This window comes from Candidatus Polarisedimenticolia bacterium (assembly GCA_036001465.1).
Taxonomy (GTDB): Bacteria; Acidobacteriota; Polarisedimenticolia; order Gp22-AA2; family Gp22-AA2; genus Gp22-AA3.
Map to the genome: position 1 here is coordinate 1 of DASYUH010000007.1, position 56264 is coordinate 56264.

Below are 56264 nucleotides of genomic sequence, written 5' to 3' on the forward strand. Positions count from 1 at the left end.
GGCTCTGCTGCGTCTGTGACTGCGGCGGGGCCTGGGGGCCGCCGAAGAAGCGCTCCATCATGTCGTTGCCGAAGAAGTCCCGGAGGTCGCGCATCCGGCTGGCCTTCACGATCTTCTTCGTGTTGATGTTGACGACACCGCTGGTCTGCATCCGCGCGATGTCGCGGAACGTGTCCAGCGTGACCGGCCCCTGGGGCCGGGGGGCCGTCGCCTGCGCGGCAGCGTCCGTCCCGCGCGCGAGCGCCGCCGCGGGCTGCCGGATCTGGGTCGTGACCACCGCCCCCAGCAGCATGGCCGCCATCGCCACCGTGAAGAACGATGCAAAGGTGCGGGTCCGCGTATTCATCGAACTGCTACCTCCAGGGCTAGCTCGCCATCGCGAGGCAGGCCGAACGTGCTCTTTAAAGGATGCAAGGAGCGTACCGATGGCGCTCCCGCAGGGGGGCTCTCGAGGCCGTCGACCGGCGTGGGATTCCTCGGAAAACACCATCCCTGCCAGATACTTACGCGCCTGCCCGGTAAAAAGTTGTCGCCGCAGCGTCCTCTGCCGATGCTCGTGTGTACGGGCACCGGGACAGCTTGCCCCACGGCGGACACCCCAGCCCGCCGTGGGGCGTAAACGGTTTCGAAATCACGCGATCAATAGTCGTCCATTCCGCCGGGAGGCATCGGCGGTTCCTTCTTCTTCTCCGGGATCTCGGCGACCACCGCCTCCGTCGTCAGCATGAGCGCCGCGATCGAGGCGGCATTCTGCAGCGCGAAGCGGACCACCTTGGTCGGGTCGATCACGCCGGCCTCCGTGAGGTTCTCGTACTTCTCCGACGCGGCGTTGAAGCCGGTCTCCGACGGCAGCTCCCGGACCTTGCCGACCACGATGTTGCCTTCCTGGCCCGCGTTGTTCGCGATCCAGCGGAGCGGCTCCTCGAGCGCGCGGCGGATGATCTGGACCCCGCTGCGAAGGTCCGAGCTGATCTCCTTCGAGTTGAGCAGCTTGTCGAGCGCCGGTGCGGAGCGCAGCAGGGCCACGCCCCCGCCGGGGACGATCCCCTCCTCGACCGCGGCCTTGGTCGCGTGCATCGCGTCCTCGACCCGGGCCTTCTTCTCCTTCATCTCGGTCTCGGTGGCGGCGCCCACCTTGATGACGGCCACTCCTCCCACCAGCTTGGCCAGCCGCTCCTGCAGCTTCTCGCGGTCGTAGTCGGAGGTCGTCTCGTCGATCTGGGTGCGGATCTGCTTGACGCGGCCCTCGATGTCGCGGGTCTGGCCGCCGCCCTCGATGATGGTCGTGTTCTCCTTGTCGATGGTGATCTTCTTGGCGCGGCCGAGGTCTTCGAGCCGCAGGTTCTCGAGCTTGATGCCGAGGTCCTCCGTGATGGCGCGGCCGCCGGTGAGGACCGCGATGTCCTCGAGCATCGCCTTGCGGCGGTCGCCGTAACCGGGGGCCTTCACGGCCGCGCACTTGAGCGTCCCGCGCAGCTTGTTGACCACCAGCGTCGCCAGGGCCTCGCCCTCGACCTCCTCCGCGATGATGATGAGCGGGGCGCCCTGCTGCGCGATCTTCTCCAGGATGGGGAGCAGGTCCTTCATGCTCGAGATCTTCTTCTCGTAGGTCAGGATGTACGGGTCCTCGAGCACGGCCTCCATGCGCTCGGGGTCCGTCACGAAGTAGGGGGACAGGTAGCCGCGATCGAAGCGCATCCCTTCGACCACCTCGAGGGTGGTCTCCATGGTCTTCGCCTCCTCGACCGTGATGACGCCGTCCTTGCCGACCTTCTCCATGGCCTGGGCGATGATCTGGCCGATGGTGTCGTCGTTGTTCGCCGAGATGGTGCCCACCTGGGCGATCGCCTTGCCCTTGACCGGCTTGCTGAGCTTCTTCAGCTCGTCCACCACCACGCCGACCGCCTTCTCGATGCCGAGCTTCAGCTCCATCGGGTTGGCGCCGGAGGTGACCTGGCGGATGCCCTCGCGGAAGATGCACTGGGCGAGGACCGTGGCCGTGGTCGTGCCGTCGCCGGCGACGTCGCTGGTCTTCGAGGCGACCTCGCGCACCATGCGGGCGCCGAGGTTCTCCATCGGGTCCTTGAGGTCGATCTCCTTGGCGACCGTGACCCCGTCCTTGGTGATGGTCGGCGAGCCGAACTTCTTGTCGAGGATCACGTTGCGTCCCTTGGGGCCGAGGGTGACCTTCACCGCGTCGGCCAGTGCGTTGACGCCCTTGAGGATCGCCGCGCGGGCGTCCTCGCGATAGACGATGTCTTTGGCCATAGGATTCGCTTCGTTGCCTCCGACGGATTCGCTGTGGGGCGAATCCCAAAAAAGTTAACTTTGGGAATTCTCGGCTCCGGTCGTTGGCCTGGCCGAGAATTCCTTAGCCGAGAATTCCTAGTACTTCGTCCTCTTTGAGGATCAGGTACTCGGTGCCCTCGATCTTCACCTCGGTGCCGGCCCACTTGCCGACCAGCACCCTGTCGCCCGCCTTCAGGCTGAGCGGCACGCGCGTCCCGTCCTCGAGCACGCGGCCGGAGCCGACCGCGACCACCTCCGCTTCCTGTGGCTTCTCCTTGGCGGTGTCGGGGATGATGATCCCGCCGCGGACCTGCTCCGCCTCCTCGACGCGGCGCACGAGGATGCGGTCGCGCAGCGGACGCACGTTCGCGGTGCCGGAAGCCGGCGGCGTCGACGGAGCGCGGGCCGGCGCCGTCGCGCGCGCAGCCTCGACGGCCTTCTCCCGTGGTGTCGCCGGCGGCTCCGAGCGGCCGGAGCGGGCGGCGCCGCCACCCGCTCGCGGCCTTGCTTTGTCCTTCGCGCCTTCCTTGCGCTTCACTTGCTGGCGTTGATGGCGATCTGCTTGGGCTTCGCCTCTTCCCTCGTGGGGAGGGTTACCTGCAGCACGCCGTCCTTGAAGTCCGCCTTGATCCGCTCGGTGTCGACCGCGTTCGGGAGCGTGAACGAACGGGTGAACGTTCCGTACGAGCGCTCCACGCGGTGGAAGTTCTCGCGCTTGACCTCGTTCTCGAACTTGCGCTCGCCGCGCACGGTCAGCACGTTGTTCTCGACCCGGATGTCGACGTCCTTCGGATCCAGGCCCGCCAGCTCCGCCTTCAGCACGATGTTGCCGTCGCGCTCGTAGATGTCGACCGCGGGCGCCCAGGAGCCGCCCAGGGCCCAGTCGTCTTCCGTACCGGTGCGCGAGCGGTACGACTCGTCGAACAGCCTGTTCATCCGCTCCTGCAGCGAGAACAGGTCACGGAACGGTTCCCAACGAACCATTGCCATTGCTCTACCCTCCTCTTGATCTTTTGTTTCAGTGCTTTACGGTGTACTCCGCGTCCACCACGTCGTCCGGCGATCCACCGCCCGGGGCCGCCTGCGGCCCACCGGGCGCGGGGCCTCCCGGCCCGGCCTCGCCGCCGGGGGTCCCCGTCTTCTTGTAGAGCGTCTCGGCCAGCTTGTGGCTGAGCTGGGTCAGCCGCTCCAGCGCCTGCTTGATGGCGCCGGCATCGTCGCCCTCGGCCGCCTTGCGGGCCGCGGCTACGGCCTCCTCGATCGACTTCGCATCACTCTCGGGCAGCTTATCGCGGTTCTCCTTGAGCAGCTTCTCGACGCTATAGGCGAGGCTGTCGGCCTGGTTGCGGAGGTCCACGACCTCGCGCCGCTTCTTGTCGTCCTCGGCGTGCGACTGCGCCTCCCGCACCATCCGCTCGACCTCCTCCTTGCCCAACCCCGACGAGGACGTGATCGTGATGTTCTGCGTCTTGCCGGTCGCCGTGTCCTTGGCCGAGACGTTCAGGATGCCGTTGGCGTCGATGTCGAAGGCGACTTCGATCTGCGGGACACCGCGCGGAGCCGGCGGCAGGCCGATCAGGTGGAACCGGCCGAGCGTCCGGTTGTCCCGGGCGAGCTCGCGCTCGCCCTGCACGACGTGCACTTCGACGCTCGTCTGATTGTCACCCGCCGTCGAGAAGATCTCGCTCTTGCGAGTGGGGATGGTCGTGTTCCGCTCGATCAACCGTGTCATGACGCCGCCCAGAGTCTCGATGCCGAGCGACAGCGGCGTGACATCGAGGAGGAGGAGGTCCTTGACCTCGCCGCCCAGAACTCCGGCCTGCACCGCGGCGCCGATCGCCACCACCTCGTCGGGATTGACGCCGCGGTGCGGCTCCTTCCCAAAGTATTGCCGCACGAGCTCCTGGATTTTCGGGATGCGGGTGGAGCCGCCGACGAGGACGACCTCGTCGATGTCGGACGGCTTCAGCCCGGCGTCCTTCAGGGCCTGCGCCACGGGCGGCAGGGACCGCTCGAACAGATCGCCGGCGAGGCGCTCGAACTGGGCCCGTGACAGCTTCATCTGCAGGTGCTTCGGGCCGCTCGCGTCCGCCGTGATGAACGGCAGGTTGATCTCCGTCTCGGTCACCGTCGACAACTCGCATTTCGCCTTTTCGGCTGTCTCCTTCAGGCGCTGCAGTGCCATCCGGTCCTTCGAGAGATCGATCCCCTGGTCCTTCTTGAACTCGGCGTTGATCCAGTCGACGATGCGCTGATCGATGTTGTCACCTCCGAGGTGCGTGTCGCCGTTCGTCGACTTGACTTCGACGATCCCTTCCCCGACCTCCAGGATCGAGATATCGAACGTGCCACCGCCAAAGTCGTAGACCGCGATGACCTCGTCCTTCTTCTTGTCCAGGCCGTACGCCAGCGCCGCCGCCGTCGGCTCGTTGACGATGCGCTCGACCTCGAACCCGGCGATGCGACCGGCGTCCTTGGTAGCCTGCCGCTGGGCGTCGTTGAAGTAGGCCGGCACGGTGATCACGGCGCGGGTCACTTTCTCGCCCAGGTAGTCCTCGGCCGATTGCTTCATTTTCTGGAGGATGTACGAGGAGATCTGCTCCGGGCTGTGGTCCTTGCCCCGGATGCGCACGCGGACCGCGTTCGCGGGTCCGGCCACGACGCGGTACGGGACCATCTTCATCTCTTCCGTGACTTCCTCCATCCTCCGTCCCATGAAGCGCTTGATGGAGAAGATCGTGTTCTCAGGGTTGGTGATCGCCTGCCTTTTGGCGACCTGACCGACGAGAAGCTCGCTCTTTTCGGTGAATGCCACCACCGAAGGGGTGGTCCGTGATCCTTCGGCGTTGGGAATGACGACCGGTTTGCCGCCTTCCATGATGGCGACCACAGAGTTGGTCGTCCCGAGATCGATGCCGATTATTTTGCTCATACTCAACCTCCCTGTCGTGCTGATTTGATGTTAGTCATGCCGGAGTATAAATGTTGAGTCTATCATTGTCAAGTTTGTGTAATAAGAAACTGCATGTGCAAATACTTTATATATCAATAGCTTGAACAACTATTCCTTGGGAGCCTCCGGAGAAGTGAGGATCTCGATCGTGGCTCCGTCGGCCCCTGCAGCGGGACATGCGATCCGATAACCCCCCGGGAGCACCTGGTACTCGAAGGACCTCCCCAGGGGATCCACGATGGCGGAGGGGCGGAGGAGGTGAGCGGTCACCAGGTACTTCAGGTTTTCCGGGTAGCCGCGGTTGAGCAGATAGTAGACCTGGATGGCGAAGTCGATTCGCTGCATCCGGCTCCGGGCGATCGCATCGCTTATTGATTGCACCTCCTGCATGCCAATCAAGGGTGCGAGATACGGAGCCGCGGCCCGGCTCGAAAGCAGGCCGGTCGCGATCGTCTGGACCCGCCGGGCCAGAAGGCCGGCCGCCCCCAGGATGAGGACGAGATACCCGATGGCCAGGAGCGCCCGCGGCAGAACCCGCGGCGCGCGCCCCTCGGGCGCGATCGTGGGCGCAGCGGCGGCCTTCGGTCGGGCTGCCTTCACCTCCTCCAGGAGGTCCCGGCTGACCAGATCGTAGAGATTCCGGCAGGTGTCGAACTCGCTCAGCGCGCAGCGATCGATGATCTCCTGCACCGTGCGCCGGCCGTCCACCAGGCCGTACACCTTGCCCTCCTGATCGTTCAGCGTCACGCCCCGGGCCGCCTCATCCTCCTTCCCGGATGTCCCTCCCTTCGCTCCCGCCGCGATTTCGACGTTGGCCCGCTGGAAGACCGCGGAAAAGGACCCGATGCCCTTTTCGATCATCGGCCATTCGTCGAGGATGCGGGCCCCCTCCATCAGGATGCTCTCGGCCGACATCGGGGTGACGTATTCCTTGTCGTAGTCGACCCGCTCTTCCTGGGAGAAGTCGTATTCCCCGTCCCGCCAGCGGAACAGCCGGTAGACCATCTGGCTGATTTGAATATGCAGGGCGTCACGGAGACCCTCCGGATCGATGTAGTTCTGCTCCACCAGGATACTGCCCATGCGTTTGAGCGTGCTCTTCTGGACCTTCAGCGCCGACTGGAGCTGCGCCTCCGTGATGCGCCCCGACTTGACCAGCACCGTGCCGAGGCGGTCCTCCAGCCTGCGGTGCAGCGCGTCGGCCGATACGACGCTGCCGTCCACGAACGACACCGTCACGACCTCCTTGTCGTTCTTGAGTGTCAGGACGCCGGTCTTCTTCTGGATGCCGATGAGCTGGAAGATGTCGGCCAGGCTGAAGTCCTTGAGTGTGCCCTTAAGCGCCATGGCGGATCACTCCGGCACCGATTCGTGGGACGACAGGTTGCCCAGAAGCCACGCGAGAGCCGCCGCCATGCCCGGCACCGCCAGCGACAGGATTCCCGGGGCGCCGATCTCACCGGAAGGAACCAGGAGCTGGCCATGCAGCAGCAGGCTCAGCCAGGCCGCGCACCAGACGATCAGGAGGAGGGCGCCGAACAGGGTGCGTCCCCCCACCACGTGGCCGCCTCCGGGCACGGCGAGACTGAGCAGGCGCTCTCCGATCCAGACCCGCCGGCGGTGGCGCACGACCTGATCCATCTTCTGGGTCTTGATGTTCGGCGCCAGACCGTCGCGGAGGATGAAGAGGTGCATGCACTGGGAGCAGTGATCGGGGTGCTTGGTGGGGACCTGGCAGCGCCGGCAGAAGGCGCGGCCGCAGCGCCGGCAGCGCCGGGTCGTGGCCGCGCGCGGAGCGATGAGAAGCCCGGGCAGGAGCAGCGTCAGGGCCAGGCCGGTCCCGCCGGCGAGCGTTCCAGGCGCCCGCAGCGCCCGCGCCCATGCGGCGCGCAGGCCCTCGTCCAGGCGAAGCACGAACACCCTCTTCCAGATCTCGGAGGATGCGTAACGGACGTCCATGGGCGTCCTGCGGGCGCGGCCCTCGTTGCCCTGGGCCAGGAGTGTGGTGACCAGCGCCTCGTCGACCCGGCGGGCCGCCTTCAGCTCCTGTTCCGCCGACTCCAGGTGGAACGCCTCGAGATGCGCCAGGTGGCTGTTGTAGTGCGCGATGGCGAGCGAGGGATCGGCCTCGCCCGCCTTCCGATAGAAACCCTGCGCAATGGCGAACTCCTGCCGCAGGGTGTGAAGGTTCGCCAGGTTCACCATGGCACGGGCGTGCCGCGGGTCGATCTCGAGCGCGCGGCGGTACATGGCCATCGCCTCGTCAAAGCGCCCGGCCATGCGGTGCATCGATCCGAGGAGGAACGGGAACATCGCGTCATCCGGGTGGGACGACGCGAGCTTTCGCAGGGCCTGCTCGTCCTGCAGGTCGTAGCCGCCCCGGGTCGAATGGAGGAGGGCCCGGGCTCCCGGATCGACGGAGGTCCCGGCCGCCCATTCCATCAGGCAGCCCGCCGGACCCGCAGCGAGGAGGAGGATCAGGGCGACGCGGGTGACCATCCTCTCGGTCCTGCGCAGGTACGGGAACATCAGGGCCGACCAGGCCGCCAGCAGCCAGACGACCGGCCCGAACACCAGAACGGGCAGGGCCAGGATTCCCCAGCCGACCAGGTGGGCCGATTCCTCCGTCAGGATTCCCGGGAACCGCTCCCGCAGGTCGTGAAAGAACGACGGCGCGGCCTTCAGACAGATCAGGAGGAGCGCCGCCGACGTTCCGAAGCAGAGGGCGAGGTACAGGATGAGGAACCCGTTCCCGCCCCGCTGATACATCGAGCCGACGTCCCCGATGGCGACCGCGAGAGCCGAACCGGTCTGGCGCACGGCGCCGCGCAGGTCGCGATCGCCCCGGAGGAGGGCCAGCGCCAGTCCCGAATGCGCCGCCGTCAGGGACGGATCGAAGCTCCCGGCGAGACGGAAGCCCTCCTCGGCTTTGCGATATTGACCCTCGTCGAGATCCTTCCGCGCGTCCGCGAGGAACGCGCCGGCGATCTCGGGAGCGGCGCGCAGGCCTTCGCGCTGCATGAACTCGAGGGCCGCTTCGATCTGGCGCGCCGCCTCCGCCGTCTCTCCATGCCGCACCAGCGCCCGCTGCTTGAACCACAGGTCGGCGATCACCTCGCGCGCGTTGACGCCGTCCTGGGGAGACCCGCCGGCGCCGAGCGGCACGGCGGCCGGCCCGCTCTCGACGGGCGGCGCCACGGTTCCCGGATCCTGGATCAGGGGCCGGTTCGGATCGATGACGATGACTTCAGGTTCCTGGGCTCGAGGCGCGACGACCAGCCCGGCCGCCAGCAGCCCCGACGCCAGGGCCAGCCAACGGCCTGCTCGCCGCGTCATGCAGCGTGGACGCCCGGCCATGCGGGAGGCGCCTTCGGTCGGCTCACGAGCTCTTCGACGTCTTCTTTTTCTGGAGGTTCACCACCGCCATCTTCAGGTCGTAGAGCAGAGAATCGAGCAGACGCGTTTCGTCGGCCGTGAGGTTGCCTCGCGTCTTGAGCTGCAGGGCCGACAGGAGCTCGATGACCTGTCGCGCGCCGTCGAGGTCCACTTCCACCTGGCCGGTGAACGGACTGGGCATCTCGCCGAGATTGGCGGCGGCGGTGGCGGCAAGATTTCGGACCAGGTTCACGAACTGCGCCGAGGCCGCCTGGTCCTCCCGGGACGGCGGCGCCCCGGAAGCCCGGGGAATCTCGCCGGTGGCGACGCGGCCGCCGGGAGCGACCTCCTTCATGGGCTCGTCGACGGGGGCGTCCGGGGTGCGCCTTTGACCGTCGGACGTGAAGGTACGGCGGTCGATGACCCGGACCTCCTCCCGCTTCTTCTCGTCCTTCCTTTCCATCGTCGTGGAACCGTCTCCTCTCGCCGGCGCGGCGCGCGATGGTAGCACCCCGGTGCGGCGGAACACAAGCCGTTGCCCCGCGGAATGGGCTGGGCTAAGATGCGCCGCGATTCGGGAGCGGCGGCGTGTCGGAGATGGATCGGCTCAAGCAGATCATGGATCGCCTGCGCGGTCCGGGCGGCTGTCCGTGGGACAGGGAGCAGACGCTCGAGAGCCTCGCCACGTTCCTTCTCGAGGAGACTCATGAGGTGCTGGACGCCATGAGTTCCGGGACGCCAGCCGCGCACCGCGAGGAGCTCGGCGACCTTCTCTTCCAGATCGTGTTTCAGGCGCGCGTGGCGGAGGAGCAGGGCGCCTTCGACCTCGACGACGTCATGCGGGACATCGGCGACAAGATCATCAGACGCCATCCGCACGTCTTCGGTGAAGGAAGCCTCGACACGTCCGAACAGGTGCTGAAACAATGGGAGCAGATCAAGGTGGAGGAGCGCCGCTCCAGGGGGGACTCCTCGATGTTCTCCGGCGTCCCCAGGCAGCTGCCGGCGCTCCTCAAGGCGCTGCGCATCTCGTCCAAGGCCGCGCGCGTCGGCTTCGACTGGCCCGATCGGGACAGCCTCCTCGAGAAGCTCGAGGAGGAGAGGGGCGAACTGCTCCGCGCCATGCGCCACGGGGCGAAGGCGGCCGTGCAGGAGGAGATCGGCGATCTCCTGTTCACCCTCGTCAACCTGGCCCGCCAGGCCGGCATCGATCCGGAAAGGGCCCTGCAGGAGTGCAATCGCAAGTTCCTGCGCCGCTTCCGCCACATCGAGGACGGGCTGAAGAAGAAGGGGCTCGCCCCCGCGCCGGAGCACCGCCAGCTGATGGAGGAGCTGTGGAACGAGTCCAAGCAGGGAGTCAGAAGAACTTCGCCTGGCCGAAGGTCCCCATCCGCCGGAACTTCTGGTAGCGCGTCTCGACGAGCTCGGAAGACGGCACGATCCTGAGATCTTCGAGCGCGGCCATCAGGTGCTCGTCGAGGATCTGCGCCTGCCGCGCAGGGTCCGCCTGGGCCCCGCCGGCCGGCTCGGGGACGATGGCGTCGATGATCTCCAGCTCCTTGAGGTCCGGTGCGGTGATCCTCATGGCACGCGCCGCCTCGCGTGACTTCCCCTGGTCGGACCACAGAATCGCCGCACATCCCTCGGGGCTGATCACCGAGTAGACCGCGTGCTCCAGCATCAGGATGCGGTCGCCGATGGCGATCGCCAGGGCCCCGCCGCTTCCCCCTTCCCCCGTCACCGTGACGATCGTCGGCACGCTCAGGCGCGCCATGGTGCGCAGGCTCACCGCGATCGCCTCGGCCTGACCCCGCTCCTCGGCGCCTTTGCCCGGATAGGCGCCCGGCGTGTCGACGAACGTGAACAGCGGCCGTCGGAATTTTTCCGCCAGCTCCATGACGCGCACCGCCTTGCGGTAGCCCTCGGGCCGCGGCATCCCGAAGTTGCGGCGCACCTTCTCACGGGTATCGCGCCCCTTCTGGTGACCGATGAGCGCCACCGGCGCTCCCTTGTAGATGGCGAAGCCCGCGACGATGGCCGGATCGTCGGCGTACTTCCGATCGCCGTGGATCTCGACGAAGTCGGTGAACAGGAGCCCGATGTAATCCAGAGTGTAGGGGCGCTTGGGGTGGCGGGCCACGAGGGCGCGCTGCCAGGGCGTCAATCGCGCGTAGACTTCCTGGCGCAGGACCTGGAGGCGGCGTTCCAGCCGCTCGATTTCGTCGGCGCGATCCTCGCCGCCCGGCACGCCGGAGAGCTCCTCGATCTTCTTCTCCAGCTCGCGCAGCGGCCGTTCGAAATCGTCTTCCTCGGCGGCCATGTCGGTAGTCAAGCACACGCGCTCGAACGGTGTCAAGCAACCGGACGGACGATCCGGTTCCGCCGGCGGTCGTCGCCGCGTCAGGCGCGCGGGTGGAAGTCCCTGTAGATCTTCCGCAGCCGCTCGCGGTTGATGTGCGTGTAGATCTGCGTCGTGGAAATGTCGGCGTGGCCCAGCATCATCTGGACGGAGCGCAGATCCGCGCCGCGCTCCAGCAGGTGGGTTGCGAACGAGTGGCGGAGCACGTGCGGGCTGAGCTTGCCGCGCAGCCCGACCGTCCTCCCGTAGCGCTTGAGGATCTTCCAGAAGCCCTGGCGGCTCAGGCCGCGGCCGCGGCTGTTGAGGAAGAGCGCCGGGTGGCCCCCGCCGCTCTCCACGATGCGCGGGCGCCCTCCTTCCAGATAGGCGCGCAGCTTCTGCGAGGCCTGCCGCCCCATCGGCACCAGACGCTCCTTGCTCCCCTTGCCGACGCAGCGCAGGTAGCCAGCCTCCAGGTTGAGGTCGCGAAGGCGCAGGGACACCAGCTCGGAGACGCGCAGCCCGGTCGCGTACAGGAGCTCGACCATCGCCGCGTCGCGCAGGCCCAGGGGCGTCCCCGTGTCCGGCGACCCGAGCAGCCGATCCACCTCTTCGAGCGTCAGATAGCGCGGCAGGGACTTGAGCGTACGGGGCGAGCGGACCAGCGCCGTGGGATCGTCGCTCACCACCTTCTCGGCCACGAGGAAGCGGTAGAACATCCGCACCGTGTTCAGGGCGCGGGCGATCGAACGGGCGGACAGCCCGTCCTTCGACAGGCGGCGCGCGAACTCGTCGACCTCCCCCTGCCGGATCTGCCGCGCGCTGCGCGCCTTGAGATTCATGAAGCGGCCGAACTTCGCGAGATCGTGCCCATACGCCAGGACGGAGTTCTTCGCCAGGCCGCGCTCGACGGTCAGGTAGTGCAGGAAGTCCTCGATGAGCGGACCGTTGTTCTTCATGGCCGGTTCTCGAGGATCAGGGTCACGGGACCGTCGTTCACCAGCTCGACCTCCATGTGCTCCCTGAAGCGGCCGGTGGCGATCGTGAGCGGACACCGCCGGAGCCGCTCCACGAACGCGTCGTAGAGCGGCTCGGCCTCCTCGGGAGGCGCGGCCCGCTCGAATCCGGGGCGGCGGCCCCGGCTCAGATCCCCGGCGAGCGTGAATTGCGACACGACGAGAATCCCGGCGCTCGTTTCCAGGGCCGAACGGTTCATCTTCCCCGCGCTGTCTTCGAAGATGCGCATATGTATCACCTTGTCGGAAAACCAGTCAAGGTCCGAGGCGCGGTCGCCCCGTTCGAACCCGATCAGCACGAGCAGGCCCCGTTCGATGCGGCCGACGACCTCGCCCTTCACACGCACCTCGGCGCGGGACACCCGCTGGATCACGCCCTTCATCGCGGAGGCCTCACGACCGACGCCAGCAGGCGCACCTCCTGGCTCCCCAGCAGAACGAGCACGAGGACATAGACGGCTCCGCCGCCGGCGATGAGCGCGCCGAGCGCCAGGGCCTGCGCGCCAATCCCCTGCAGGGAGACGACATTCACCCAGAGAAGGGCGAGGAGCAGCGACGCGGTCATCGCCGCTCCTCCGGCGAGCGTGTGCCACGCGGTGCGCACCACGTCCCGGTCCAGGAAATTCCCTGCGCGCCGGCGCAGCATGAAGGCGAGGAGCGCCGCGTCCGCGAGAGCCGAGATCGAGGTGGACAGCGCGATGCCTCCGTGCCGCATCGGCCCGCGCAAGGCGAAGTTCAGCGCCAGGTGGAGAAAAAACGTCAACGCGCCGATCTTCACGGGAGTGCGCGTGTCGCGGTGCGCGTAGAACGCGGTCGCCAGGACGCTCACGCCGGCGTAGGGCAGGAGCCCGATGGCGTAAAAGGCCAGGGCTCCCGAGGTCAGGACCGTGTCCTCGTGGGTGAAGCGGCCGCGCTCGAACAGCACCTGGATGATCGGCACCCGCAGAACGATGAGCCCCAGGGTGGCCGGGATGCTGATGAACATCAGGAGCCGCATCGCCGTGGACAGGATGGATCGCACGCTCTCCCGGTCCTGTTCCGCCGTGGCTCGGGAGAGGGTGGGCAGGATCACGGTCGACAGGCTGATGACGAAGATCCCCAGCGCCAGCTCGGTCACCCGGTTGGCGTAATACAGGAACGAGACGCTGCCGCTCTGGAGCGACGTGGCGAACTGGGAATCGATGACCAGGTTCACCTGGATGATCCCGACCCCGAACACGCGCGGCAGGATCAGCCGGCCGATCTCCCGGAGCCCGTCGAGATCCAGGTCGTCCGGCGGGCGCAGGCTCATCCCCTGTCGCAAGAGCGCCGGGATCTGCACCGCCAGCTGCAGGAAGCCCCCCAAGATGACCCCGATCGCAAAGCCGTATGCCGGATCGGCGAACCGGTCCCGCAGCAGCCACGCCATGACGATGATCGACAGGTTCAGGAGCACCGGCGTGAACGCGGGCAGCGCGAACACATCGAAGGCGTTCAGGACCCCTCCCACCAGCGCCGCCAGCGAGATGAAGAAGATGTACGGAAACATCAGGCGGTTGAGGGAGACCGTGAGCGCCATCTTCTCCGGCGACACGGTGAATCCCCAGGCGAGGAGGCGAACCAGCCAGGGCGACAGCGCGATCCCCAGGGCGGTGATCACCGCCAGGACCGCGGCCATGGCGTACAGGACCGAGGACGAGAACCGCCACAGGGCCTTGCGATCGCCGGCCCTGAGGTAGCGCGCGAACGTCGGCACGAATGCCGAGGTCAGGGCCCCCTCGCCCACCAGACGGCGCAGCATGTTCGGGATGCGGTACGCGATGACGAATGCGTCGGACGAGTTGGCGGCGCCGAGAATGGCCGCCTGCAGGCTGTCCCGGAAGTAGCCGGCGATCCGGCTGAGCGTCGTCATGACGCTCATCGAGCCGGCCGCGCGGATCAATCCGCGCTCCTTGTCCATGCTCCTCCCGGCGGCCCCGGGGGCGCCCCGGAGCGGGGGGATTCTACGTGCCGGGAGCGGGCCTTGCAACCCGGGCAACGCGTCGGGTGTGATAACCTATCTGTCGGGAGCGATCGGAAACTGGGGGACGGTCATGGCAAGCGTCAACAAGGTGATTCTCATCGGCAACCTCGGCCGGGATCCTGAGGTGCGCTACACGCAGAACGGCACCGCGGTGGCCAACTTCACGCTGGCCACGAACGAGGTCTGGAACGACAAGAGCGGTGAGCGCCAGGAACGGACCGAGTGGCACCGGATCGTGGTGTGGGGCAAGCAGGCGGAGATCGCGCGCGAGCACCTGTCCAAAGGGAAGCAGGTCTACATCGAGGGATCGATCCAGACCCGCCAATGGGACGACCGCGAGGGGAACAAGCGGACCACCACCGAGATCAAGGCCCAGCGACTGATGATGATGGGCCGGGCCGATGCCGGCGAGTCCCGGATGAACGCCGCCGCCCCGCCCCCGGACGCGGCGCCCGAGGAGCCCGGCCCGCCGCCGGACGACGACATCCCCTTCTGAGCCTCTGAACGGCCGGCGGAGCGGATTCCCCCTGTCGAGGCCACTCTCTCAATGGCGCCTTGTCTTCCTGCCGGGCGTCGGGGGGTGGTGCGCGCGCCGCCTGCCGCGAGACGTCTCCTTCACGGCTGGCCGGAGGCGGACCGCCGGGGGCCGTCGGGCCGCGGCCATCCTGCCGCTCTTCGCCATGTTCACGTAGCGGCGCATCGCGTCAGGAGAGATCGTCGATCTTCTTGCGCGCCTCGAACTGGTAGTCCGAATCGGGGAAATCGCTGACGATCTTGCGATAGGTCTTGATCGCCTCGTCCTTGCGGCCCAACGCCTCCTGGCACCGGGCGACCCCCATCAGCCCCTCTTCCTTCGGGAAGACCCCCTGGGCGTCCTCGGCCAGGGCCTGGTACTGAACGAGCGCCTCCGAGACGTTTCCCTCCTGCTCCCGCAGTCGACCCAGCTGGAAGCGCCCCATGGGGGCCAGGAAGTCTTCGGGATAGCGCGTCACGAGGTCGAGCAGCGCCTTGGTGGCGTCCTCCGGCTTCTTCAGGCCGGCCAGGGCGAGCCCCTTGTAGTAGAGCGCCTTGGGCGCGGCGCGCGAGGATCCGTGGCGCGACAGCAGCTCGTCCGTCAGCTCGAGCAGACGCTGGTCCCGCTCCTCGGTCGTCGTGTACGTCTTCGTCCCGGGCGTCGCCTGCTGGAGCGACTCCAGGGAGGCCGCCACCGGCGCGCGGTAGGTCTCGACGATCTGCCCCAGAAGGAAGGAGGCCTCCTCTTCGCTGGCGTTCATCCAGGAGCGCGCGGCGAAACCGGCGATCGCCAGCAGGACCACGCCGCCGGCCACGAGCGCCATGGTCCGGGCGTGGTCTTCCACGTAGAGGGTGGATCGTTCGAAGACCGTCATCAGCTCATCGCGTTTGATGAGGTGTCGCTCCGACTTTTTCATGCTCTCCGCCTCACCGGCTCCTTCGAGGATGGTGGGCCTGGCGTGACTTGAACACGCGGCACCCGGATTAGGAATCCGGTGCTCTATCCACCTGAGCTACAGGCCCGTCGAGGGGCATCACTCTACCGCCCGGCAGTGATCCCCGTCAAGCCGAGCGCCAGCGCCCTTCCCGCGGAATGCCGCTCGCCCGTTCGACGCTGGCGCGCTCGGGTGAAGGTGTGCGAGACTGACGGGGCGTTCGCGGAACGGGAGGAATCGTGCGCCGGCACCGTCCCATCGTCCTCGCCTGGACGCTGGTGCTCACCCTCGGGTCCATCGGATGCCTGGGGACCGCCCCGCCGTCCCCCGCGCCGGCGTCCCTCCGCGGCGCCGTGGCGTCGGCGGAGCCGGCGGCGACGGCCGCCGGGCTCGGCATCCTCCGCGACGGAGGCAACGCCGTCGACGCCGCCGTGGCGGTGGCTCTGGCGCTGGCCGTCGTCCATCCCCAGGCGGGGAATCTCGGCGGCGGCGGCTTCGCCCTGGTCAAATCGGGTGACCAGGTCGAGGCCCTCGATTTCCGGGAGGTCGCGCCGGCGGCTGCCTCGGCCTCGATGTATCTCGACAGCCAGGGGCAGCCCCGGGCCGAGGCCTCGCTCATCGGGCCCCTGGCCGCGGGCGTCCCGGGGTCGCCGGCCGGGCTCTACGAGCTGCACCGGCGCCATGGGACCCTCCCCTGGCCGGCCGTCGTCGCGCCGGCGCTGGAGCTTGCCAGAAACGGGTTCACGGTCACGCCGCGGCTGCAGGCGGCCCTCGAACAGTATCGCGACACCCTGGCCCGGTTCCCCGAAACGGCCGTGCTCTGGCTGCCCGAAGGAAGACCCCTCGCGGCCGGCATGGTCCTGCGGCTGCCGGACCTCGCCGCAACGCTCGAGGCGTACGCCGAGCGCGGGCCTCCCGCGCTGATGACCGGGAGGATCGCCGCGGCGGTCGAGGCGGCGTCGACCGTCCACGGCGGCATCCTCACGGTCCGGGACCTCGGATCGTACCGCCCCCTGTGGCGCGACGCCCTCCGCTTCCGCGCCTTCGGCTGGGACGTCGCCTCGATGCCGCTCCCCTCGTCCGGCGGTCTCATCCTGGCGCAGAGCCTGGAGATGCTCGAGCGGCTGGACATCGACGCGGTTCCGGACGACAGCGCCGACCGGGATCACCTTCTGGCCGAGACCTGGCGGCGGGCCTTCGCCGATCGCTTCCTTCTGGGAGATCCCGCCCACACGAAAGCGGGCGCGTCGGAGCTTCTGGCCGCCGACTGGATCGCCTCCCGCGCCGCCGGGATCAATCCGAAGCAGGCCACTCCATCACGGGAGGTCCATCCCTGGCCGGGGGACGCCGGTTCGCAGGGGATCCCCGCCATGCGGCCGGCGGCCACGACGCATTTTTCCGTGGCCGACGGATCCGGGATGGTGGTCAGCCTCACGACCACGCTGAACGAATGGTTCGGTTGCGGACTCTATGTGCCGGGTGCCGGCTACTTCCTGAACAATGAGATGGACGACTTCGCGAGCGCGCCCGGCACGCCGAATCTCTACGGCCTGGTCCAGGGGGACGCGAACGCCGTCCGTTCCGGGGCGCGCATGCTCTCCTCGATGAGCCCGGTCGTGGCCTGGGGCAGGGGCGAGACCGTCGCCCTGGGGTCGCGCGGCGGAAGCCGCATTCCGACCGTCACGCTCCAGGTCCTGCTGCGCCTGATCCTGGGCCGCGAGACCCTGCAGGCGGCCGTCGATCATCCGCGCATCCACCACCAGTGGCTTCCCGACGAGATCGTCGTCGAGCCGGACGCGCTCGGGCCCGAGGTGCTCGCCGACCTCGAGCGCCGGGGCCATCACGTGCGCAGCACGGCGGGGCTGGGGGAGGTGGCCGCCGTCCGCATCCTGCCGGACGGCCGGCTCGAGGCGGCGGCCGACGATCGTCGCAACCCCGGAGGCTCGGGAGTCCTGCAGCCCTGAGCGATCAGGGAGCCTGGAGATTCTCCAGGACCGCCGCGAGCGCGGCGCGCACGCCGCTCCGGATGGACGCCTCGCGATCGGGGGCGTACAGGGAGGAATGGAGGGACGGAAGCGGCGTCCCGCCCGGCCGTCGGCTCTCCTCGATGCGCTGCGGCGCGATGGTTCCCAGGTTGAACATGAAGGCGGGGATCCCCTGCCGGCCGTAGTAGGTGAAGTCCTCCGACCCCATGATGGGAGGGACCTCCACGACGCGGTCGTCTCCCAGGGCCCGCTTCAGGCCCTGCACGGTGCGGCGCACCAGCTCGGGGTCGTTCACGGTGGCCGGCGTGCTCTCGCCGATCGTCACGTCGGGCGGGCGCGGGGCCGCCGCCCCCGTGGCCTCGGCCAGCACGTTCCGCCGGATGCCGTCCAGGAGCCGCCGGCGGGTCTCGTCGCTGTACGAGCGCACGGTGAGCTGCAGATCCACGATGTCGGGAATGATGTTGTGCTTCGTCCCGCCGTGGATCGAGCCGACCGTGACGACCGCGGCCTCGATCGGGTTGATCTCCCGCGCGACGATCGTCTGCAGGGCCATGACGATGCGCGCCGCGATCACCACCGGATCGACCGTGGTGTGCGGCGCGGAGCCGTGCCCTCCCCGTCCGTACACGCGGATGTCGACGCTGTCCACGTTGGCGAACGCCGGGCCGGCGCGGTAGCCGACGACGCCCGTGGGCAGGTCGTCCTTGACGTGCATTCCGAGGACGGCGTCGGGCCGCGGAAAGCGCGAGAACAGACCGTCCGCGATCATCGCCTGGGCCCCCTTCACCCTCTCTTCCGCCGGCTGCCCGATCAGCACCACGGTCCCCGTCCACTGCGTCGACAGGGCGTTGAGGGCGCGCGCCAGCCCGACCAGGGTCGTCATGTGGATGTCGTGGCCGCAGGCGTGCATCACCGGCACCGGGCGGCCGGAATCGTCCGTCGCCATGACCGTGCTGGCGTACGGAAGGCCGGTCTCCTCCCGGACGGGAAGCGCGTCGAGGTCGGAGCGCCACATCACCGTCGGCCCCGCCCCGCGTTGGAGGACGGCCACCACACCGTGGCCGCCAACGCCGGGGGTCACCATGAAGCCCGCCGCCTTCAGCTCCGACGCGATGCGCGCGGCCGTCTCCTGCTCGTGCAGTGACAGCTCGGGGTGGGTGTGCAGGTGCCGGTAGAGCCCGTCCAGGAAGGCGTAATCCCTGTCGATGAGCCGGTCCAGCTCGGCCGGTGCGGGACCCGCTGCCAGGGAGGCCGCCGGGGCGGTCGCCAGGAGGGCGCAGAGGAGCGTCGCGATCCGCGGCATGGGGGTCAGTATGCGATGAGGCTGACGACGTCGATGCCGGGGAGCCGCGCGCGCCCCTCGAGAAAAGTCAGCTCGACGAGAAAACCGGCTCCGACGACGTGCCCCTGAAGCCTCTCGATCAGCCTGCGGGTGGCCGAGGCGGTGCCGCCGGTGGCCAGCAGATCATCCACGATCAGGACCCGCTCACCGGGACGGATGGCGTCCTCGTGGATCTCCAGGCGGTCCGTGCCGTACTCGAGGGTGTATTCCTCCGTGACGCGCTTCCACGGGAGCTTCCCCGGCTTGCGCACCGGGACGAAGCCGGCGTCCAGGCTGACCGCGATCGCCGGGGCGAAGATGTAGCCGCGCGACTCGATGCCGACCACCTTCGCGATCCCCGACCGGTCGAAGCGCCCGGCCAGGGCGGTCATGGCGCGCTTCAGCGCCTCCTTGTCCATCAGAAGCGGCGTGATGTCCTTGAAGACGATTCCCTGCTTGGGAAAATCGGGGACGTCCCGGATGTACTTCCGCAGCCCCAGATCGGAATCCTTGGTCGTCAATAGCGCACCTCGAATTCTGAAGGGTCGGGGTCGATCTCGACCTCGCTCTCCTCGACGCCGCTGACCATGGCGCCGCGCGGCCCGTTCGCCAGGTGCTCGCGCAGCAGGCGGACGCTTTCCGCGGGCCCCGCCGCCAACACCTCGACCCGGCCGTCGGACAGGTTTCGCGCAAACCCCTTGAGCCCGAGACCCCGGGCGGCGCGCACGGTGAAGAAGCGGTACCCGACGCCCTGGACCACACCGCTGACCAGGAACCGGCTCGCCTTCATAGGAGAATGAATGGTCGGGGCGAGTGGATTTGAACCACCGACCACCTGGTCCCGAACCAGGTGCGCTACCAGGCTGCGCTACGCCCCGACTTTAGAATCAACAACTTGTGCGCGGCAATGTCAAACGGTACCAAGTGCATTACCATATAGCTGCCAGTCAGAATCGAGCGCCCCGGCTGCGGCTTCGGCCGTCTGTGGCAGCGCGCCCAGATAGTGCCGCTCGAATACGTCAACCGTGTTCCCCGTCATCTGCGCCATCACCGCGACCGTAAATCTCCCCGACGCTGCCAGCCGTGTAGAAAAAGTATGGCGGCAGGTATTGAACAGGTCCGGGTCAAGCTCGAACTTTTCCGTGACTGCCTCGCGCACCCTGCGCAGCTCGTCGCGAGGGTCAATCCCCTTGCCGTCTGGCCCACAGAAAACCAGGGAATCCGCCTTGATGGCGCGCGGCCTTCTCCCGAGGATCTGAGTCAGGCGAACGCTCAGGGTCAGCGGGATCGTTCTGAGCCCCCCGGTTTTCCCAGACAGAACGTGGATCTGATTAGTCCGCCGGTCAATATCCTGCCAACGAAGGGCCAGGATTTCGTTTAACCTCATCCCAGAATAGAGCGCCCACTCTACCATGTCTTTATAGAGCGGCGGAAGAGCGGCCAGGACGGCGGGCTCAATCTCACCGGGCAGAAGAGTGATCCGCCTTTTCCCCGGCTTAGGCGGTCGCTTGAATCCGACCAACGGGTTATCGAGCCTCAGGCCGCGGTTTCCCCTTGCCCACAGATAGATCCCGCTCAGGGCGGTCAGTTCCTTCCGGATGGTATTGTCGCGGACCTTGCGCTCCCCTTCCGCATCCCTGCGCGCCCTGCGCTGCGCGACGTAGGCCGTCAAATGCTCCGGCCCGATAGCCGCCGGCTGCATCTGCCCGAAAAACGCCCGGAGCGGCCCGGAAATGTCGGCATAGTAGGCCGTACCGCCCCGGGTCGCCTTGTTCGCCAGGAAATCATCTAACAGGCTTCCGAAGGTTGCCCCGGTCGGTCTGATCCCCCGTAGCTCCTGGCGGATTACCACGGGGTTATGCGTTCCGGCCGCAATCTCGTTTTCGATTCGCAGCCTGAGCGCCTTGGTAGCTTCTTCGCTCGACCCGGACCGGAACCTGTGCCGCTTGGCGATTGCCTTGCCAGTCGGCCCGAGTTTCGGCTTTCCCTGGTCGTCCAATTCCAGGCCGTGGAAATAGTCGATCCACCATTCGCCCTTGCGTGGACTGTAGATTCTCATCCCCTGCCCCCTTTCCGTTTCGCCCGTTCCTTGTCCCATCTTGCCCGTGCAGCCCTGCGTGCGCTCTCCCGTCTGTGCGCCGCAGTCAACGCCCTCTTGCGCGCCTTGCCGCCCTTGCTTCCCAGCTTTCGGAACAGCTCCAGGATCTTCGGATCTCGAATCTTTGTCATGCCTGGATCATAATGCGAGGCCGCTACGCATGTCAAGCCACATTGCCTCCGTGATGTCCCTGATTGCAGCCGTTGTGCTTGTTGTGCGTAGTTTGCAAAGAATTGCACTAAATACCCGAAATGCGCTTCCTTGGGCCTAACGTGACTCTATTGGTCAAACGCGACTCTATAGCGCCATTTTGTCTATGAGAATCAACGCACGCGGACAAATCTTCACGCCGATGGAATTTTGATCGTCGCGCGCCTTGACGACGCATTTTCGCGCCGCGATATTGGCGGTCATGAGCTACGGCAGATCGTGGGCGTCGTGGTACCGCGAGGCGATCAAGTGGTATCCGATTCTCCCGACCGTCGAGCAACGGCGATTGGCGCGGAACGGGCAGATCGATCGGATCATCGAATCAAACCTTCGCTTCGTCCTCGCCATCGCGAAAAAGCGCGGCGGATGGTACGGCCTATGGATCGGTGACGCCGTGGGGATCGGGAATCTCGCCATTGTCGAGGCCGCCGCGCGCTACCGCCCGGAGTGTCGGGCCACCTTCACCACCTACGCCAAGGAATGGATCGAGGGGGCGATTAAGCGGGCGGTGTTGAAGCGGAGCGAGATCGTACCGCATGAGATCCAGCCCCACATTCAGAGCGACGGCGAAGGGGACGCCGACCGGGACGGGCTCAGTCCATTCGAGGCCGCTGTCTCCAGCAAGATCGATCCTGAGCCCGAGACGATGCAGCCGCATTCAATAACCCCAGACCCGGAGCGCGAGCTGCAGCGGGTCGAGCGGATGGCCGAGATCCGTATGGCCGTTCAAAGGCTCGAATGGCCAGAGCGCCACGTCATTGATATGCGGTACGGCCTGGACGGCGGGGAGGGCCTGACGCGTCTGGAGGTTGCAGAGCGGTTATTTCAGATCGACGGACTCGTCGTCACGGAGGACGGAGTCCGGCAGATCGAAAAGCGAGCGCTCAAGCGTCTGCGGAAGCATGGCGGCTGGCGAATGCGGAAACCGAAGGAGCCGAGACCGCCGGCCAGGGTGCCGAAGGAATTGCCATGCGAACATACCAGGAACGATCGGCATGGGGACCGCTGGCCGTGGCCGTTCGCCTGCCCCGTCCTCAAGTACCCGTTCCGCTACATGGAGGACGAGCTAGAGCGGACGCCGGACAGACCGAAGCCCCCAGCCCCGCCCGTGATTTGGATCGCCCGCTACGGTCACTTAATTCACTTGCACTTGGAGAGCGGCAGGCCGTACATGATCCCATCAGGGAACCTAGGCGGGCCGTCCTGGCCGTGGCGGACCACCAGGGTAAGAAAGACGCACGAAAGAATCCCGAAACATCGTTGCGGCCGTCATATTCAAGGTATACGCGCAATCACCGAACGGCCGGCGCGGGCCAAGCTCAAGAGGATCAAAGTGTGTTCATCAGCGGCATGAACGCGGCCGATCTACTACTCCCCTGCCTGACCTGGGCAGGCGATGCGGTAGTCCGGCACGGTGACGGCCGTATCGAGATGATCCGCGACGTCATCACCAAGGGCGCAACGGAGAGCGGCTACGCCTTCAAGGTTTCGTTTAAGCCGGCCAAGAAACTGCGCAAGAGACGCCGACATGATTAACGGCCGGGCCCTAGTCGAGCTGGACATGGCCGCGATGCTGGAGGACGGCATCCCTGAACAACGGTTTGATCTCGCCGGCCTTCTTGTTCAACGGGCATTCACGTATCTGACCGGCGCGCCCAAGCAGTTCAAGACCTTCCTTGCGTTGGCTTGGTCGATCTGCCTTGCGAGTGGGGAACCATTCGCGGGGCGAGCGGTCAGCGGGGATCACCGCGTCCTGTTTATCGAGGCGGAGAACTGGAGGCAGATCCCCAAGCGATTCGCGCAACTCTGCGCCGGTTACGACGTAGATCATCGAACCGCGCTGAAGTCGATCCGCTTTTTCAAACCAAATCGACCCCTGCGCCTGGAGAACGAGGCCCACGCGGCGGAATTGATCCAGATCGCGAAGGGCTGGGGCGCGACGTTGACCGTCATCGACTCGTTCGTGCGCGTGCATGGCCTGGACGAGAACTCCTCGAAGGACATGGCGCTGCTCGCGAACGTTGGCCTGCTCCCGCTCCGCGATGAGGCCAAGTGCGGGATTCTCGCGCTGGATCACACGCCGAAAGGTCACTACGGCAAACAGCGAACCGGCGGAGAGCAAGTCCGGGGGAGCGGAGAGAAATTGGCCGCGGCCGACGCTCACCTTGACGTTGACGTGCATCGGAAGGATGGGCAGACGGTGATCGAGACCAAGGTTGAATCGTTCCGGCTTGCCGAAGAGCCCGAGGATTCCTTGTACCTCCGACCGCATCACACGCCGAACGGCGGCCTGTGGTTCGCCAAACGCGGCGCGCCGGAGTGGCTGTCCAGAGGCAGGCGGCCGACGCAGAGGACCGGGGCTGCGGAGATCATCAAGGCGGCCAGAAAAATCAATCCTGAGCTGTCCCAGGCGCGCGCAATAGACCTTGCCGTGGCGGCCGGCTATACAGAGTCAACCGCGAAACGAGCGTACAACCAAGAGACAGCCGCGTAAGGTTCAGAAGGTCCAGAAGTCTAAATGAACCTTTCGGACCCTGTTCATGCGGGCGGCTCGAAGGGTCCAGAAGGTCCACCACTCTACAGAGTGGACCTTTGGACCTTCGGCCCCGTGACAGGGCGGTGTGATTCAAGGCCACAAACCGCGCGCGACGCGCCGCCCAAGCTGAAAACGAACTCGGATCGTCTGCCCCGGACAGTCCCATCCCGCGCACTTGCTACCATACCAAGGGTAACTATTGATGCCAAAAGACTTGACAGATCCAACTGCCACACCGTTGCCAGACATGGTCCCGACTGACCCGCCCGAACCTCCCGCCAGAAGCGAACCAGACGCCGACCTGACCCCGGCCCCCCCAGCCGCTGACGCCGAAACCGATCAATCGCCCGCGAAACTTTTGTCAGATCCGGGAAAGTCGCGCCGACTGGCGAACCTGAAGCCCGGCGACAACGAGCATGCCAGGGCAGCCCGGGAAGCGAAGCGGGCCAGACCCGCCAGACCCGAGACCCTTACTCGCCAAGACGTGCTCGACATTCTCAAGCAGATCGCGGCCGATGATGACGAGTCTGGGGCCTACAGAGTCGCGGCGGCCCGGTTACTGCTCACTCCAGAAGCCCAGGCCGGTAATTGGTCCTGTCCGCTTCCATGCTGCCAAGGCCGGCCATTCAAGAGCGTCACGGCATGGATCGAAGCGATGGGGGCAGCGGACAAGATCGCACCAAGAGAGATTTCTAAGAGTGTTGACGAATGGCTAGAGGGCCTCGACTCAAAGGCCGAAAACTGAAGAGGAGGATCGAAAGGTGCCCAAACCAAGAGTAGCAGACGCAAATCGAAGGATTGCCGGCATAGCCAAACCGAAGCCACCGAAGCCCGACGGCGGGGAGATCGTGACCTTCAGGGCGAGAGGGAAGATCGTTTCATTCAAACGGCGCAAGGCCGTGCAGAAGGAGGCAGTAGGTGAGTAGAAACGGGATTGAGGACGTTCCGCATTTCGGATCGCCCGTCAGTTTTACGCATGCTGTCGGCCGCTTTGTCGATCTGATGAGGGGCCTCCCGAACACGCCAGAGCATCGGCAAGAGGCTTACGGCAAGCTGGACGAAGCCACCGGCGCGGCGCTCATGAAGGAAGCGAATCGGCAGGGCTGGAGCGCCGGCGAGATCGATGAACGTTTGGCAGAATTGGCCGGCGACACAGAGGCAGCGGAAGGAAGCCTAGACGGCGGAGCGCCATTCTTTTGGAAGTAACAACGCGGCCACGGCCGCAGGAGGATTAGATGTCAGCAACCGATGGATGGACTTACCCAGCACTTGAAGGACCGATGATTCCGCAGCCGGGAGACAGTAATGCACAGGGCTATGTCGAGGCGGTACCGATCCCCGGCAATGACCAGGCAACACAGACGGATCAACCGATTGGACCCGAACCTGCTAGGCCGGCCGCGCCGCCCGACCATTTCACGGATGGCATGTGACAAATGGGCGGACCCTGGAAACTGGAGGGCATGGGACTCGATCCTCCACCGGCGCCTGAGCCGGAGCCAGAATTGCCGACACGGCCGCCGGATCGAGTGCGCCCCGGAGTAGCCGTGCAATACACCTGGACGGAAGGCTCGAACGTGAGGAACCTTAGCCCGTTGGATCGTCATCTGCTCGGCTTCAGCTTCGGAGACTTCACACAGACGCACCCGCACGACGCAGCGCCTAGAAGGCTTTGGTTGCCATATCAAGGAGATCGATCTTGAAATTCAAGAACTTCATGAAGGGCGCTATTGAGTCGCCAACGCCCGCGCCGGCCGGCTACATCCCGTTTTCAGCCGACCGCATGCCGACGCGCAAGCAAGTCGAGGCCGCACTGGCCGAACGGGAGCCGTGTCCGCAGGAGCTTGGTCTAGCCGACGTGTGCGATTGCCGGAACCACTACGGTGAGCCCATTCACGGCTTCAGAGAGTATGGTCAGGGAATGGGTCGATTGACTGGTGACGGGAGCAACATCTTTCCGCCGGGATCTGCCTCTGCAATGCAGCATGTTGACGTCCAGCATGTCAACGCTCAGATAGTGGCTGCGGTGGAGGCCGCACGGGAGGCGCAGGATCGGATCGATGAACGAGAGGCAGCTGCGGCAAATGCTCCGATGGCGTTGGCGGAAGCGGAGCAGGCTTTAGCCGACGAAATGCAACGTCTGCGCGAGGAGGCCGGGGGCTAGACGGAGAGTCCTACCATCTGATCAGTAAAAAACTCTCGGCTACGAAGATTGCAAGTGTGATGGCCATGAATACCTTGTAGCCCAATCCTGGACGTTCAAACAGTGCTCTGAGGGACCCATCAATTTCCTTATGTCTCTCCTCTGGTGCCTTGCCATCTGCCGGAAGTGTCATGATGAGCGCCCGCGCTTTTGACCTGCTCTCTGGAGTCATGTGATCAAATACCTTTTCCAAAAACTCAAGGTAGGCTGCCGTGCTGGCGTTCTGGGGCACTCGAATTATCCCAGCCCGATAAAGCTGAACGATCTTTCTGACTGCGAAGTATTCGCTTGCGGCGGCCATCTGGAAAAGGGTCGCCAGGGCAATGAGGAATGCAATGCCCGTTCGAGACCGTGGGGGCTTCGTCTTGGTATTAAGGCCAGTCGTCTTGTCTACTAGAGTCAAATCCGAGATACCAGCAATTCGAGCCTCCGCCTTGAAGGTCGGCACGGTACCGGACACCAGGACTCCGAATTGAATCCGCTCGTTTGGATTGAGGAGAGGAAAGGCGATTTCGACTCTGCGACCAACTGGGTCGAGCATGTGCGTATAGGCCAAGTTTGACGGGGTTTGGCGTACCTCACGGAATTCGAGTAAGTCTCCACCGGTCCCAAACGTGAGGCGGGGTTGCGAGATTACGTCATGGTCGAGAATTGCAGATCGGCCCGAGTTCACTAGCGCAAACTCCATCAAGGACACGCTGGGTATAGGCTTTGTGTCATAGAAAATCTTGAGGCGCTCAAAATCTTTGGAGCCTTCAACAAGCGTGGTAGTTGCCAGGTGTTGAAGTTCGATCGATGCCCTCGACTTGTACCACTCCATTACGATGGGTGTAATGATGGCAGCCGCAGGGAGCCCGACACCAACTAACAACGCCCAAGGCCGTATCTTCGTGAGGGTCATGAAACGCCTCGATTTAGTGAATTGATCGGGGGATTCGGAATAGAGAGGAGTGGGGCCCGGCCAGGACCGAGCCCTCCCCGTCGCGCTTACTTCTTGTCGTACCGTCCGGAATCGCCGTACCCCGGATTCGGCATCCTCTCGCGGGTCACGTTGTCCGGGTTACGCCGTTCACCGTCCCTCTTCGGGATGAGCTGCCCAGATTTCGGGTCACGGTAGACGATGTGACTCTTCGGTCTGTCTGACATTTCTAAAACCTCCAACAGCTGTGATCGGCTCTTTCTCTCTCTGCGAGATTATACTCCTCGCAAGAGCGCTCCGATACCGCCCAGCCCGTACCCTTCACCCTCAGAAGATCGCGCGTCCTGAGCGAACGTGGCGCGTCCGTTCCGCCGGCCCTACGTCTTACTGGGCCAAGATCGCGGACCCATGATGGTCTCGTACTGTGTTTTGAGATCCCGCATTGCTGCCTCCACGTCTGCAACAGAGATTTTGCCCGCGCTCATCCCCCTGATCTTCTCGAAATGCTCCTCCAGGCTGGGCCAGCAATCGACGGCGAAAAATGGAGATCTGTATTGCGGGTCCTCCACCCCGAATCTCGCGACATCGGCCCCGCGCTTGATCAGGTGACGGCCGCAGCCGCACTCCGGGGTGCTGTCCGTCTTGTCGAACACCACATTGATCTTTTTCATGATTATCCACTCCGCCTTTGTCCATAGCTTGGTTGATGGGTCGGTTTGGACAGACGGGGGGTGCGCGGGTACTACAAAAGAAGTGCGGTCGGCCTCATGGTTGACATCTGTACCACCGGGCACCTTGGCGCGTCAAGCTCTAGCTGTTGCCCTTCCCTGAAATCTCCAGAGGGGAGGGTCCAGGGTGCGGGATTGTGTGCGGGGGCCGAGCGGGTCTCGATGGTCCTGCCTTCGGGGTGCTGTGTGACTGCTTTGGTGCCTCTCCTGGCCGGCCTTTCTTACTCCCCCAGACTAGCAGCGCTCCCGGCCCAAGGCCAAGTGCGATTGGGTACCAAGTGCGCTGCCACATAGCTGCCAACCAGGGAGCCAAATTAGGCGTATTTACACCAAGTAGCCTATTTTAGCTTTAATAATAACGTAAGCCGTGACAGCAAGTTACGCCAGGGCAAGAAAATAGCGCACCCGCGGGCTATCGCTCCCGAACCAGGTGCGCTACCAGGCTGCGCTACGCCCCGACTCCCGGCCTTGCATGGACTGCGAATCTTAGTCGACCGGGTGGAAAGGGGTCAAGGCAGAGAGGCGCGCCCTCAGGCGGAGTCCGGTCGCACCCGGCTGCCGGGGACCAGCGCGTCCCGGCCGTCGTCGAATCGGACCCAGGCCTTTGTCCCACCGTCATAATCGCGGGCCAGGACGACGAGACGCGCCGGCCGCCCCAGTGCGACGCACCGCCCGCTCCCCTCGGCATCGCGGCCGGTCATCGCCCTGATGAACGGATTCCCCTCGCGCTCCGCCCCGACCGTCGTCGGCCCGGAGTGGCCCGGATGGATCGGCGTCCCATCCGGGAGGGAGAGAATCCTCGCGACCGCGCGGCGCGCATCCTCGAAGCCGCTGGCTCCCTCCCCGACCGTGCCCCCGAGAGATCCGGCGAAGAGGCAGTCGCCCGTGAACAGGCCCACCCCTTCGATCAGGTACCCGGCGTGCCCCTCCGTGTGACCGGGAAGCGGCACCGCCCGCACGCGCAGCCCGCCCCAGGTCCGTTCCTCCTCCGCCTCAAGCGGCGTGGCCCCGGAGACGTGCGGCGCCTCCGGCCGGAGCGCGAGGATGGCCGCGCCGGTCCTGCGGGACAGCTCGGGATGGCCCTGGACGTGATCGACGTGCCGGTGAGTGGTCAGGATTGCCGCCAGGGTCAAATGGTGCCTTTCGAGCGCCGCGAGGAGGGGGCCGAGCGGAGCGCCGCTGTCCACGACCACGGCGGAACCTCCCGCCCGGTCGCCGACCAGATACGCGTTCGACAGCCAGCGGGAATCCATGGACCGTTCCTGGATCATCTCCCGCAGTCTACCGCGTTCCGGCGACGACGCCGAGGGGCGCGGACGCCAGGACAGGCACTTGACCCTGCGGAAGGTTGCGGGTAGCCTCAGCGCGCCTATGCCCGGCAAGCATTTCGAAGATCTGGCGCCCGGACAGCGCCTGCGTCACGCCATCGGCCGGACGGTCACCGAGGCCGACAACACGCTCTTCTGCGCCCTGACGATGAACACGCAGCCGCTGCACCTGAACCGGGATTTCGCCGCCAGGTCGGAATTCGGCCAGCGCATCGTCAACGGCATCTTCACGCTCGGGCTGGTGGTCGGCCTGACGGTCCCGGACCTCACCGAGGGGACCATCGTCGCCAACCTCAGCTACGATCGGGTGGTGCATCCGAACCCGGTCTTTCTCGGGGACACGATCTACGCCGAGACCGAGGTCCTCGAGACCCGGCCGTCGTCCTCCCGGCCCGATCGCGGCATCGTGCGCCTGCGGCACCGCGGGCTGAACCAGGACGGCACGGTGGTGGTCGAGATCGAGCGCTCCGTCCTGTTCCTGAGGCGTCCGGCGCCGTGAGTCCGGCGACGACGCGGTCCCGCCCGTCGACTGCCGCCGCGCGTCGCCACGCCACCGGCCCCTCCCGACCGCGGCGGGCGCTGCTCTTCTGTCCCGCCACCGAGCCTGGAAAAGCCGAGAAGGCGGCGAGGCTTCAGGTCGACGGCGTCATCCTCGATCTCGAGGATGGCGTGGCCCTCGGGCGCAAGGAGGAGGCGCGCCGCGAGGCGGCACGCGCCCTGTCCAGCCTCGATTTCGGGCGCGCCGAACGCCTGGTGCGGGTCAATCCCGAAGAGGAGGGTCTCGAGGAGGACGTCCGGATCACCGGCGAGGCCCGTCTGCCGCCGGATGCCTACGTCCTCCCGAAAGCCGAATCACCCGAAGCCATCCGAAGGCTCTCCCGCCTCCTGTCCCGGATCGAACGACGGCACCGGCTGCCCGGGCGGACGATTCGAATCCTCGCCATCATCGAGACCGCGCGGGGGGTGGTCCGGCTGGAATCGATCGCCGCCTCCGACCCGCGGATGGTGGCGCTCCTGTTCGGCGCCGAGGATCTCTGCGGCGATCTGGGGGGCGTGCGGATGCGCGACGGACGGGACATGCTCTATGCCCGGAGCGCCGTGGCGATCCACGCGGCCGCCCGGCGGCTGCAGGCCATCGACACGCCGTTCGTCGACCTCGACGACGAAGCCGGCCTGGTGGCCGAGACGCGCGACGCCCTGTCCCTCGGGTACTCGGGGAAGCTCGCCATCCACCCGTCCCAGATCGCCCCCATCCACGGCGTGTTCACCCCGGGCCCCGACGAGATCCGTGCGGCGCAGCGCCTGCTCGACGAGCACCAGCGGCACCAGAGCGAGGGGAAGGGGGTGTTCGTCATGGAGGGGCGGATGATCGACATGCCGATGGTGCGCGCCGCGCGGGCGGTCCTGGCGCGCGCGCGACTGACCGGGATCGAGCCTCAGTCCTGACAGCCGGGCTGCGCCGCTCCCGCCGGCTCGATCTCGACGAGGGTCCGGCCCCGTTCGACGACGTCTCCCGGGGCGCAGTGGAGCCGTCTCACCCTGCCCGCGAACGGCGCCACCACACGAATCTCCATTTTCATCGCCTCGAGGACGACGAGGGCGGCTCCCGCCGGCACGAGGTCTCCTTCTTTCGCTCCCACGGCCACGACCTGCCCGTCCATGACGGCGGCGACGAGGCCCTCGCCCGCGGGCGTGGTGGGAATCCCGTCGCGGCCGGGAATCGTGCGCTCCAGGGTCACCGGGTCGCTTCCGTCGAGCTGGACGACGCGTCGATCGTGATCCCGCACCGCGTACGCGCCACAGAGACGCCCGTCGATCAGGATCTCCACGCGCGGCCCCCGGACGTGGCGGAGCGCCACCCGTGCCGGCCGGCCGTCGAGGACGACCCGGTACCCCTCCGTCGAACGCTCGATGCTCACCGTGCGGACCTGCCCCTGCACGCGGTAGTGGACGATCATGCCGCCGACCCGGGCCTGAAACCGTCGGAGCGGTTCCACGGACTGAAGGCGTCCGCCTCCTCGTCGATCCCCTCCGGGGACGCGCCGCCTGCGCCGGCGTCGACCGCGGCCCCCGGCAGGAGCTCGGACAGAGCGGCGACGATCAGGACCTCATCTCCGGGCGCGGCGGGCGCCGGCCCCCAGCCTGCCATGTCGCGTTCCACGAAGGCGGTCGTGGCCCGGCCGGCGCGAAACACCGGGTGGCCGAGGATGGCGCGCAGGTGTGGCAGGTTGGTCTCGACCCCCAGGATGGCCGTGCTCTTGAGGGTCTGCTCCATGAGCTCGATGGCGGCAGCGCGATCGTCCGCGTGCACGACGATCTTGGCGAGCAGCGAATCGTAGTGGGGGCTCACACGATCCCCGCTCTCCACGCCCCGGTCCACCCGGATCGCCGGCCCTTCCGGGAACGCCGCCAGGAGGATGCGACCGCTGGCCGGGAGGAACCCCCGGGAGGGATCCTCCGCGTTCACGCGGCACTCGATGGCGTGACCCGCCTGCCGCAGCTCGGCCTGCCGGAAGGGCAGCGGCTCCCCCGCCGCGATCCGGATCTGCGCCTCGACGAGATCGACGCCGGTCACCCATTCGGTGACCGGATGCTCCACCTGGATCCGGGTGTTCATCTCCAGGAAATGGAATCGCCGGTCCGCGCCGACCAGGAATTCGATCGTCCCGGCGTTCACGTAACCACAGGCGCGCGCCGCCCGGACGGCGGCCACCCCCATCGCCTCCCGGAGCGAAGGGTCCAGGAGGGGCGAGGGGGATTCCTCCACGAGCTTCTGGAAGCGCCTCTGGATCGAACAGTCACGCTCGAACAGGTGGACGCATTCGCCCGTGGAGTCCGCCAGGATCTGCACCTCGACGTGACGGGCGTCCACGATCTGTTTCTCCAGGAACAACCGGCTGTCGGCGAACGCCTTCTCGGTCTCCCGCCGGGCGGCCTCGATCGCCTCCGGCAGCTCCCCGGGCGAGCCGGCGACCCGCATCCCCCGGCCGCCTCCACCCCCGGCCGCCTTGACGAGCACGGGATACCCGATCCGGTCCGCCTCGCGCCTCAGCGCCGGCTCGTCCTCGTCGCCCCGTCCTTCGAATCCGGGGACGATCGGGACCCCGGCCCCCGCCATGGCGCGGCGGGCGGCGATCTTGTCCCCCATCAGCCGCATGGCGGCGGGGGGCGGCCCGATGAAGATCAGTCCGGCGGCGGCCACCGCCTCGGCGAACTCGGCGCTCTGCGACAGGAAGCCGTAGCCCGGGTGGATGGCGTCGCAACGGTGCCCGAGGGCGGCCGCGATCAGGCGATCGCCCCGCAGGTAGCTGTCGGCCGGAGGAGCGGCGCCGATGAGAACCGTCTCGGCCGCCTGGCGGGTGTGCAGGGCCCCGCGGTCCGCTTCGCTGGCGACGGCCACCGGAGTGATGCCCAGGCCGCGGCAGGCCCGCGCGACGCGCACGGCGATCTCCCCGCGGTTGGCGATCAGGAGTCTCCGGATCGGCCGGGGGGCCATCCGTCACATCCGGAACACGCCGAAGCGCGAGGCCTCGACCGGCGCATTCAGGCAGGCGGAGAGGGCCAGCCCCAGGACGCGCCGGGTCTCCGGGGGATCCAGAACGCCGTCGTCCCACAACCGGGCCGTGGAGTAGTAGGGGCTGCCCTCGCGCTCGTAGCGCTCCAGGATCGGCCGCGTGAAGGCCTCCGCCTCCGCCGCGCTCAGCGCGGGCTCCCCGCGCCGGGCGCGCTGATCCTGCTGCACGGTGAGCAGCACGCTGGCCGCCTGCTCCTTCCCCATCACGCCGATGCGGGCGTTCGGCCACATGAACAGGAACCGCGGCGCATAGGCGCGACCGCACATGCCGTAGTTGCCGGCGCCGAAGCTGCCGCCGATGATCACCGTGAGCCGGGGAACCGCCGCGTTGGCCACCGCGTGGACGAGCTTGGCGCCGTCCTTGGCGATGCCCCCCTGCTCGTATTCCCTGCCGACCATGAAGCCCGTGATGTTCTGCAGGAAGAGAATCGGGATGCCGCGGGCGGCGCAGAGTTCGATGAAATGCGTCCCCTTGAGCGCGCTCTCGCTGAACAGCACGCCGTTGTTGGCAAGAATGCCGACCGGGTATCCCTCGATCCGCGCGAAGCCGCAGACCAGCGTCGTCCCGTAGCGCGCCTTGAACTCCCTCATGTTGCTGCCGTCCACGATGCGCGCGATGACCTCGCGCACGTCGTACACCTCGCGCAGGTTCCTCGGCACGACCCCGTAGAGCTCCTGAGGATCGCAGCGCGGCTCCTCCGGGACGGCCCGATCCACAGTGACCCTCTTGCGCGCGTTCAGCGTGGCCACGATGGCGCGCGCCTGCTGCAGCGCATCATCGTCATCCGCCGCCCAGTGGTCCGCCACCCCGGACCGGCGCGTGTGGACGTCGGCTCCGCCCAGCTCCTCGGCGGTCACGTCGACACCCGTGGCGGCCTTGACCAGGGGCGGGCCTCCGAGAAAGATCGTGCCGGTCCCGCGGACGATCAGGGTCTCGTCGCTCATCGCCGGAACGTAGGCCCCCCCGGCGGTGCACGAGCCCATGACCACGGCAATCTGCGGGATGCCGAGGGCGCTCATGCGCGCCTGGTTGTAGAAGATGCGGCCGAAGTGATCGCGGTCGGGAAAGACTTCCGCCTGCAGCGGCAGGAACGCCCCTCCCGAGTCCACCAGATAGAGACAGGGCAGCCGGTTCTGCTCCGCGACCTCCTGGGCCCGCAGGTGCTTCTTCACGGTGATCGGGAAATAGGTCCCGCCCTTCACCGTGGCGTCGTTGGCGACGACCAGGCACTCGCGGCCGCTGACACGCCCGATGCCGGTGACCAGGCCGGCCGCCGGCGCCTCCCCCCCGTACATGTCCCACGCCGCCAGGGGTGACAGCTCCAGGAACGGCGATCCCGGGTCGAGAAGGCGATCGATCCGATCGCGCACGAACATCTTCCCCTGCGAGGCGTGGCGCTCGTGGGCCTGCGCATCCCCCCCGCGACGGACCGCTTCCAGGCGTTCGCGCAACTCGACCGCGAGCGCCCGGTTGGCCGATTCATTCGTCTTGTAGTCGGGATCGGTGGTGCGGATCTTCGATTCGATCGGAGTCATGACGGGGCGGATATTACAGTCGGGGGGCCCCCGGCGCAACCGTCGCGCCGGCCGGCGACGGCGCCCCGCCCGGGAGCCTGTCCTCAGCCGAGCAGGCGGGCGGCGTCCCCCCGGATGAGATCGGCCCTCCAGGCGCGCAGGCCCGGGATCTGCTCGGGGGCCTCGAAGGCCCTGGGACCCGAAGCCGCGAGCGCCTCGAGCGTGGACTGGGGAAAGAGGACGCCGGGGTCGATGCCCAGGGATGCGGCGCGCTCCTTGCGCCATCCGCGCAGGCGCTCCAGGCGCGCCTGGAACAGCGCCGAGCGCCGGTTGCCGCGCGGCTGTCCGCGCGGGGGCGCGGGCAGGTCGGATTCGGGGACCGCAAGTCCGGCGCTCACGGCCTGGAGGATCTCCTCTCCGATCCGGCGGCGGACCAGGGGCGTGACGCCGCGAATGCCTCCCAGATCGTCGCCGTGCCGGGGCGATTTCTTCGCCAGCGCAAGCAGCGCTTCGTCCGAGATGATCCGGAAGGGGGACAGATCGGCCTCGACCGCGCGACGATCGCGCATGGCGTAGAGCTCGCGCAGGACCGCGGCCTCGCGCGGCGCGAGGTCGCGGGCGCCCTTGACCCCCCAGAACATGTCCGGATCGAACACCCGCGGCTCCCAGGCGCGCCGGGCGACCAGCCCGAATTCCTCCTCGGCCCACGCCAGCCTCCCGAGGGCCTCCAGCTCACCGCGCAACGCGTCGCGCAGCCGGATGAGGTGGCGCACGTCCTCGGCCGCGTAGATCTTCTGCCGCTCGTTCAGGGGCCGGCACGACCAGTCGTCGCGCTGCGATCCCTTGTCCAGCTTGACCTCGAAATGCGCCAGGAGGAGGCTCGCAAGGCCGATCCCCTTCTTGCCCAGGAGCTGCGCGGCGATCATCGTGTCGAAGAGCGGCTCGAGGTGGAAGCTGAAGTCGCGCCTCAGGTACAGGACATCCTGCTCGGCGGCGTGGAGGACCTTGACGTTGCGCCTCGACCCCAGCGCCTCGCCGAGCGGCTCCAGGCGCTTCAGGGCCAGGGGATCGACGAGATAGACCGTCTCTGCGTCCGCGATCTGGATGAGGCAGCACTTGTGGAAATAGTGATAGAACGAGTCGGCCTCGGTGTCCACGGCGAGGGCGTCCGCCCGGGACAGCGAGTCCGCGGCCCGCTCGAGATCGCGGGGCGTGTCGATCCAGACGTAGGGAGCGTCGGGCATCAGCGGGCTCCTCCGGGGGAGGCCTCGTCCCCGGACAGGTGCCGGCGAACCCACCACACGCCGCCGGCGAGCAGCACGGCGCCGATCAGGATGTCGAATTTCCGGAAGGTGCCCTCGAGGCTGTGCCAGTGCTCTCCCAGCCTGTAGCCCACATAGGCCAGCGCATAGCAGAAGGGATACGATCCAAGGAAGGTGTACACCGAGAAGCGGACCAGCGGCATGCGCGCCAGGCCCGCGGGGAGCGAGATGAAGGTGCGCACCACCGGCAGCAGCCGGCTGACGAAGATGATCGGGCTGCCGTAGCGCGCGAACAGGCGCTCGGACATCTCGAGGTCGCGCCGCGAGATGAGCACGTAGCGGCCGTAGCGTTCCACCACGGGGCGGCCGCCCCAGGCCGCGACCGCGTACGCCGCCCACGAGCCGAACACGCATCCCAGAGCCCCCCAGAACGCGGCGCCGTGCAGGGTGAACTCTCCCCGATACACCAGGTACCCCGAGAACGGCATGATGATCTCGGAGGGCAGGGGGATGGCGGCGCTCTCGATCGCCATCATGAGGAACACGCCGAAATACCCCAGGCCGCTGATGGCGGCCGTGATGAAGGCGGCGATCCACTTCAGGACGTCGGTGACCACCTATCCGATCTCCAGGTTCCAGCCCCTGACCTGGTCCATCACCTTGTGGTTGGTGAGATCCAGGTGCAGCGGGGTGACCGAGATGTAGCCATCCTCCAGGGCCGCGAAATCGCTCCGGGGGTCGTCTTCCCACTCGGCCGACTGGCCGCCGATCCAGTAGTAGACACGCCCCTTCGGATCCAGGCGTTCGATCACCCCGCCCGGGTAGAGCCGCTTTCCCTGATGCGTGATCCGCACGCCGCGCGGGCGCCGCCTCGGAACATTGACGTTCAGGAGCGTGTCGGGCGGCATGCCGCGCTCCAGCACCTCATCGGCCAGCCGTCGAGCGAAGCGCGCCCCCGCCTCGAAGTCAACCGGCGCTCCTTCCCCGAACTCCTGGGAGATGGCGAACGCGGGCAGGGCCATGAGCGTGGCCTCGAAGGCGGCCGAGACGGTTCCCGAGTACGTGATGTCGTCTCCCAGGTTGTAGCCCCGGTTGATGCCGCTCACCACGATCCTCGGGCGCGCCTCATCCTTCAGGATCGTGTGCACCGCCAGGTACACGCAGTCCGTCGGCGTCCCCTGGACCACGAATTGGCGGGGGGCCCGCTTGTGGAAACGGAGCGGGTGGTTCAGCGTCAGGGCGTGTCCCTGGCCGCTCTGCTCGCGGTCGGGCGCGACGACCCACACGGTCCCGAGCGACTCGAGGCTCGCTTCGAGCGCCTTCAACCCTTCGGCGCCGTAGCCGTCGTCGTTCGTGATCAGGATATTGACGGGCTCCATGCGGCCCCGTGACGCCTCCGGGCCATCGTATCGCCGCGGCCCGCACCGGACCCGGGCGGGCCGCGGCGCCTTCGCGCGGCATTCCGCCCCGGTCCACGCCGACTTGATCTGGATTGGTCGGGGCGACTGGATTTGAACCAGCGACCACCTGCACCCCAAGCAGGTGCGCTACCAGGCTGCGCTACGCCCCGAAATGTCCACCGTGCCGCGCACCGCCCGATCCTCCGGGTGGGGGCGCGAAAGAACGGTCATTGTAGGCGTGGCTCCGCGCGGGCGTCAAGCGGATGCGGCGAGGCGCGGCGACCCTCACCGCGGTCGTTCGACCGACGAACCGTCCGAAACGCGCCGGGCGCGGTTGCGAAGCCGCCATCGATCCCTATATTTGAGCATGGCCAGGCGCCGATACGATTGTGTGATCCGCCCGGACACCACCGGGCCGGAGACCGCGCATGCACCAGGGCGAGCCGACCGGCTCGAGTCGCCGACGTTTCCGCGTCCCTTCGCGCGGGCCGTCCTCCGTGGTTCTTCTCCTGGCTCTCTTCGCCCTGTCCTCTTTTCCGGCGGCTCAGGAGTCCTCGGCGGACCTTGAGCACCAGGTCAAGGCCGCATTTCTCTACAACTTCGCCCGATTCGTCGAGTGGCCGCCTGACACGCCGTCGGGCGAGGCCTCGTTCGTCATCGGCATCCTGGGCTCCGACGCCACCAGCCTCGCCCTGGAGGAGACCGTGCAGGGCAAGTCGGTCGGCGGCAGGACCATCCGCGTGCGCCCTGTGAAGACCCAGGAGGAAGCCACCCAGTGCCACATGCTCTTCGTCGGATCGGAGACCCCCGACCGGCTGGCCCGCCTTCTCAAGGCCGTGCGCGGCTCGGCGGTCCTCACGGTCGGGGACAGCGACACCTTCGCCCGCGAGGGCGGCATCGTCAACTTCGTCATGCAGGACCACCACGTGCGTTTCGCCGTGAACACCGACGCAGCCGAGCGCGCCGGACTGAAGATCAGCTCCAAGCTCTTGCAGCTCGCCATCATCGTCCACGATGAACAAGGCCGGGAGGAAACCAAATGAACACGTCCAGGATGAATCGAATCGTGTCGTGCGCCAGGTCCGTGCTGCTGGCCCTCGCGTGCCTCCTCGTCCCGTCCGGGGCGGAGGCGCAGGACCTTCCCGAGGACCTCACCCAGCTGCCCCTCGAGCAGCTGATGGCCATCGACGTGGTCTACGGCGCGTCGAAGCACGACCAGAGAACCACCGAGGCGCCGTCCTCGGTGAGCGTCGTCACGGCCGCCGACATCGAGCGGTACGGCTACCGCACCCTCGCGGACGTCCTGCGCAGCGTGCACGGCTTCTATTCCACCTACGACAGGAACTACACATACGTGGGGATCCGCGGCTTCAGCCGACCCTCCGATTACAACAGCCGGTTCCTGCTGCTCGTCGACGGCCACCGCGTTAACGACAATTTCTACGGCAGCGGCTACATCGGTCCCGAGGGGCTCATCGACCTGGATCTCGTCGATCGCGTCGAGGTGATCCGCGGGCCGAGCTCCTCGCTGTACGGCACCAGCGCCTTCTTCGCGGTGGTGAACGTCATCACGCGCATGGAGCCGGACGTTCCCCGGCTCCAGTTCAGCGGCCTGGGGGCGAGCTACGGCACGCCCGCGGGGCGGGTCACCTTCGCGCACGCCTTCGAGGACGGGCCGAAGTTCCTCGTGTCCGGCTCCGCGTTCCGCAGCGATGGCCAGCGCCTGTTCTACAAGGAGTACGACGACCCGCTGAGCAACAACGGCGTCACGCAGCACAGCGACGACGAGAGGAACTACCGTCTCTTTTCAACCATGACGTTCCGTGATTTCACCGTCCAGCTTGCCGCCAACAGCCGGGAGAAGGGGATCCCGACGGGCGCCTACGGCACTCCATTCAACGACCCCGGGGCCCGGACGGTGGACGACCGGAGCTATCTGGACGTCAAGTACGACCATGCGTTCGCCGGAGGGACGGGCGTGCAGGCGCGCGTCTACGTGGACCGGTACTACTACCGGGGGGACTATCCGTACTACTCCCCCTACCCGACCATCATCCGTTACCGGGAGCACTCCTGGGGGGACTGGTGGGGCACCGAGGCCAAGGTCATGATGAAGGCGGGAACGCGGCAGACGGTGACTGCCGGGATGGAATTCCGCGACAACCTGAAGCAGCACTTCCGCTGGAAGAACGTCGATCCCGGCCCGCTGGATTTCGACTCGCAGCGAAGCTCCCGCGAGGGAGGCCTGTACTTCCAGGATGAAATGAAGGTCTCGGACCAGGTCGCCGTCAGCGTGGGCGTGCGCCATGATCACTACGAGACCTTCGGGGGCTCGACCCACCCGAGGGCGGCGCTGATCCTCATGCCCTTCGAGCGCACGGCGCTGAAGCTCCTCTACGGAAGCGCCTTCCGAGCGCCAGTGGTGTACGAGCTTTACTACGGCTCGCACGCCAACCCCGACCTGAAGCCGGAATCGATCCGGACGTTCGAGGTGGTCCTCGAGCAGTACGCCCTGGGGAACCTGCGCCTGACCGGCTCCGCCTACTACTACGCGATCGACGACCTGGTGAGCGTGGACACGGTCTCCAATCTCTTCGAGAACATCGACGAGGTCACCGCCAAGGGGGTCGAGCTCGAGGTGGCGAAGCGTTTCAAGAACGGCTTCGAGGTGACCTACAGCTCCACGCTCCAGGAGAACCGCGACCAGGGGACGGATCGCATCCTGACCAATTCCCCGCGCCACCTGGCCAAGCTCAATGCCTTTTTCCCGATCAAGAGGGACAAACTCGGCGTGGGAGCCGAGGTCCAGTACACCAGCCGGAGACTGACCCTCAGCGGCAACGACGCGCCGGGCTTCGCGGTCGCCAACCTGACGTTTCTGAGCCGGCAGCTCGCGAAGGGGCTCGATCTTTCCGCCAGCGTCTACAACGTCTTCGACAAGAAATACGGGGACCCCGGCGGACCCCAGCACCTTCAGGATGTCATCGAGCAGGACGGCCGGAGCTTCCGCCTGAAGTTCACCTGGGGCTTCTGAGACCGGGGCACGACCCGTCATTTCGATCCCCCGCGGTTGCCACCGCCTCGGGCGGCTCGCTATAATCCGCGCGTCCGGCGCGATCCCTCGATCGCGCAGTCCCTGGATTCATCTCCCCGCGCCCAGGTTCGAACATGAAGGCGATTCGCAAGACGGCCCCCCGGCCGGGTGCCCTGGAATTTGCGGACGTCGACGTCCCCGCGTGCGGCCCCGACGAGGTGCTGGTGCGCGTGCGCGCCGCCTCCCTGTGCGGCACCGACGGGCACATCTACAACTGGGACGGGTCGGTGCGCGACATGATCCTCGCCTCCACGGACGGATTCCGCCGGCCGCGGATCATCGGCCACGAGTTCTGCGGCGAGGTGGTCGAGGTCGGGCGCGAGGTGCGCGGGACGGGACCCGGCGCCGGCGAGCCTCTCCGTCCGGGCCAGCTGATTTCGGCCGAATCGCACATCGTCTGTGGCACGTGCTACCAGTGCCGCCGCGGGCAGTTCCAGGTCTGCACGGGAGAACGGATCATCGGGGTGCACAGGGACGGCGGCTTCGCGGAGTACATCGCGATTCCCGCCGCCTGCGCCTGGATCAACGACCCCGCCGTGGTCCCGGTCGAGATCGCCTGCGTCGAGGAGCCGTTCGGCAACGCCGTGCACGCCGCCACCGAGTACGATCCTCGCGGGCAGTGCGTGGTCCTCTTCGGCGCCGGTCCGATCGGCCTCTTCTCGATCATCGTGGCGGCCGCCTTCGGCGCCGAGAGGATCATCGCGGTCGACACGACCGCCTTGCGGCTGGACCTGGCGTCGCGGGCCGGCGCGCACACGACGCTCCTGTCGACGCCGGCCCCCGCCGATGACGGGCCGGGGCGCGCGCGGGAGCGCGAGCGGCTCGTCGGGCTGATCCGGGACGCCGCGGCGCCCTACGAGCCCGATCTGGTGTTCGAGATGAGCGGGCACGTGGACGCCATCGACACGGCCCTGCGCGCCGCGCGCCGCGGCGGCAAGGTCCTCCTCTTCGGACTCCCCAAGGTCCAGGCGGTCACGCTGGAACGTTACGCCGAGGACGTGATCTTCGGCGGCGTCACGTTGAAGGGAATCGTGGGGCGCAAGATATACGAGACGTGGATCACCACGCGCGAGCTGGTTTCGCGGGCGGACGTGCGCTCGAGGATCCGCGCGGTGATCACCGACACGATTCCCTTTTCCCGCTACGAGGAGGCGTTCAGGAAGATGATCGGACGGGAGAGCGGGAAGGTCGTCCTGCGCGTCAGCCAGGACTGAAAGGGACGGGGATCCATGAACGGCAGGATGGCGTCGTACCTGGAGGCGGAGGTCGGGGCGCTCAAGGCCAAGGGGATCTTCCGCCGTCCCCGGGTCCTCGAAACGGCCGCGGGCCCGCGGGTGCGCATGGACGGCCGGGACATCATCCAGCTGTCCTCGAACAACTATCTCGGACTGACCCGGCATCCCAAGGTCGTGGCGGCCGCCCGCCGCGCCGTGGAGGAGTTTGGCGCCGGGCCGGGCGCGGTGCGCACCATTGCGGGGACCATGTCGCTGCACCTCGAGCTCGAGACGCGGCTGGCGCGCTTCAAGTCCACGGAAGCCGCCCTGGTCTTCCAGTCCGGGTACACCGCGAACGTCGGGGTCGTCTCGACCCTGATGCAGGAGGGGGATCTCATCGTCTCCGACGAGCTGAACCACGCCAGCATCATCGACGGCTGCAGGCTCTGCAAGGCGGACAGGGCCATCTACCGCCACCTGGACTACGGCCACCTGCGCGACATCCTGCAGGCCGCCCGGCGCAAGAGCACGGGCAAGATCCTGGTGGTCGCCGACGGGGTCTTCTCGATGGACGGCGACGTCTCGGATCTCAAGGCGATCCACGATCTGTGCCGCGAATTCGACGCCATCCCGATGGTGGACGACGCGCATGCCACCGGAGTCCTCGGGACGTCCGGGCGCGGGTCCGTGGACCATTTCGGCCTCACCGAGGACTGGGACATCCAGATCGGCACGATGTCCAAGGCGTTCGGCGTGATGGGGGGCTACGTCTGCGGGCCGCGCCTCCTGGCGGACTTCTACATCCACAAGGCGCGGCCGTTCCTGTTCTCGTCCTCCCACCCGCCCGCCGTCATCGCCGCCTGCAGCGCCGCGGTCGAGGTCATGGAGACCGAGCCGGAATGGCACGCCAGGCTGTGGGACAACACGCGCTTTTTCAAGGAGGGGCTGCGGCGCCTGGGCTTCAACACCGGCGCCTCCGTGACGCCCATCACGCCGGTGATCGTCGGATCCGGCGCGAAGGCGGCCCGCTTCTCGGACGAGCTGTTCGAGGCCGGCGTGTTCGCCCAGGGGATCTACTTCCCGATGGTGGCCGAGGAGAAATCCCGGCTGCGGACCATCGTCATGGCCACGCACACGCGCCGGGATCTCGAAGAGGCGCTCGGAGCGTTCGAGACGGTCGGCCGGAAGGTCGGCGTGATCTAGCGTCCCGGCACGGGGACGGCCCTGGCTGCCCGCCGTGCCGCCTACTGCAGGGGCTCCGCCCGCTCCCCCATGTCCCCTGGGAGCGGCTCCGGGCTGTTGAAGTACGCGTCCGGAAGGGAGTCGTACACCTCCAGGATGGGGTGGACGATCTTCACGGTCTCCCCCTTGCGGCTCGTCACCTTTTCCGGGCAGAGGAGGATGCGACCGCGACGGGTCCATCCTTTCCAGTCCCAGACCGTCGGCTCGCTCCCCGGCGGGTCGTCCTGCAGGACGTAGGACCAGCGATCCATCAGGTGGGTCCTGCGATTGACGTGCGCCCAGTACCGATCCCCCGGCGTCAGGCCGACACCGGCGAAGGTCAGCTCCACGAGGTCATAGTCCGAGCCGTCCCGTCTCACGTCCCCCGCGTACCTCAAGCGGACGCCCGGATCCTTCATCTTGTACGGCATGAGCACCCAGTAGGTGTCGTTGATCCAGCTCTCGTACGCCTCGGTGAGGAGCAGCCGCTCCGCCTCCGGTTCGAAGCGCGCCGGGGCGCGGTCGCGCGGGGATCCCTGCGCCGGCGCCTCGCGCGACAGGCGGTACGCCTCCCCCGTGCGCGATTCGAGGTCCAGCAGGACGACGAACGGAGTTCCGTCCTTGCCCGTGGCCTGGTAGCGCAGTCGCCCCTCCCAGCGGTCCCACAGGTGGGTGCGGAACACGGTGCGCCCGGACCGGCGCTCGACGGCAAACGCGAAATGCAGGAAGCGGGTCTGCTCCCAGGCGCGCGGACCGCCCATCGCGGCCAGTACCAGATCGGCGATCGCCACGGCGCGCGGGTCGGACTGCGTCGGATCGAAGACCTGGGGCGCCGCCCCCTGTGCGGGCTGCGCCAGGAGGACGGCGAGCAGGAGGGCCGGCAACGGGTACGCCCTCGGCGTGCGGGCGCGCGGCGAGGTCACTTCCTCTCCCGCAGCCGCCGATCGGTCGCCTCCATGATCTCGAGGATCTCCTCGAGGTTCTGGCTCACCGTGGAGAGCACCGTGCCCAGGGGCCGCACGGGCTCCGGCAGGCGCCCGGGCTCGTCGACCGGGGCCGGATCGAACAGATCATCGAGGGCCCCCTGTCCACCGCCCAGGCCGAGCTTCTTGCGGGCGCTGGCGATGGTGAAGCCGTCCTCGTAGAGGAGCCTCTTGATCTGGAGCACGAGATCGACGTCTTTCTGTCGATAGAGGCGCTGGCCCGTCCGGCTCTTCCTCGGGGCGAGCTGGGGGAACTCCGATTCCCAGAATCGCAGGACGTACGGCTGCGTGTCGGTCAACTGGCAGACCTCACCCAGCTTGTAGAGCGTCTTGCGCGGGATGTTGCCGGACATGGTCAGGACCCTGTGCGCGGGCCGGCCTGCCCCGCCGCCGGTTCATGCAACCGGGATTCTCCCACGAAACCCGCGGAATGACTCCTCAAATCTGGGATCCCGTGTCAAGGCTCCGGGGCCTTCGGGGCCCGGCCGTACCGGTCCTCCAGGCGGACGACGTCGTCGAGCTCGGGAGTGCTCACCTCGAACAGCACGCACTCGGTGATCGCCTCCATCCGATGCCGCGTGCCGGGCGGGAACCGGACGGCGTCCCCCGCCTCGAGCCGGGTCTCCGACTCGGGGCCGTCCGCGCCGGGCTGGACCCTCAGCCGCAGCGATCCCTGGAACAGGTAGAGGCTCTCGTCCTTGCGTTCGTGGTACTGCAGGCTGAGCGCCTCACCGGCGCGAATCCGGAGAATCTTTCCGGCGTAGCGCTCGGTATGGGCGAAGATGGTCTCCTCGCCCCACGGCTTCGGCACCCGGCGGATGCTCACGACCGCCCCCCCAGGGCGGCCGCGGGTTCCGCCGGCGCCAGGTCGGCCACCCGCTTCCGCGCCAGGGCCTCGATCTCCGCGGGCGAATCGAGACGCAGGGCCTCTTCGACCAGGGCGCGCGCGTCCGCGAGACGGATGGCCCGGATCACCTGCTTCACCGAGGGAATGGCCGCGGGGTTCATGCTCAGCTCGGTGACTCCAAGTCCCGCCAGGATGACGGCGGCGACCGGATAGGCCGCCATCTCGCCGCAGACCGACACCCTTACGCCGGTCTTCGCGGCGGCCTCCACGACCCGACGGATCAGGTGGAGAATCGCCGGGTGCATCGGCTGGTAGAGATACGCGACCGATTCGTTGCCCCGATCGATCGCCAGGGTGTACTGAATGAGGTCATTGGTTCCGATGGAGAAGAAATCGACCTCGCGCGCCAGCCGGTCGGCCGTGAGCGCGGCCGCCGGCACCTCGATCATGATCCCGATCGGCACCTCCGGCTCGAACGGGACCCGCATCACCCGCAGCTCGTCCTTCACCTCGTTCACGATGGCACGGGCGCGCCGGAGCTCCTCCAGGCCGCTGATCATCGGGAACATCAGGCGCACCTTGCCGTGCGCCGCCGCCCGGAGAACCGCGCGGATCTGCGTGCGGAACAGGTCCTCCCGCCGGAGGCACAACCGCACGCCCCGAAGCCCGAGGACGGGATTGGGCTCGCGGCGCTCGGGGATGGTGGAGAAGGACTTGTCGCCTCCGAGGTCCAGGGTCCTGATGACCACGTCGTGCGGCAGCGCCTTTTCGGCCAGCTCCCTGTAGGCGCGGTAATGCTCCTCCTCGTCCGGGAACCCCGGCGCCCCGCGCAGGTAGAGGAATTCGGAGCGATACAGCCCGACTCCTTCAGCGCCGAAGCGGCGGGCCGCCAGCATCTCCTCGACCAGCTCGATGTTGGCCTGCAGGCGCACCCGCGCCCCCTCCCGCGTGACGGCGGGCTGATCGCGCAGCATCATGAGGTCGAGCTCCCGCTGGGCGAGACGCGAGCGCCGTTCGCGCCAGACGGCGGCGACCTGTTCCGCGGGGTTCACGAGCAGGCGGCCTTCCGATCCGTCGAGCACCAGAAGGTCGCCCGTGCGAATCCGGGCGCTCGCGTCACGGAGCCCGGCCACCGCCGGGATGCCCAGGGCGCTGGCGATGATGGCGGTGTGCGACGTAGGGCCACCGCCGTCGATTGCGAGGCCGATGACGCGCTCGCGGTTGAGGCCGGCGGCATCGGAGGGACCGAGGGTGGCGCTGACGACGATCACGTCCTCCATCAGCTCCGAGAGGTCGTGCCGCTTCCGGCTGCCGGCCAGGATCGCCTGGACCCGTGCCTCCACGTCTTCGATGTCGGTGCCGCGGTCCTTCAGGGCCGGCTCCCCGAGCTGCGCGAAGACCTGCGTGTACCGCCCGACGACCGTGTGGAAGGCCCACTCGGCGTTCACGTGCTCCCGCAGGATGAGTGCGGCGGTCTCCTGATGCAGCGCGCGGTCCCGGAGTATGAGGATCTGCGCCTCGAAGACGCGGGCATACGCCTCCCCCGCCTCGTTTCGGACGCGGTCCCGGAGGTGCCGGAGCTGGCGCCAGGCGAGCCGGATCGCACGCTGGAAGCGCGTCACCTCGCCGGCACCCGATGCCGGGGACAGATCCAGCCGGAAGATGGCCACGTCCGGCCCTTCCAGGACGAGGGCCCTCCCGATGGCGATCCCCGGCGACACCCCGACGCCTCCCAGGGCGATCGTCCCGTCCTCCGTTCCCGCCGGCTCCGTCAATGCTCCTCCCCGAACCGGGCCTCCACCAGCTCGATGAGAGAGCGCAGCGCCTCCTTCTCATCCGAGCCGTCGGCGCTGATCGTCAAGCGCGCGCCCTGCCCCCCGATCAGGGCCAGGAGCCCGAGAATCGACTTGCCGTCTGCGGTGCGTCCGGCGTGCGCCAGGCGGATCCGGCTCTTGAACCGGCTCGCCACCTGCACGAAGCGCGCCGCGGCCCGCGCGTGCAGGCCGAGGGCGTTTCGCACCACGACCTCCTGTTGCGTCACGCCGCTCCCCTCCTCACGGGCGATCCGCGGGACCGAGGTACTCCGTGGCGATCGCGATCGATCGCTGGCCCTCCTCCTTGATGCGCACCGCCGCCTCCCGGAGCGCGCACCTGTCCCGGAGGTTCGCGAACTTGATCAGCATCGGCAGGTTCACGCCGGTGACGATTTCGATGCCCTCGCGCAGGAACGCCAGCGTGACATTGGTGGCCGTTCCCCCGAACATGTCGGTCAGGATCAGCACGCCGCCGCCGGGATCGACCTCGACGATCGCCTCCTCCACCGCCTTGCGGGCCGCCGGCAGGGCGTCGTCCCAGCCAATCGTCAGGGCCCTCAGCCCCTCCACCTTGCCGACGATTCGCTCCAGGGCGCGCACCAGCTCGAAGGCCAGCCCCCCATGGGTAACCACCAGGACGCCGAAGCGTGTCTCCCCCGCCGCTTCGGCCACGAGGTTCGTCACTCCTTCTCCAGGTCGCGGTGCGAGGCCTTCACCTCGTAGCCGCTGCCGCGCAGGGACGCGCTGACGGCCTCCGCCATGACGACCGACCTGTGCCGGCCTCCGGTGCAGCCGATCGCCACGGTGAGATAGCTCTTCCCCTCCCGCATGTACTGGGGGATGAGAAAGACCATCAGCTCCACGATGCGCCGGTGGAACTCGTGGTAGACGGGCATCGCCTCCAGATACCCGCGCACGTCGGGATCGAGCCCGCTCTTGCCCCTCAGGCCGTCCACGAAGAACGGGTTGGGGAGGAAGCGGGTGTCGAACAGGAGGTCGGCCTCGGCCGGCACGCCGTGCTTGTAGCCGAAGGAGACGATGGAGATGCCGATGGCCTGCGACCCCGCCTGGGGCGCGAAATGGTCCTGGATGTACCGCCTGAGCTCGTGGACGTTGAAGCGACTGCTGTCGATGATCAGGTCGGCCCGCTCCCGCAGCGGCGCCAGGGCCTGGCGCTCGCGGCGGATGCCTTCCTCGAGCCCGCCGCCCGCCGCCAGGGGGTGCGGGCGGCGGGTCTCCGAGAAGCGGCGGATGAGCGCGTCGTCATCGGCCTCGAAGAAGAGCAGGCGGACGCGTCGCCCGCGGGTCCGGCGCAGGTCGTCGAAGATGGCCGGGAACTCCTTCAGAAAGGTGCCTTCGCGGACGTCCACCACGAGCGCGACGCGGCTGACATCGGGGCGGCCCGCGCACAGGTCGGCGAACACGGGAATGAGCGCCACGGGCAGGTTGTCGACGCAGAAGTGCCCCATGTCCTCGAAGGCCCGGATCGCGAGCGTCTTGCCCGATCCGGAGAGGCCGGTGATGACGACGATGTCCAGCACCCGGTCGGGGCCTGCTTCGCGGGCCGTCACCCCTTCCTCCCCAGCGCGTCCGAGATGCGGCCCGCGAGCTCCCGGGCGGCGTGGTAGCCCCGGCGCTTCAAGAGATGGTGCCGGGCCGCCACCTCGAGGAGAATCGACAGGTTCCGTCCCGGACCGACCGGCATTTCGATGAAGGGAAGCTCGACGCCGTGGATGGAGTACATCGTCTCGTCCAGGCCCAGGCGATCGTACTCCTTGTCCTCCTGCCAGGCGTCCAGCTTGACGACCAGGTCGAGGTCCTTGCGCTCGCGCACCGCCGCCACGCCGTAGAGATCCTTGATGTTGATGATCCCCAGGCCGCGGAGCTCCATGTGGTATCGGCTCACCTCGGGCCCCGTCCCGTTGAGCAGGGAGCCGACGCGCCGGATGGTCACGGTGTCGTCGGACACGAGCCGGTGCCCCCGCAGGATCAGCTCGAGCGCCGATTCGCTCTTGCCGACCCCGCTCTCCCCGAGAATGAGGACACCGACCCCGTAAATGTCGATGAGCGTGCCGTGCAGCGTGATGGTCGGGGCGAGCCGGTCCTCGAGGTGGCGGCCCAGGACCTCGATGGAGCGCTCGGTCGGACGGGACGTGAGCAGGAGCGGCAGGCTGTGCCGCTCGCAGGCATCCAGGAGATCGCTGTGCGGCGGGTGACCCTGGGTCACGAGCAGGCAGGCGATCGGAGCGGCGCCGAGCCGGTCCACGAGGGCGCGCCGGGGATCGTGAGGGAGCTGCGCCAGATAGGCGACTTCGCTCTTCCCGAGGACCTGCACCGTTCCGGCCTGCAGGGTTTCGGGATGTCCGGCGAGGGCCAGCCCCGGGCGCTCCGGGACCGCAACCGTGATCTCCCTCTTGAGTCCCGCCTTGCCGCCGGCCAGTCGCAGCGCGAGATCCGGCAGCGGCTCGGCAAGCAAATCGCCGACTGGCAGGCTGGGACGGGGCGCTTCGCGCTGGCTCATCCGGGTCCTCCGCGCCCCGCAAAGGCGCCCGGGGGCGCTCGCGACAAAGCCGCAAATCACGGCCATTCTAGGAGATGGGTGCTGCCCTGTCAAGAAAACCGCCGCCGCCCGGAGGCGCCACCGGCCATCCGGACCGGATATTCGAAGTGCGGCCCTCAGGGGTTTTCCTTCATTGACCGGGGCAGCAGGGGATGGTATCTTTCAACCCTGGACAGGAGATCGGAATGGCTTCGAAAAAGGTCGTCCACATCATCGGCACCGGGACCATCGGCGAACCCCTGATCGGACTGTTCTCCGATCGCAAGGAGCTCCTGGGCTTCGACGAGGTCACGTTTCACAAGCGAACGCCCCTGCTCACGGACCGATCCAAGGTCGTGAACCTGATGAAGAGGGGGGCGCGTCTGGCGTGCGACGATTCGTCCCGGCGGGGCTTCCGGGACATCGGCATCGAGCCGTCCTACGAGCATCATGAAGCGCTCCGGCAGGCGACGGTGGTGATCGACTGCACGCCATCGGACGTCGGGCTGCAGAACAAGAAGGAAATCTACGAGAAGTACGCCGACAACACGCTGGGCTTCATCGCCCAGGGCTCGGAGTTCGGCTTCGGAAAGATGTATGCCCGGGGGATCAACGACGGCACACTCCGGCACGGCGTGGATCAGTTCATCCAGGTCGTGTCGTGCAACACGCACAACCTGTCGGTCCTCATCGATCTCATCGGCCTGCGCGAGGGAGGACCCGGGAACTTTGTCGAGGGGCGGTTCACCTGCCTCCGGCGCGCGAACGACATCAGCCAGGACACCTCCTTCGTGCCGTCGCCCCAGGTCAATCGCCACAAGGACGAGCGCTTCGGGACCCACCATGCCCGGGACGCGTGGCACCTTTTCAACACGCTGGGCTACGACCTCAATCTGTTCTCCTCGGCCCTGAAGGTCAACAGCCAGTACATGCATGCGATCCACTTCAACATCCGGCTGCGCAAGCCCACCTCCGTCGAGGCGATCCTGGCGCGGCTGAAACAGGATGATCGCATGGCGCTGACCTACAAGCAGTCGGCCAATTCCGTCTTCTCCTTCGGTCGGGACTACGGACACTACGGCCGCATCCTGAACCAGGGGGTGCTCGTGGTGCCGACCCTCACCGTCCACAAGGGAACCGAGGTGGTCGGCTTCTGCTTCACGCCGCAGGACGGCAACGCGCTGATCAGCAGCGTGGCCGCCGCCACGTGGTTCCTGTACCCGGAGTCCTACGAGTCGAAGCTGAACTGCCTGAACGACTCGATCTTCGACGAGGTTTGAAGGGCCCGCGCCCGCGGGCCTCTGAGACGGGGTCCTACTTCTCGAACTTCTTCAGGACCAGGGCGGCGTTCGTGCCGCCAAACCCGAACGAATTGTTGAGCCCGAAGCGCACCGTCATCCGGCGCGATTCGTTCGGGACGTAATCCAGGTCGCATTCCGGGTCGGGGGTCGTGTAATTGATCGTGGGAGGCACGTGATCGCGCTCGACCACCAGGGCCAGGATCGCCGTCTCCAGGCCCCCGGCACCTCCGAGAAGATGGCCGGTCATCGACTTGGTGCTGCTCACCGCGACCTTGCGGGCGCGCTCGCCAAATACGGTCCGGATGGCCCGCGTCTCCACCGCGTCCCCCTGGGGCGTCGAGGTGCCGTGCGCGTTGACGTAATCGATGGCCGAGGCATCGATCCCGGCGTCCCGGATGGCGCGCTGCATGACGCGCACCGGGCCGTCGCCGTCCTCCGACGGCGCCGAGACGTGGAACGCGTCCCCCGACGTGCCGTAGCCCGCGACCTCGGCGTACACCTTCGCGCCGCGCCGGACGGCATGGCCGAGCTCCTCGAGGATGACCACGCCGGCCCCCTCGCTGATCACGAATCCGTCGCGCTCCCGGTCGAAGGGGCGCGACGCGCCTTTCGGATCCTCGTTGCGCGTGGACAGGGCGCGCATGGCGGAAAACCCTCCCACGCACAGGGGTGCGATCACCCCCTCGCACCCGCCGGCGATCATCACGTCGGCGTCCCCGCGCTTGATGATCTCGAAGGCGTCTCCGATGGCGTGCGTCCCCGTGGCGCATGCCGTGCAGGCGGCCTGGTTCGGACCCTTCGCCCCGTAGCGGATGGAGACCTGCCCCGAGGCCATATTGACGATGAGACCGACGATGAAGAAAGGGGAGATCCGCCGCGGCCCTTCGCGAAGCAGGATGGCATGCTGCCGCTCGATCGAGGGGAGCCCGCCGATCCCCGAACCGATGAACACGCCCACCCGTTCGGCCTCCGAAGGCGACACCTGGAATGCCGCGTCGCGCATGGCGATCTCCGACGCGGCCATGGCGTAGTGGATGAACAGGTCCATCTTCTTGACGTCTTTCTTGGGGACCCAGTCCTCCGGGTTGAACCCCTTCACCTCTCCGGCGATGCGGCAGGCGTACTCGGAGGCGTCGAAACGGGTGATCGGTCCGATCCCGGAGCGCCCCTGGATCAGCCCCTCCCAGTTCTCCTGGTTGCCGATCCCGAGCGGCGAGACCATGCCGACCCCGGATATGACGACGCGACGTTCCATGCCCGCTCCGTCCCGGCCGTGCGCGATCAGGCGTGGGTCTGGATGTACTTGACGGCGTCGCCGACCGTGTGGATCTTTTCGGCGTCCTCGTCGCTGATCTCGATCTTGAATGCTTCCTCCAGGGCCATCACCAGCTCGACGGTGTCGAGGGAGTCGGCGCCCAGGTCGTTGACGAAGGAGGCGTCTGCGGTGACCTCCTCCGGATCGACCCCAAGCTGCTCGACAATGATGGCCTTGACCTTGTCATCGATGCTCTGCGCCATTCTGCTGTCCTCCCCGGGTGCCTGTCCCGGCTCTCCGACGTTCGGAACAGCCGCCGGCGCCCTTCCAAGCGCCCCGCCGCGGCCGCCTGATTATTGTTCGCGCACCCTCACATGTAAAGACCGCCGCTGATGTTCAGGACCTCCCCGGTGACGTAGGCGGCTCCGGGGCCCACGAGAAACGCCACCCCGGCCGCCACGTCCTCGGGGGTTCCCAGCCGCCCGAGGGGTATGAGGCCGGACATCTTATCGCGCGCCTCCGGTGAAAGCGCGCGTGTCATGTCCGTGTCGATGAAGCCGGGCGCCACCGCGTTGACCGTGATGGACCGCGACGCGACCTCGCGGGCCAGGGACTTCGTGAATCCGACCAGCCCGGCCTTGGCCGCGCAATAGTTCGCCTGCCCCGGGTTCCCCATCAAGGCCACCACCGAGCTGATGTTGACGATCCGTCCGTACCGCGCCCGGACCATGACCGGCAGGACGGTCCGCGTCATCTCGAAGGCCCCCGTCAGGTTCACCGCGAGCACCCGGTCCCATTCGTCGCGCTTCATGCGCAGCAGGAGCCCGTCGCCCGTCACGCCGGCGTTGTTCACCAGGTGATCGAGCCGGCCGAATTCCTTCAGGGCCCGCTCCGTCCCCGCCGCAATCGATTCGGCCGCCGCCAGATCGATCGGCAGAGGGCGGGCCCGCACCCCCCGCCCCTCGCACTCGCGGGCGACCGACTCGAGGTCCTCCATGCGGCGCGCCGCGAGCACCATGTCGGATCCGCGGTCCGCCAGGGCGAGCGCGATGGCGCGGCCGATCCCGCGCGAGGCGCCGGTCACCAGGCTCACCCGTCCCGAAAGCTCCTTCGAGCTCATGCCGTATCCCCGCCCCCCCAGCCGAGCGCCTGGCGCGCGTTCGCCAGGGATGCCGGATCGTCCACGTTCAGGAGGGGCATCCCCGGGACGATCCGCTTCGCCAGGCCGGAGAGAACGCGCCCCGGTCCGATCTCCAGGAGGCCTTCGACCCCCATCTCCTTCATGTGGATCACGCTCTCGACCCAGCGCACCGGCCGGGTCACCTGCTCGATCAAGGCCCGCCGAAGGGCCTCCGCGTTCCTCTCCGGCCGTCCAGTGACGTTGAGCACGACGGGAACGCGGGCGTCCCGGATGCGCAGCGCCTCCAGATCCTTCGCCAGCCTCTCCTGCGCCGGCGCCATGAGGTCGCAGTGAAAGGGAGCGCTCACCGGCAGGAGAACGGTTCTCTTGGCGCCGCGCCCCTTGGCGAGGGCCGCGAGCCGGTTGACGGCCGCGGCGGTCCCCGCCACGACGGTCTGGTCCGGAGCGTTGAGGTTCGCGGGGGCGAGGACCTCACCCTCGGCGGCCTCCGCGCAGAGCGCCTCCACGTCCTGAAGGGCCATCCCGAGGACGGCCGCCATGGCCCCCTGTCCCACCGGTACCGCGTCCTGCATGTACTCGCCGCGCCGCTTCACGGTCCGGACGGCGTCTTCGAGCTCCAGAGCGCCCGCCGCGACCAGCGCCGAGTACTCGCCGAGAGAATGGCCGGCGGCGCAGACGATGCCCTGGCGCCATTCCGAAGGCCCCTGCGCGACAAGCGCCTCGAAGCAGGCGATGCTGGTCGCCAGGATCGCCGGCTGCGTCACCGCGGTCAATCGCAGGGTCTCTTCCGGCCCTTCGAAGCAGGCGCGCCCGAGAGCAAAGCCCGCCGCCCGATCGGCCCGCTCGAAAATCGCGCGGGCCTTGGAATCCGCGTCGAACAGGGACCGGCCCATCCCGACGGCCTGAGAACCCTGCCCGGGAAAGATCAGTCCGACGCGGCGCGGGTTCAAAAGCCCCACTTGCAGACGGCCGCGCCCCAGGTCAGGCCGGTGCCGAAGGCGGCGAACAGGAGATTGTCCCCCTGGTGCACCAGGCCCCGCCGCACCGCCTCGTCGAGCGCCACCGGAATCGACGCGGCCGAGGTGTTCCCGACCCGCTCGATGTTGACGTAGACCTGGTCCTCGCGCAATCCGAGACGCGTCCCGACGGCGTCGATGATCCGGCGGTTGGCCTGGTGCGGGATGAACAGGTTCACGTCGGCGGGGCTCAGGCCCGACTTCTTCAGGACGGCGCGCGAGGTCTCCTCCATCGAGCGGACCGCCATCTTGAAGGTCTCGTTGCCCTTCATGCGGATGAAGTGACGCCTCTCGGCGACGGTGCGCTCGGAGGCCGGCTCCCGCGTGCCTCCCGCCGGAACGTAAATGAAATCGGCCATGCTGCCGTCCGCGTGCATTTCCGAGGCGAGCACGCCGTACGGGGCCTCCCCGGGCGTCAGCAGCACCGCCCCGGCGCCGTCGCCGAAGAGGACGCAGGTGGTGCGGTCGCGAAAATCCGTGAACTTGGACAGGAGCTCTGCCCCGATGACCAGGACCGCCCGGTAGTCTCCCGAGGCGACGAAGCGCTTGGCGACGGCCAGCGCATAGATGAACCCGGAGCAGCCGGCCGCCAGATCGAACGCGGCCGCCCCCGTGGCGCCGAGGTTGTGCTGCACGATGCAGGCGGTCGCCGGGATCGGCATGTCCGGCGTGACCGTGGCGCAGACGATCAGGTCCACGTCGGAGGCGGGCACGCCGGCCGACTCCAGCGCCTGTTCGGCCGCCCGCGTCGCAAACTGGGACATGTACTCGTTCTCGCGGGCGACGCGCCGTTCGCGGATGCCGGTTCGCGAGGTGATCCAGTCGTCGGACGTGTCCACCATCCTCTCGAGATCGAGGTTGGTCAGGATCTTGTCCGGGAGCGACGACCCGGTCCCCCGGATGACGGCGCGCTTCTCACCCGGCATCTTCGGTTCCCTCCGCGACGGCGCGGGCGCCGGCCGGCACCGGCGAGCGGGGCTCGCGGGCCGCCGCGATCCGGACGATTTCTTCATGGATCCGATCGTTCACCTGATTGCGTACGAAGTCGAGCGTGACCCGCACGGCGTTCTTGATGGCGCGCACCGAGGAGCCGCCGTGGCAGATGATCGCCGCTCCACGCACGCCCAGGAGCGGCACGCCGCCGTATTCGGCATAATCGATCTTCTTGCGGAAGTTGCGGAACGCCGGCCGGGCCAGCACGTAACCCATCTTCGCCAGGAGGGACTTCGAGATCTCCTCCTTCATGAAATGCAGGATGGCCTCGGCGGCGCTCTCCACCGCCTTGAGCGACACGTTGCCGATGAACCCGTCGCACACGATGACGTCGGTCTTGCCGTTGAAGATGTCGCGTCCCTCGACGTTGCCGATGAAATTCAGGGGAGTCTCCCTGAGGATCCGGAACGCCTCGCGCGTCACCTCGTTCCCCTTGCTGTCCTCCTCCCCGATGCTCATCAGCCCCACCCGGGGATTCTGCACCCCCAGCACCTCACGGGAATAGAGGTGCCCCATGATGGCGAATTGAACCAGGTGCTCCGGCCGGCAGTCGATGTTGGCCCCGATGTCCAGCCAGACGGAGGGGCCCTTCAGGTTCGGAACCACGGCGCACAGCGCCGGCCGTTCGACGCCTTCCAGGACGCCGCAGATCATCTTGACCGTGGTCATGACGGCGCCGGTATTGCCCGCGCTGACCACCCCTGCGGCCTGCCCGTCCCGTACCAGGGTCGCCGCCACGCGGATGGACGAGTCCTTCTTGCGGCGGAAGGCCGTCACCGGAGACTCGTCCATGGCGACCGCTTCGCTGGCGTGGACGATCTCGATCGGGAGCCTGGAGGCGCGGTGCTTGGCGAGCTCGGGCTCGATGGCGTCGCGCCGTCCGACGAGGATCAGGTGAGCGCCGTATTCCCGGGCCGCCAGGACCGCGCCGGCAACCGGGTGGGCGGGGGCGAAATCCCCTCCCATCGCGTCGATGGCGATTCGAATCTCCACTCGAGGACCCTTCCCGGAAGCGCACGCCTTATCGGATGAGGCCCCACGCAGCGTGCAGCGCGGGACGCCGGTCGTCGTGCGGGCCGGCGAGGCCGGAACGGGCGGCTGTTCCCTGCCTCAGGCCTCGCCGACCTCGATGACTTCCCTCCCCTTGTAATGGCCGCAGTGCGGACAGACCCTGTGAGGCAACTTGGCCTCGTGACAGTGCGGGCACTCCGAAAGGATGGGGCGGGTCAGTGCGTCGTGGGCTCGCCTCTTGTCGCGGCGCGCGCGCGAATGACGTCGTTTGGGATTCGGCATCGTCTGGTCCTTGTGGCTCTAGAGGAGGCTCTTGAGGATCCAGAGGCGAGGATCCTCGGTCCTCTCCTCCGCGCAGGTGCAGTCGCCCGCGTTCAGGTTGGTGCCGCACTTCGGGCACAGGCCCCGGCAGTCCGGACGGCACAGGGGCTTGAGCGGCAGGCCGAGGTACACCTGCTCCGACAGCAGCGACTTGAGATCGATGCGCGTGCCATCCATGTGGACTCGGGTCACCATCTCATCGTCGAGCCGTCTCTCGTCTCCCGGCGGCGTCTCGGGGCCGGTCGTGTAGACCAGTTCGAACGGCAGGTCCAGGGGCAGGGAATACTCCTCCAGGCACCGGCTGCAGGCCAGGGTGGCGCGCGTCTCGATCCGGCCCGCGAACGAGACGCCGTCCACGTCCTTCAGCAGCTCGCCGTTCAGGTGCACGGTATCGATCCAGATCGACTCCTCGCCGCTCAGCGGAAGGCGAAAACCGTCGATCGAGCGACTGACAACCAGCCCCTCGGGTCCTATCTCCTTTGTTTCTATGAACATGAGGCTTCGATCCAGACGAACGGCGCATTATAGCACGAGGGGGTCTGGTGTCAACGAGGCGGCTGGCGGGGCTTTCCGACCAGGTACCGGCCCGACACCGGCTCCTAGTGTTTCTCTTTCTCCAGCTCCTTCAGGCAGGCCCGGGCTTCGGAGTGGGAGGGCATGAGCTCGAGGGTCTTCTCGAACTCCTTCTTCGCCTTGGCGTACAAACCGTGAGTTCGGTAGAAGTGACCGAGGGTGACGGAGTGGGCGGGGTTGAAGGGCTCGAGCTCGGCGGCGCGCAGGAGGGCCCCCTCGGCCCGCTTCTGCCAGCGGTAGTCGGGGTTTCTCTGGAGCGACTGGCCGAGGAGGCTGAACACCTGCGCGTTCTTGTCGCTGTAGGACGTGGCGAACTCGCAGTAGCGAATGCAGTTGAAGAAATCACCCATCTTGAAGTAGTCCCTCGCCTTGCCGAAGAACTGCTCCGCCCTTCGGGCCTTTTCCTCCTCGAACGACTGTTTCTCGGTCTTCGTCAGCTCC

General features: G+C 67.4%; 59 protein-coding genes and 3 tRNA genes (1 of these 62 running past the window's edge). 15 read left to right on the forward strand and 47 right to left on the reverse strand.

Annotated elements, in window-relative coordinates:
- The 8 genes from VGV60_01140 to VGV60_01175 all read right to left on the reverse strand — a co-directional run.
- The coding region (locus VGV60_01140) for a hypothetical protein (GenBank protein HEV8699858.1) at positions 1-346 on the reverse strand (346 nt) is incomplete at its 3' end.
- Positions 347-639: 293 nt separating this feature from the next.
- On the reverse strand, positions 640-2268 hold the full coding sequence (gene groL, locus VGV60_01145) for a chaperonin GroEL (protein ID HEV8699859.1): 1629 nt from the start codon (positions 2266-2268) through the stop codon (positions 640-642).
- Positions 2269-2371: 103 nt separating this feature from the next.
- On the reverse strand, positions 2372-2653 hold the full coding sequence (groES, locus tag VGV60_01150) for a co-chaperone GroES (protein ID HEV8699860.1): 282 nt from the start codon (positions 2651-2653) through the stop codon (positions 2372-2374).
- A gap of 170 nt (positions 2654-2823) precedes the next feature.
- Complete coding sequence (locus VGV60_01155) at positions 2824-3279, reverse strand: Hsp20/alpha crystallin family protein (GenBank protein HEV8699861.1); 456 nt, start codon at positions 3277-3279, stop codon at positions 2824-2826.
- A 28-nt stretch (positions 3280-3307) separates the two neighbouring features.
- The gene (gene dnaK, locus VGV60_01160; protein ID HEV8699862.1) at positions 3308-5221 is read right to left on the reverse strand and encodes a molecular chaperone DnaK; all 1914 of its coding nucleotides are present in this window, start codon (positions 5219-5221) and stop codon (positions 3308-3310) included.
- Between the two features lie 129 nt (positions 5222-5350).
- A complete protein-coding gene (locus VGV60_01165) occupies positions 5351-6589 on the reverse strand; it encodes a DUF4388 domain-containing protein (protein HEV8699863.1) in 1239 nt (412 codons plus the stop codon).
- Positions 6590-6595: 6 nt separating this feature from the next.
- A complete protein-coding gene (locus VGV60_01170) occupies positions 6596-8578 on the reverse strand; it encodes a tetratricopeptide repeat protein (protein ID HEV8699864.1) in 1983 nt (660 codons plus the stop codon).
- A 43-nt stretch (positions 8579-8621) separates the two neighbouring features.
- Positions 8622-9080, reverse strand: coding sequence for a DUF1844 domain-containing protein (locus VGV60_01175; protein ID HEV8699865.1), 459 nt, complete (start codon positions 9078-9080; stop codon positions 8622-8624).
- A gap of 134 nt (positions 9081-9214) precedes the next feature.
- On the opposite strand from VGV60_01175, the gene mazG reads away from it, so the two are divergent.
- Positions 9215-10063 (forward strand): nucleoside triphosphate pyrophosphohydrolase, encoded by an 849-nt coding sequence (mazG, locus tag VGV60_01180; protein ID HEV8699866.1) that lies wholly within the window; start codon positions 9215-9217, stop codon positions 10061-10063.
- Here mazG and VGV60_01185 read toward each other — a convergent pair.
- The 4 genes from VGV60_01185 to murJ all read right to left on the reverse strand — a co-directional run bounded on the left by VGV60_01185 (position 9975) and on the right by murJ (position 13910).
- Entirely contained in the window at positions 9975-10937 is a 963-nt protein-coding gene (locus VGV60_01185; protein ID HEV8699867.1) for an acetyl-CoA carboxylase carboxyltransferase subunit alpha, read from the reverse strand. The genes mazG and VGV60_01185 overlap by 89 nt on opposite strands.
- 80 nt (positions 10938-11017) lie before the next feature.
- Positions 11018-11914, reverse strand: a complete 897-nt coding sequence (xerD, locus tag VGV60_01190; protein ID HEV8699868.1) for a site-specific tyrosine recombinase XerD — start codon at positions 11912-11914, stop codon at positions 11018-11020.
- The gene (dtd, locus tag VGV60_01195; protein HEV8699869.1) at positions 11911-12354 is read right to left on the reverse strand and encodes a D-aminoacyl-tRNA deacylase; all 444 of its coding nucleotides are present in this window, start codon (positions 12352-12354) and stop codon (positions 11911-11913) included. The genes xerD and dtd overlap by 4 nt, the downstream gene beginning before the upstream one ends.
- A complete protein-coding gene (gene murJ, locus VGV60_01200; protein ID HEV8699870.1) occupies positions 12351-13910 on the reverse strand; it encodes a murein biosynthesis integral membrane protein MurJ in 1560 nt (519 codons plus the stop codon). Before murJ ends, dtd begins: the two co-directional genes overlap by 4 nt.
- 133 nt (positions 13911-14043) lie before the next feature.
- Here murJ and VGV60_01205 point away from each other — a divergent pair, with 133 nt between their 5' ends.
- Positions 14044-14469 (forward strand): single-stranded DNA-binding protein, encoded by a 426-nt coding sequence (locus VGV60_01205; protein ID HEV8699871.1) that lies wholly within the window; start codon positions 14044-14046, stop codon positions 14467-14469.
- A 208-nt stretch (positions 14470-14677) separates the two neighbouring features.
- Here VGV60_01205 and VGV60_01210 read toward each other — a convergent pair whose 3' ends face one another.
- Positions 14678-15403 carry a tetratricopeptide repeat protein gene (locus VGV60_01210; protein ID HEV8699872.1) on the reverse strand — a complete coding sequence of 242 codons (726 nt, stop codon included), beginning with the start codon at positions 15401-15403 and terminating at the stop codon, positions 14678-14680.
- A gap of 29 nt (positions 15404-15432) precedes the next feature.
- Positions 15433-15509: transfer RNA gene (locus VGV60_01215), tRNA-Arg, on the reverse strand.
- A gap of 151 nt (positions 15510-15660) precedes the next feature.
- Between VGV60_01215 and ggt the strand changes: the two genes are divergently transcribed.
- The gene (gene ggt / locus VGV60_01220) at positions 15661-17385 is read left to right on the forward strand and encodes a gamma-glutamyltransferase (GenBank protein HEV8699873.1); all 1725 of its coding nucleotides are present in this window, start codon (positions 15661-15663) and stop codon (positions 17383-17385) included.
- Between the two features lie 4 nt (positions 17386-17389).
- On the opposite strand, the gene VGV60_01225 is transcribed toward ggt, so the two are convergent.
- The 5 genes from VGV60_01225 to VGV60_01245 all read right to left on the reverse strand — a co-directional run bounded on the left by VGV60_01225 (position 17390) and on the right by VGV60_01245 (position 20786).
- Complete coding sequence (locus VGV60_01225) at positions 17390-18709, reverse strand: amidohydrolase (protein HEV8699874.1); 1320 nt, start codon at positions 18707-18709, stop codon at positions 17390-17392.
- A 5-nt stretch (positions 18710-18714) separates the two neighbouring features.
- Complete coding sequence (locus VGV60_01230; GenBank protein HEV8699875.1) at positions 18715-19248, reverse strand: adenine phosphoribosyltransferase; 534 nt, start codon at positions 19246-19248, stop codon at positions 18715-18717.
- A complete protein-coding gene (locus VGV60_01235) occupies positions 19245-19517 on the reverse strand; it encodes an acylphosphatase (GenBank protein ID HEV8699876.1) in 273 nt (90 codons plus the stop codon). The genes VGV60_01230 and VGV60_01235 overlap by 4 nt, the downstream gene beginning before the upstream one ends.
- Positions 19518-19528: 11 nt before the next feature.
- Positions 19529-19605: transfer RNA gene (locus tag VGV60_01240), tRNA-Pro, on the reverse strand.
- A gap of 32 nt (positions 19606-19637) precedes the next feature.
- On the reverse strand, positions 19638-20786 hold the full coding sequence (locus VGV60_01245) for a site-specific integrase (GenBank protein HEV8699877.1): 1149 nt from the start codon (positions 20784-20786) through the stop codon (positions 19638-19640).
- 451 nt (positions 20787-21237) lie between these two features.
- Here VGV60_01245 and VGV60_01250 point away from each other — a divergent pair, with 451 nt between their 5' ends.
- The 5 genes from VGV60_01250 (at position 21238) to VGV60_01270 (ending at position 25735) form a co-directional block, all read left to right on the forward strand.
- Entirely contained in the window at positions 21238-22389 is a 1152-nt protein-coding gene (locus VGV60_01250; GenBank protein HEV8699878.1) for a sigma-70 family RNA polymerase sigma factor, read from the forward strand.
- Positions 22371-22571: a hypothetical protein gene (locus VGV60_01255; protein HEV8699879.1), complete on the forward strand. Its 201-nt coding sequence runs from the start codon at positions 22371-22373 to the stop codon at positions 22569-22571. The genes VGV60_01250 and VGV60_01255 overlap by 19 nt, the downstream gene beginning before the upstream one ends.
- Positions 22572-22596: 25 nt before the next feature.
- A complete protein-coding gene (locus tag VGV60_01260) occupies positions 22597-23529 on the forward strand; it encodes an AAA family ATPase (GenBank protein ID HEV8699880.1) in 933 nt (310 codons plus the stop codon).
- A 960-nt stretch (positions 23530-24489) separates the two neighbouring features.
- A complete protein-coding gene (locus VGV60_01265) occupies positions 24490-24777 on the forward strand; it encodes a hypothetical protein (protein HEV8699881.1) in 288 nt (95 codons plus the stop codon).
- A gap of 493 nt (positions 24778-25270) precedes the next feature.
- Positions 25271-25735, forward strand: a complete 465-nt coding sequence (locus VGV60_01270; GenBank protein ID HEV8699882.1) for a hypothetical protein — start codon at positions 25271-25273, stop codon at positions 25733-25735.
- A 10-nt stretch (positions 25736-25745) separates the two neighbouring features.
- Here the strand turns inward: VGV60_01270 and VGV60_01275 are convergent, their stop codons facing one another.
- The 4 genes from VGV60_01275 to VGV60_01290 form a co-directional block, all read right to left on the reverse strand.
- A complete protein-coding gene (locus tag VGV60_01275; GenBank protein ID HEV8699883.1) occupies positions 25746-26675 on the reverse strand; it encodes a hypothetical protein in 930 nt (309 codons plus the stop codon).
- Between the two features lie 86 nt (positions 26676-26761).
- Positions 26762-26920, reverse strand: a complete 159-nt coding sequence (locus VGV60_01280; protein ID HEV8699884.1) for a hypothetical protein — start codon at positions 26918-26920, stop codon at positions 26762-26764.
- A 150-nt stretch (positions 26921-27070) separates the two neighbouring features.
- The gene (locus VGV60_01285) at positions 27071-27364 is read right to left on the reverse strand and encodes a hypothetical protein (protein HEV8699885.1); all 294 of its coding nucleotides are present in this window, start codon (positions 27362-27364) and stop codon (positions 27071-27073) included.
- A 587-nt stretch (positions 27365-27951) separates the two neighbouring features.
- A complete protein-coding gene (locus tag VGV60_01290) occupies positions 27952-28674 on the reverse strand; it encodes an MBL fold metallo-hydrolase (GenBank protein HEV8699886.1) in 723 nt (240 codons plus the stop codon).
- A 118-nt stretch (positions 28675-28792) separates the two neighbouring features.
- Between VGV60_01290 and VGV60_01295 the strand changes: the two genes are divergently transcribed.
- Positions 28793-29248 (forward strand): MaoC family dehydratase, encoded by a 456-nt coding sequence (locus VGV60_01295; GenBank protein ID HEV8699887.1) that lies wholly within the window; start codon positions 28793-28795, stop codon positions 29246-29248.
- Positions 29245-30195 (forward strand): CoA ester lyase, encoded by a 951-nt coding sequence (locus VGV60_01300; protein HEV8699888.1) that lies wholly within the window; start codon positions 29245-29247, stop codon positions 30193-30195. Before VGV60_01295 ends, VGV60_01300 begins: the two co-directional genes overlap by 4 nt.
- Here VGV60_01300 and VGV60_01305 read toward each other — a convergent pair.
- The 7 genes from VGV60_01305 to VGV60_01335 all read right to left on the reverse strand — a co-directional run bounded on the left by VGV60_01305 (position 30186) and on the right by VGV60_01335 (position 36670).
- A complete protein-coding gene (locus tag VGV60_01305; protein HEV8699889.1) occupies positions 30186-30746 on the reverse strand; it encodes a biotin/lipoyl-containing protein in 561 nt (186 codons plus the stop codon). The two genes, VGV60_01300 and VGV60_01305, sit on opposite strands and share 10 nt — an antisense overlap.
- The gene (locus tag VGV60_01310) at positions 30704-32245 is read right to left on the reverse strand and encodes a biotin carboxylase N-terminal domain-containing protein (protein ID HEV8699890.1); all 1542 of its coding nucleotides are present in this window, start codon (positions 32243-32245) and stop codon (positions 30704-30706) included. The genes VGV60_01305 and VGV60_01310 overlap by 43 nt, the downstream gene beginning before the upstream one ends.
- A gap of 3 nt (positions 32246-32248) precedes the next feature.
- Positions 32249-33859 (reverse strand): carboxyl transferase domain-containing protein, encoded by a 1611-nt coding sequence (locus VGV60_01315; protein ID HEV8699891.1) that lies wholly within the window; start codon positions 33857-33859, stop codon positions 32249-32251.
- A gap of 83 nt (positions 33860-33942) precedes the next feature.
- Complete coding sequence (locus VGV60_01320; protein ID HEV8699892.1) at positions 33943-35082, reverse strand: HRDC domain-containing protein; 1140 nt, start codon at positions 35080-35082, stop codon at positions 33943-33945.
- Positions 35082-35717: a DedA family protein gene (locus tag VGV60_01325; protein HEV8699893.1), complete on the reverse strand. Its 636-nt coding sequence runs from the start codon at positions 35715-35717 to the stop codon at positions 35082-35084. Before VGV60_01325 ends, VGV60_01320 begins: the two co-directional genes overlap by 1 nt.
- Complete coding sequence (gene surE / locus VGV60_01330) at positions 35718-36479, reverse strand: 5'/3'-nucleotidase SurE (GenBank protein HEV8699894.1); 762 nt, start codon at positions 36477-36479, stop codon at positions 35718-35720.
- A 114-nt stretch (positions 36480-36593) separates the two neighbouring features.
- Positions 36594-36670, reverse strand: a tRNA-Pro gene (locus VGV60_01335).
- A 258-nt stretch (positions 36671-36928) separates the two neighbouring features.
- Here VGV60_01335 and VGV60_01340 point away from each other — a divergent pair.
- From VGV60_01340 to VGV60_01355, 4 genes are all read left to right on the forward strand, one after another.
- A complete protein-coding gene (locus VGV60_01340; protein ID HEV8699895.1) occupies positions 36929-37543 on the forward strand; it encodes a YfiR family protein in 615 nt (204 codons plus the stop codon).
- Positions 37540-39534, forward strand: coding sequence for a TonB-dependent receptor (locus tag VGV60_01345; GenBank protein HEV8699896.1), 1995 nt, complete (start codon positions 37540-37542; stop codon positions 39532-39534). The genes VGV60_01340 and VGV60_01345 overlap by 4 nt, the downstream gene beginning before the upstream one ends.
- Positions 39535-39668: 134 nt before the next feature.
- Entirely contained in the window at positions 39669-40808 is a 1140-nt protein-coding gene (locus tag VGV60_01350) for an alcohol dehydrogenase catalytic domain-containing protein (GenBank protein HEV8699897.1), read from the forward strand.
- 15 nt (positions 40809-40823) lie between these two features.
- Positions 40824-42011, forward strand: coding sequence for a glycine C-acetyltransferase (locus VGV60_01355; protein HEV8699898.1), 1188 nt, complete (start codon positions 40824-40826; stop codon positions 42009-42011).
- Positions 42012-42052: 41 nt separating this feature from the next.
- Here VGV60_01355 and VGV60_01360 read toward each other — a convergent pair whose 3' ends face one another.
- The 8 genes from VGV60_01360 to hprK all read right to left on the reverse strand — a co-directional run bounded on the left by VGV60_01360 (position 42053) and on the right by hprK (position 48194).
- Positions 42053-42952 carry a hypothetical protein gene (locus VGV60_01360; GenBank protein HEV8699899.1) on the reverse strand — a complete coding sequence of 300 codons (900 nt, stop codon included), beginning with the start codon at positions 42950-42952 and terminating at the stop codon, positions 42053-42055.
- Positions 42949-43365: a MerR family transcriptional regulator gene (locus VGV60_01365; GenBank protein ID HEV8699900.1), complete on the reverse strand. Its 417-nt coding sequence runs from the start codon at positions 43363-43365 to the stop codon at positions 42949-42951. The genes VGV60_01360 and VGV60_01365 overlap by 4 nt, the downstream gene beginning before the upstream one ends.
- 104 nt (positions 43366-43469) lie before the next feature.
- A complete protein-coding gene (locus VGV60_01370) occupies positions 43470-43832 on the reverse strand; it encodes a cupin domain-containing protein (GenBank protein ID HEV8699901.1) in 363 nt (120 codons plus the stop codon).
- Between the two features lie 2 nt (positions 43833-43834).
- Positions 43835-45634, reverse strand: coding sequence for a phosphoenolpyruvate--protein phosphotransferase (ptsP, locus tag VGV60_01375; protein HEV8699902.1), 1800 nt, complete (start codon positions 45632-45634; stop codon positions 43835-43837).
- On the reverse strand, positions 45631-45900 hold the full coding sequence (locus VGV60_01380; protein HEV8699903.1) for an HPr family phosphocarrier protein: 270 nt from the start codon (positions 45898-45900) through the stop codon (positions 45631-45633). The genes ptsP and VGV60_01380 overlap by 4 nt, the downstream gene beginning before the upstream one ends.
- Before the next feature lie 13 nt (positions 45901-45913).
- Positions 45914-46357 carry a hypothetical protein gene (locus VGV60_01385; protein HEV8699904.1) on the reverse strand — a complete coding sequence of 148 codons (444 nt, stop codon included), beginning with the start codon at positions 46355-46357 and terminating at the stop codon, positions 45914-45916.
- On the reverse strand, positions 46354-47244 hold the full coding sequence (gene rapZ, locus VGV60_01390; GenBank protein ID HEV8699905.1) for an RNase adapter RapZ: 891 nt from the start codon (positions 47242-47244) through the stop codon (positions 46354-46356). The genes VGV60_01385 and rapZ overlap by 4 nt, the downstream gene beginning before the upstream one ends.
- Positions 47241-48194: an HPr(Ser) kinase/phosphatase gene (gene hprK, locus VGV60_01395; protein HEV8699906.1), complete on the reverse strand. Its 954-nt coding sequence runs from the start codon at positions 48192-48194 to the stop codon at positions 47241-47243. Before hprK ends, rapZ begins: the two co-directional genes overlap by 4 nt.
- A 224-nt stretch (positions 48195-48418) precedes the next feature.
- Here hprK and VGV60_01400 point away from each other — a divergent pair, with 224 nt between their 5' ends.
- Positions 48419-49492 carry a hypothetical protein gene (locus tag VGV60_01400; protein ID HEV8699907.1) on the forward strand — a complete coding sequence of 358 codons (1074 nt, stop codon included), beginning with the start codon at positions 48419-48421 and terminating at the stop codon, positions 49490-49492.
- A 34-nt stretch (positions 49493-49526) separates the two neighbouring features.
- Here VGV60_01400 and fabF read toward each other — a convergent pair whose 3' ends face one another.
- The 9 genes from fabF to VGV60_01445 form a co-directional block, all read right to left on the reverse strand.
- On the reverse strand, positions 49527-50768 hold the full coding sequence (gene fabF, locus VGV60_01405; GenBank protein HEV8699908.1) for a beta-ketoacyl-ACP synthase II: 1242 nt from the start codon (positions 50766-50768) through the stop codon (positions 49527-49529).
- A 26-nt stretch (positions 50769-50794) separates the two neighbouring features.
- On the reverse strand, positions 50795-51031 hold the full coding sequence (acpP, locus tag VGV60_01410; GenBank protein HEV8699909.1) for an acyl carrier protein: 237 nt from the start codon (positions 51029-51031) through the stop codon (positions 50795-50797).
- Positions 51032-51138: 107 nt separating this feature from the next.
- Entirely contained in the window at positions 51139-51888 is a 750-nt protein-coding gene (fabG, locus tag VGV60_01415; protein HEV8699910.1) for a 3-oxoacyl-[acyl-carrier-protein] reductase, read from the reverse strand.
- Positions 51885-52868, reverse strand: coding sequence for an ACP S-malonyltransferase (gene fabD / locus VGV60_01420; protein HEV8699911.1), 984 nt, complete (start codon positions 52866-52868; stop codon positions 51885-51887). Before fabD ends, fabG begins: the two co-directional genes overlap by 4 nt.
- Positions 52856-53851, reverse strand: a complete 996-nt coding sequence (locus VGV60_01425; protein HEV8699912.1) for a beta-ketoacyl-ACP synthase III — start codon at positions 53849-53851, stop codon at positions 52856-52858. Before VGV60_01425 ends, fabD begins: the two co-directional genes overlap by 13 nt.
- Positions 53841-54905, reverse strand: coding sequence for a phosphate acyltransferase PlsX (gene plsX, locus VGV60_01430; protein HEV8699913.1), 1065 nt, complete (start codon positions 54903-54905; stop codon positions 53841-53843). Before plsX ends, VGV60_01425 begins: the two co-directional genes overlap by 11 nt.
- A 123-nt stretch (positions 54906-55028) precedes the next feature.
- Entirely contained in the window at positions 55029-55211 is a 183-nt protein-coding gene (gene rpmF, locus VGV60_01435) for a 50S ribosomal protein L32 (GenBank protein ID HEV8699914.1), read from the reverse strand.
- Positions 55212-55229: 18 nt separating this feature from the next.
- On the reverse strand, positions 55230-55745 hold the full coding sequence (locus VGV60_01440; protein HEV8699915.1) for a DUF177 domain-containing protein: 516 nt from the start codon (positions 55743-55745) through the stop codon (positions 55230-55232).
- A gap of 104 nt (positions 55746-55849) precedes the next feature.
- Positions 55850-56264, reverse strand: partial view of a DUF4388 domain-containing protein gene (locus VGV60_01445; GenBank protein HEV8699916.1) — the end only. Its footprint extends 1139 nt past the window's final position; the window shows 415 of its 1554 coding nt (coding positions 1140-1554); its start codon lies beyond the right edge, outside the window; the stop codon is at positions 55850-55852.

Bases quoted from the DNA above. Each gene is read 5' to 3' on its own strand.
- VGV60_01355 (HEV8699898.1), top strand. From the start codon at position 40,824: ATGAACGGCAGGATGGCGTCGTACCTGGAGGCGGAGGTCGGGGCGCTC.
- VGV60_01235 (HEV8699876.1), bottom strand. From the start codon at position 19,517: ATGAAGGCGAGCCGGTTCCTGGTCAGCGGTGTGGTCCAGGGCGTCGGG.
- VGV60_01225 (HEV8699874.1), bottom strand. From the start codon at position 18,709: ATGCCGCGGATCGCGACGCTCCTCTGCGCCCTCCTGGCGACCGCCCCG.
- VGV60_01365 (HEV8699900.1), bottom strand. From the start codon at position 43,365: ATGTCCGGCAACATCCCGCGCAAGACGCTCTACAAGCTGGGTGAGGTC.
- VGV60_01340 (HEV8699895.1), top strand. From the start codon at position 36,929: ATGCACCAGGGCGAGCCGACCGGCTCGAGTCGCCGACGTTTCCGCGTC.
- VGV60_01175 (HEV8699865.1), bottom strand. From the start codon at position 9,080: ATGGAAAGGAAGGACGAGAAGAAGCGGGAGGAGGTCCGGGTCATCGAC.
- fabG (HEV8699910.1), bottom strand. From the start codon at position 51,888: ATGAGCTCGAAGGAGCTTTCGGGACGGGTGAGCCTGGTGACCGGCGCC.
- groL (HEV8699859.1), bottom strand. From the start codon at position 2,268: ATGGCCAAAGACATCGTCTATCGCGAGGACGCCCGCGCGGCGATCCTC.
- VGV60_01275 (HEV8699883.1), bottom strand. From the start codon at position 26,675: ATGACCCTCACGAAGATACGGCCTTGGGCGTTGTTAGTTGGTGTCGGG.
- VGV60_01205 (HEV8699871.1), top strand. From the start codon at position 14,044: ATGGCAAGCGTCAACAAGGTGATTCTCATCGGCAACCTCGGCCGGGAT.
- VGV60_01425 (HEV8699912.1), bottom strand. From the start codon at position 53,851: ATGCCGGGTGAGAAGCGCGCCGTCATCCGGGGGACCGGGTCGTCGCTC.
- acpP (HEV8699909.1), bottom strand. From the start codon at position 51,031: ATGGCGCAGAGCATCGATGACAAGGTCAAGGCCATCATTGTCGAGCAG.
- VGV60_01155 (HEV8699861.1), bottom strand. From the start codon at position 3,279: ATGGCAATGGTTCGTTGGGAACCGTTCCGTGACCTGTTCTCGCTGCAG.
- VGV60_01170 (HEV8699864.1), bottom strand. From the start codon at position 8,578: ATGACGCGGCGAGCAGGCCGTTGGCTGGCCCTGGCGTCGGGGCTGCTG.
- hprK (HEV8699906.1), bottom strand. From the start codon at position 48,194: ATGAGCCAGCGCGAAGCGCCCCGTCCCAGCCTGCCAGTCGGCGATTTG.
- dnaK (HEV8699862.1), bottom strand. From the start codon at position 5,221: ATGAGCAAAATAATCGGCATCGATCTCGGGACGACCAACTCTGTGGTC.
- VGV60_01310 (HEV8699890.1), bottom strand. From the start codon at position 32,245: ATGGCCCCCCGGCCGATCCGGAGACTCCTGATCGCCAACCGCGGGGAG.
- VGV60_01285 (HEV8699885.1), bottom strand. From the start codon at position 27,364: ATGAAAAAGATCAATGTGGTGTTCGACAAGACGGACAGCACCCCGGAG.
- VGV60_01185 (HEV8699867.1), bottom strand. From the start codon at position 10,937: ATGGCCGCCGAGGAAGACGATTTCGAACGGCCGCTGCGCGAGCTGGAG.
- VGV60_01250 (HEV8699878.1), top strand. From the start codon at position 21,238: ATGAGCTACGGCAGATCGTGGGCGTCGTGGTACCGCGAGGCGATCAAG.
- VGV60_01400 (HEV8699907.1), top strand. From the start codon at position 48,419: ATGGCTTCGAAAAAGGTCGTCCACATCATCGGCACCGGGACCATCGGC.
- VGV60_01295 (HEV8699887.1), top strand. From the start codon at position 28,793: ATGCCCGGCAAGCATTTCGAAGATCTGGCGCCCGGACAGCGCCTGCGT.
- surE (HEV8699894.1), bottom strand. From the start codon at position 36,479: ATGGAGCCCGTCAATATCCTGATCACGAACGACGACGGCTACGGCGCC.
- VGV60_01280 (HEV8699884.1), bottom strand. From the start codon at position 26,920: ATGTCAGACAGACCGAAGAGTCACATCGTCTACCGTGACCCGAAATCT.
- xerD (HEV8699868.1), bottom strand. From the start codon at position 11,914: ATGAAGAACAACGGTCCGCTCATCGAGGACTTCCTGCACTACCTGACC.
- murJ (HEV8699870.1), bottom strand. From the start codon at position 13,910: ATGGACAAGGAGCGCGGATTGATCCGCGCGGCCGGCTCGATGAGCGTC.
- VGV60_01350 (HEV8699897.1), top strand. From the start codon at position 39,669: ATGAAGGCGATTCGCAAGACGGCCCCCCGGCCGGGTGCCCTGGAATTT.
- VGV60_01165 (HEV8699863.1), bottom strand. From the start codon at position 6,589: ATGGCGCTTAAGGGCACACTCAAGGACTTCAGCCTGGCCGACATCTTC.
- VGV60_01345 (HEV8699896.1), top strand. From the start codon at position 37,540: ATGAACACGTCCAGGATGAATCGAATCGTGTCGTGCGCCAGGTCCGTG.
- VGV60_01210 (HEV8699872.1), bottom strand. From the start codon at position 15,403: ATGAAAAAGTCGGAGCGACACCTCATCAAACGCGATGAGCTGATGACG.
- VGV60_01290 (HEV8699886.1), bottom strand. From the start codon at position 28,674: ATGGATTCCCGCTGGCTGTCGAACGCGTATCTGGTCGGCGACCGGGCG.
- VGV60_01315 (HEV8699891.1), bottom strand. From the start codon at position 33,859: ATGACTCCGATCGAATCGAAGATCCGCACCACCGATCCCGACTACAAG.
- fabF (HEV8699908.1), bottom strand. From the start codon at position 50,768: ATGGAACGTCGCGTCGTCATATCCGGGGTCGGCATGGTCTCGCCGCTC.
- VGV60_01245 (HEV8699877.1), bottom strand. From the start codon at position 20,786: ATGAGAATCTACAGTCCACGCAAGGGCGAATGGTGGATCGACTATTTC.
- VGV60_01260 (HEV8699880.1), top strand. From the start codon at position 22,597: ATGGCCGCGATGCTGGAGGACGGCATCCCTGAACAACGGTTTGATCTC.
- mazG (HEV8699866.1), top strand. From the start codon at position 9,215: ATGGATCGGCTCAAGCAGATCATGGATCGCCTGCGCGGTCCGGGCGGC.
- rpmF (HEV8699914.1), bottom strand. From the start codon at position 55,211: ATGCCGAATCCCAAACGACGTCATTCGCGCGCGCGCCGCGACAAGAGG.
- dtd (HEV8699869.1), bottom strand. From the start codon at position 12,354: ATGAAGGGCGTGATCCAGCGGGTGTCCCGCGCCGAGGTGCGTGTGAAG.
- VGV60_01440 (HEV8699915.1), bottom strand. From the start codon at position 55,745: ATGTTCATAGAAACAAAGGAGATAGGACCCGAGGGGCTGGTTGTCAGT.
- VGV60_01320 (HEV8699892.1), bottom strand. From the start codon at position 35,082: ATGCCCGACGCTCCCTACGTCTGGATCGACACGCCCCGCGATCTCGAG.